Origin of the sequence: Paraburkholderia sp. Cy-641 (assembly GCF_011752945.1) — a bacterium.
In the GTDB taxonomy this organism is placed as follows: Bacteria; Pseudomonadota; Gammaproteobacteria; order Burkholderiales; family Burkholderiaceae; genus Paraburkholderia.
This window is the reverse complement of record NZ_VWWM01000010.1, coordinates 1-56,975: the sequence shown is the minus strand read 5'-3', so window position 1 is coordinate 56,975 and position 56,975 is coordinate 1. Positions and strand designations below refer to the sequence as shown.

The window sequence follows — 56,975 nt, the reverse complement described above, 5'->3', positions numbered from 1 at the left end:
CCGTGCACTGAAAGCCGCCGAGATCGAAGCGGGTCCAGCCCGCCTGCAGCGCATGTGCGCGATCGTTCGTCGGATGTAGAGCCATGTGTTATTTCCTCGGTGGGTTGATTGCCGGCACGCGGGGCGTGTCGGGGTCGCTGTCGGGTTCGCTCAGATCGGAAAAGCGGGAGCCGTGGAGGCCACGGTGATCCACCGCAGCTCCGTGAATTCGGCGATACCGGCTTTGCCGCCGAAGCGTCCGTAGCCGCTACGGCCGGTGCCGCCGAACGGCATCTGCGGTTCGTCGCTGACCGTCGCGCCGTTGATGTGGCAGATGCCTGAGCGAATCTGCTTCGTGACCGCGAAGGCGCGTTCGATGTCGTTGCTGAATACCGCCGCGGACAAACCGAATTCCGAGTCGTTGGCGATCTCGACGGCGTGTTCGTCGTTTTTCGCCCGCATGATGCAGACGACCGGGCCGAACGTTTCCTCGTGGTAAATCGACATCTCGCGCGTGACGCCGTCTAGCACGGTGGCCGGCATGAATACGCCTTCGGCCTTGCCGCCGGCCAGCAGCGTGGCGCCTCGCGCCAGCGCGTCGTCGATGAGTTCGTTGATACGCGCACCGGCGCCGGCGCTGGCGAGCGCACCGAGCGGCGCGTCAGTGGTGCGCGGATCGCCCACGCTCAGGCGCGCGGCCTTGTCGGCGAGACGCGCGACGAAAGACTCGGCAATCGCGGGCGTGACGACGATGCGCTCGGTCGACATGCAGATTTGCCCCTGGTTGAAAAACGCGCCGAATGCAGCGGCGGCGACGGCGCGTTCGACATCGGCGTCGTCGAGTACGATCAGCGGAGACTTGCCGCCCAGTTCGAGCAGCACCGGCTTGAGTACACGTGCTGCCCGTTCGGCGATCAACTGGCCGACCCGGGTCGAGCCGGTGAAATTGATGCGCCGAACGGCGGGGTGCGCGATCAACGTATCGGCCACTTCGCCGGCCGCCGCCGGCGCATGTGTGATGACGTTGACTTCGCCGTTGCCGAGTCCGGCTTCGACGAGCACGTCCGCAATCAGCGAATGGGTCGCGGGACACATTTCCGATGCCTTCAGGATGACCGTGTTGCCGCAGGCGAGCGGCATCGCAATCGCACGCGTGCCGAGCACGATCGGCGCATTCCAGGGGGCGATGCCGAGCACGACGCCGGCCGGTTGCCGTACCGCAAACGACAGACGGCCTTCGTCCGACGGAACGACTTCGCCTGCGATCTGGGTTGTCATGCTGGCGGCTTCGCGGAGAATCGCGGCCGCGGCGAACACGTTGTGCTCGGCCCAGACGCACGTCGCACCGGTTTCGCTCTGCATGGTTTCGACGAAGAGACTTTTCTTCTGCTCCATCAGGTCGGCGGCGCGCAGCAGAATCTCGCGCCTGATCGAAGGGCCGGTCCGGGACCAGGCCGCGAAGGCGGCTTGCGCGGCATCGGCCACGAGCCGGGCGTCCTCGATGCCGGCCGAGGCGGCGCGCGTGACGACCTGATTCGATTGCGGATTGGCACGATCAAACGTCGCGCCGGCAACGGCCGGCTGCGGGCGTCCCGCGATGAGCAACTGGACGGTTCTCAAGAGGTGTCTCCATGTGACAGGACTGTGTGGATGCGAATGTAGGAGAACCAACCTTGACCGACTTGCCTGATAGTGCAATTTCGCTGCGCACGTGCAGGACGGAATCGCGCCGACACTGCACTGTCAGGCAAGACGCGTAGCCGGGGGGCGACTAGAGTCGGCACGGTCGGCACCGGATTTCCGGCGCCATCGAGACAACCTCAAGGAGACGTCGAATATGTCGTTGCAAGGCAAGACCATTTTGATCACCGGGGCCGCCTCGGGTATCGGCGCCGCGTGTGCGGCAACGGTCCGGGCGCAGGGCGCGCGCGTTATTGCGGTGGACCGGAACGAGCCCGCGGCGGGGCTGTGCGATCAGTTCATTCGGGCCGATCTTGCGCAAGCCGATTCGATCGATTCGGTTGCAAAGCAGGTTCACGGCCGATTGGACGCGCTGTGCAATATCGCCGGACTGCCGCCGACGAAAGGGCGCGCACCCGTGCTGCAGGTCAATTTCGTCGGGTTACGCCAATTGACGCTGGCTTTGCTGCCGCTGATGAACGACGGTGCCTCGATCGTCAATCTGGCGTCGCTGGCGGGATTCGGCTGGGCCGATCAGATCGGTCAGGTTCGGGCGCTGCTCGGCGTGAGCAACCTGGAGGACGTCGATGCGTTCTGCGAAGCGAATGGCGTCGACGACGCGCGCGCGTACTTTTTGTCGAAGGAGGCGCTAATTGCATGGACACTGCAGATGCGCTGGGCGTGGCGTAGCCGCGGCATCCGCATGAATGCGATCAGCCCCGGGCCGGTGGAGACGCCCATTCACCAGGACTTTCTGAAGACGCTAGGCAAGCGGGCTGAGGAAGACATGCGGCTCGTCGAGCGCGCGGGGCGGCCCGACGACATTGCTCCGCTCGTGGCGTTTCTGTGCGACGACGGTAGCCGGTGGGTACGAGGCGTCAACATCCCGTGCGATGGCGGGATGGCGGCCAATATCCTGTGTCAGTCGAGCGGGCTCGGCTGAGTCGTGCCTCGCCGGTAGTCGCGGGGCGACACGCCGAACATTTCCTTGAAGGTGCGGCTGAAATGACCGGGGCTCACAAAGCCCCATTTCATCGCCAGCTGGGTAATCGAGCATTGCTGCAACGCCAGGTTGCCCAGATCGCGACAGACATGCATGAGCCGCAGCTGCAGGATGTACCGGGAGAGAGTGTGGGTGCCGCTATCGAATACCGTGTGCAGGTAACGCTTCGAGCAGTTCAGGTCGAGCGCGATCCGCTCGACGGTGAGTTCGGGATCGGCGAGATTCTGCTCGATGTATTCGATGATGCGTGTGCGCAGCATCCTCGGGTGCAGATGCTTTCTGGTTTCCGACACCTGATCCTGCAGTGCGATTCTGATCTGGGTAGTCAGGTCCTGCTCGATCGGGTCGGCCGATGCATCGGCATCGAGTTCCGGTGAGAGTTCGAATGCCTGCAGGCGATCGATGATGTAGCGGGACAGCGCGAGGCCCGCACCGCTATGGGAGGTCAGCGGATGGACCAGTGCGCAACGCTCGGTGAGCGTGAGACGCATCATGTCCTTTGGAATAGTCGCAATCGCCACGTGAATGGCATCGGGCGCATTCATCAGATAGGGGCGCGCGGTGTCGTAGATGGCCCAGTGCCCCGGCGAAAGCTTCGCCTTTAAACCATCCTGCTCGAATTCGGACGTACCTTCGAGCTGGATCGTCAGCTTGTACCGGCTGGAACTGGCCTCGCTTCCCGGCGTGTTTTCCACGCGATGCCCTTGGGCCGCCAGCCGGCAAAGCTGGATTTGCCCGACATCGGCATAACCGATCTGGCCCGAGAAGGACTCGCCGGTCGCTGGGTCGAAAAGCCGGCCGCCGAAACGCTCGCTGAAGCGTTCGCCGATCGCTCGCGCCCATTCGGTCGCCTGTCCCGCGGGCGGGATCGCTGCCGTGGAGACGGTAACGAAGTTCTTCATTCCCGGTGTCTCTGAAAAATTGAGAATATCAATATAATAATACTGAAATTTTTATCAAAATAAGATTTTTTTGTATAAGTATTCACCCTATTGGATGGGCTGGGTGCAAACGTCGGGAGACGGTGTTTCCCCCGTCTGGGCGAGGTCCGGCTCGATAGTTGAGGCAAATGGAATTCTGATGAGGAAACGCAGCTAATTATCTGGGCGTCAATATCGGCCATCATGCTGCCTGTAATTCACGCTGAACAGGAGATGTTCGATGGGTGCAGAAAATTTATCTCGCGCTGCGATCATGGCCAATGCTTTGCGCGGTATCGCGTGAGCCCGGCAGTCATCACATGGTAAGCCGCGACACTTCACATGAGCGGGAACGCGGACGTTTGGCCCGTTGGTGCAGGCGCTTTTCGATCCCGCTGCTGGCGCTGATTTCGGCGCTCGGTATCGCGTCCTGCAGCGGTAAACGCGAGCCGGACGCCGTCAGGAATATGACAATGAAACCTTCCATTACCTATTTGCATCTCTTGCGGCACACGCCATTTTTTACCGCGCTGACGACGGCTCAACTGCAATGGGTGATCGACCACTCGCACGAGTGGGAAGCGGACCCCGGTGCGGTGATTGCGAAATGCGACGGCACCGCGGACCCGGAAGCACCGTACTGGATTCTGCTCGATGGCGGATGGCAGGTTGAGTTCAAGGGACAGACGTTCCCCAGTGGCCACGCCGATCCCGGCAAGTGGTTTCGCTCGGTCGATGTGCCGGGCGGTGCCTGCGCACTGGTGACCAATGAGCATAGCTATGTGATGCGTATCGAGCGTCACGACATGCAGGCCATGCTCGATCAGGGATTCGGATTCCGTACTCACCTTGATAGTGGGGATGCGTATTACAGATCGATTTTCAATGCAGGCAAGAATGGGGCGCGTTGAATAGCCGGAAGGGCATCGCGGCGTGTGTCGTGGCGTGTATCGCCGCGATGCGTCAAACGGCTGACCGATCGGTCAGAGCGGCGGTTACCTGAAACGGATCGCGCCGGGCGTAGGCAAGGGAAGGGGTCTTCACGCGCTTGATCTGAAGACTCAGGATTGCTCTTCTCCCACAGGATGCTCCGGCGTGACGGAAGAACCCAGGCCGTTAAATAAATCGCCAACGGTTTGCCTGATCCAGCGGCATGCCGGATTGTGATGAAACCGCGCATGCCAGTACTGCCGAATGGTGAAGCAGGGCAAACCGATGGGAACCGGTAGCGCCCGTAGCGCGTTGCGCCTTTGCAATACGTCGGCGAGCAGGTGCGGAACGGTGGCGAGCAGATCGCTGCCGGCCAATATCTCTCCAATCCCCAGATAACTCGGAATGCGCAGATGCACCCGTCGCTGAGGTGCTTCCGTCTCGAGCATTTTCGTTACCGCCACGAATCCGCTGCCGGTCACCTGTACTTCCAGGTGCGCTTCGCTCAGGTAGCTCTTGAGCGTCAGACGCGGGCCGATCCGTGGATGACCGGTTCGCAATAGACAGACGACGTGATCGTCGAATAACTTTTGTTGATAGAAGCCAGCCTCGATATGCGGCATGTAGCCGATCGTCAGGTCGATTTCGCCGGTTTCGAGTTGCGTCGGCGTGTCCGCCGAAATATGCGACGTCTCGATGCGTACGTTCGGTGCCGTCACGCGGACTTGAGCCAGAATTTGCGGTAGCAATACCACCTGGCTAATGTCTGTCATCGCGATCCGGAAAACGCGCGCCGATGACATCGGATCGAATACGGCTTGAAGCGAGAGCGTGTATTGCAAGAGTCGAAGAACTTCGCGGATTGGCTCGATGAGCGCTTCCGCATGAGGTGTCGGGCGCATCCCCCCCGCTCCCCGAACGAAGAGCGGATCATTGAAACGGCGTCTTAGCTTGGAGAGACCGACGCTCAATGTGGGTTGGCTCAGGGCAAGCTTTTCGGCTGCGCGAGATACGCTCCCGCCGGTATAGATTTCGTCGAAGATTTGCAGCAGCTTCAGGTCAATGTCATTCATTGCCAACATCCTTCAATCGTGTACTCGCGCGGTAGCGTTAGAGGCGCGCTCACGCCCATTCGCTCCTGAGGTATGCAATATCGGGGGTGTGGAGGACGCGGCGGAGGCTGCGTCTGCCGGCGGGTACGATTCTCCGCTTGCAGCCCCGATGCGCGCTCGATGCGATTCCGCATCATGCATCCCCATCGATTGGCCGTCGATAAGCGGGTAAACGAGGATCGCGCCGGGAAGGCACTGGCAGTTATGCGGCTCATCAATCCGATGATTTGTCGCGCTACCCGGTGTATGGCCGGCAAGCCCGGTCACATCTTTCAACTCCCGAAAACGGCGTCAGCCTCTTGGGGGCGGGTTTATAGAAAATCATAATAATGCATATTGATTTCGATTTATAGACCTGCCCGGTGACCGGGTCTACCGTGCTGGAATCGGACAAGCGCATTCGGCTTGGCGATAGAGCGGTGCCCGAATAAAAGGGGCTGATCGTGATGTTGCATCGATCGAAGACTATAGCCGCCTTCTATATTCGCCATATTTAAAGAAAGGTAGGAGACATGGAAGTGGACAATACAGCAGTCGGCAGCAGGGATGGACAGCATTTGCCAAGACGGCATCGGATCGTACGGGGATCGAGAATCGTTATTGCCTCATCGTTCGGCGCGCTCCTGGAGTGGTACGACCTGTACATCTACGCGGCGCTCGCCGGTACGTTCGCCCATCTGTTTTTTCCACCCGGTAATCCGACGGCGGCGATGTTGTCGAGTCTGGCGGTTTTCGGCGCAGCGTTTGTACTCAGACCGATCGGCGCGATCATTTTCGGCTATATCGGCGACCGGATCGGGAGAAAGCGAACGTTTGGCATGACCATCGTACTCATTGGCGGTGCAACGATGGGCATCGGCTTACTGCCGACGTATTCGCAGATCGGCGTTCTCGCGCCTGTTCTGCTGGTCGTATTGCGCCTCTTGCAGGGACTGGCACTCGGCGGCGAGGTGGGCGGTGCCGCCACGTACCTGACCGAGCATGCGGATAAGCGCCGCCGGGGGCTGGTCAGCAGTTGCCTGCAAATGACGGCGACGGGCGGTCTGGTGCTGTCGATCATCGTCGTGACGATGTCGCGTGCCTGGATGAGCACCGCGATGTTCGATAAGTGGGGATGGCGAATTCCGTTTCTCGTGTCGCTGATTCTTCTCTACACGGCCATCAAGTTGCGTGCGGGGCTGAACGAATCGCCGGTCTTCGAGCAATGCAAGGCTCAGGGAAAGCTCGCTCGCAACCCGATTGCCGCCAGTTTTCTCGACCGGCAGAACCTGAAGAAAGTACTCGTTCTGTTGTTTAGCGCGGCAGCGGGAGTCGGCGTGCTTTACGGCACCGGGCACTTCTATTCGTTCTACTTCGTGAGTACCGTCCTGAGGGTTGATCCCGAGACGACCAACGTCCTGATGGTCACGTCATTGATCGCAGCGGCTCCGTTCTATTTTGTGTCGGGGTGGTTGTCGGATCATTTCGGTCGAAAGTGGATCATGGTACTGGCCTGTCTTGCCGCCGCGCTCACGATTCAGCCGGCATTCAAGGCGCTCACGCACTACGCCAATCCGCAGCTGGAGAAGTTTCTGGCGGACACCGCCATTGACGTATCGGCTAACGACTGCACATTCCGCCTGTTCTCCCCAGCGGTTACCGCGTGCGATAAGACTCGCGACTACCTGAGCCTTGCCGGTGTCTCGTACAGAACGCAGCCCGCGGACGGCACCGGGATGGTCACGACGATCGGCTCGCAGCGGATTGAAGGGTTCGACGCCGCAAAGCTGAAAGCCGCGCTCGAAAGTGCGGGTTGGCGGGAACATGCCGACGAGACCCAGGTCAATAAGCCGATGGTATTTCTGCTGCTCTGGTATCTCATCATACTGTTGACCATGATTTACGGTCCGATTGTTGCCTTCATGGTCGAACTGTTTCCCGCGAACGTTCGGTATACGTCGCTTTCGCTGCCCTATCACATAGGAGCTGGCTGGTTTGGAGGCATGCTGCCGTTCGTCGTTTCGGCACTCAATCTTTCAGTCGGCAACATTTACGCCGGACTTTGGTATCCGATTGGTGTCGCCGCGTTGGCGTTCGTCGTTGGCGCGCTGTTTATGACCGAAACAAAAAATAACGACATCAATTAATCGGTTTAACTTCAATATTGTTTATTCGGAAAATCGTCATGAAGAGAATATTGATAATTGGTGGTGGGTTTGCCGGATTGTGGAGCGCCCTCGGAGCCGCACGCAAGATCGACGAACAGAACATGAACTCGGAAGTCGAAGTGGTGCTGGTGAATCCGACGGCCAATCACAGCATTCGGGTTCGGAACTACGAAGAGAATCTCGAGGAGACGCTGGTCCCTCTGGACGATGTGCTCGATCCGGCGGGCGTCTTATGGCTCAAAGGGGAAGCGACGGACATCGATTCCTCGGCGAAGCGTGTCACCGTGAAGGTCGACGGCGATGCCAGATCGATCTCCTACGACAGGCTCGTACTGGCCTCGGGAAGCCAGCTCGCCTACGCGCCGGTTCCTGGCCTCGCCGAACATGCGTTCGACGTCGATACCTACGCGGGTGCGAAGCGACTGGAACAGCACCTTGAAAACGTCGTGGCGTCCACCGAGGCGGGGAGTCTGACTGCCGTCGTCATCGGCGCCGGCCTGACTGGAATCGAAATCGCGGCCGAATTGCCGAGCAGACTGCGCAGCCTCGCTGCATCTCGTGGAGATTCCCGGAGCGACGGTTCGGACATTCGCGTGATTCTCGCGGATCGCACGCCGGAGATCGCAACGGCTATGGGCGGTGCGCAACCCGTCATCGAGCATGCGCTCACCGAACTGGGCGTCGAGTTGATGCCGGGCATGGAGCTTCAGGCGGTGGACGGCAAAGGGCTGACACTGGCCGACGGAAAGCGAATCGACGCATCGACGATCGTGTGGTGCGGCGGGATGCGGGCCAATGCCTTGACGAAATGTCTTCCTGTCGAGCACGACGCACTCGGCCGCGTTCCCGTGAACGCATACATGCAGGTCGAAGGCGTTCGCGACGTATTTGCGGCAGGCGACGTGGCGCGCGCGCTTTTCGACGGCGAGCACGCGTCGGTCATGTCTTGCCAGCACGGTCGTCCGATGGGGCGATTTGCCGGGCACAACGTCGTCTGCGATCTGTTGGGTCTGCCGATGTTGTCGCTCGACATCGACTGGTATACGACCATTCTCGATCTCGGTCCCTGGGGGGCTGTCTATACCGAAGGCTGGGACCGCAAGTTGGCGGCGCAAGGAGCGCGGGCGAAGAGGGTCAAGGAGACGATCAATCGCCAACGCATTTATCCCCCGCTCACGAGGGACCGCGCGGCCTTATTCGACGCAGCGGCCCCGACAGTCCAGGCGCCCCCGCCTATTAGCCAGCAAAAGGGAGTGGAGTCGAGCGCGGAAGGATAAGCAGAAAATCTCAGTCTGAGATGGCAAAGATGACGGAAGCAGCGGGTCCGCGAGAGATTCCCTGACTTCCGTCACCGACAAAGAAAAAAACGAGACCCCTGGTTTGGAGACAGAAATGCGACTTTATATTTTCCGAAATACGCTCGGAATGGCTCTGCTATTGTCCGGTTATGCGCATGCAGCCGACTCTGTGAGCCTTTACGGAATCATCGATACAGGCATCGAATACGTTTCGCATGCGTCGGGCAATAGCGGGCTGGTCCGCATGCCGAGTCTGACGGGCGAAGTACCGTCCAGATGGGGAATTCGCGGAAGCGAGAGCCTGGGCGGAGGGATCAGTACGGTCTTCACGCTGGAGAGCGGCTTCAATTCGAACAACGGCAGCCTGGGACAAGGCGGCCGGCTGTTCGGCCGCCAGGCCTTTGTCGGCCTCGATACGCCCTACGGATTGCTATCGTTTGGCCGCCAATACAACATGACGACATGGGCATTGGCGGATGCGAATGTCCTCGGCCCGAACATCTATAGCATCAGTTCCGTCGATCCGTATCTTGCCGTTGCACGTAGCGACAATGCCGTTGCCTATAAAGGCACCTTTCACGGTGTGACCGTCGGGGCGACCTACTCATTCGGCCGCGATTCCGCCGGCACGGGAAACACGCCGGGCCAGGGTACGTGTGTGGGTTCGGCGGCCGGCCATATGTCCCAGTGCAGTCAATGGACCGCGATGCTCAAATACGACAGTGCGAGCTACGGCGTTGCAGCGGCATACGACGTACAGCATGGCGGACCGGGCGCCGCCGTCAGCTTCTTCGACGGCATGCCGCCCACACCGTTGACCGGCAATATGGACAAGGACGTCCACACCACGATCAACGGCTATGGCATCTGGGGTTCGTTGAAGTTCGGCGGCGGATGGATCGGCCGGTACGTGACGACGGAAGGGCCCGCGCCCGAGGGACGCTATGACATGTTCTTTGCCAACGCCTCCTATCAGGTCACCCCTGCCTGTCTGATCGACGGGCAGATTGTCAGGATCGTCAATGCGCAGCAGGATACCCGAGCCACGATGGCAATCGTTAGGGGAACCTATTTTCTTTCGAAACGAACCTCCGTCTATCTCCAGAGCGGTTATCTGAGCAATAGCGCCAAGGCGAGCTATACGGTGAGCCTGGGCGGCGGCGGAACCACTCCGCCTGCGGGAACCAGCCAGCTTGGCGTGATGGCGGGTATCAGGACGAGCTTCTGAAGCGGAGATCGTCCATCCACGGAGCGGGGCATCCGGGCGACTTCCTGTGTTGCACGGACCCCGCGGACTCCGCGGACCCGTGGGCGTAACTTGCGTCGGGATGAGGACTCGTATAGGCTTTGAACTACGATCCAATAAATCCTGGTTGTTTATGTCCCACATCAGTTCCGGAGTCGAATACGGCTTGCATTGCCTGCTGTATCTGGCCGACTCCGATGTGTCCACCGGCGGGGCGAGCGTGCGCGATCTCGCCGAGTTGCAGGGTGTTCCCGCCGACTTTCTGGCGAAGCTCTTCACGAAACTCGCGAAGGCCGAAATCGTGGTCGCCACGGAGGGCATCAAGGGAGGCTTCAGGCTGGCCCGGCCCGCTGCTCGCATCACCGTTCATGACGTGGTCGTCGCGATCGACGGCGAGAAAGCCCTGTTCGATTGCCGCGAAATCCGCGCGCGCTGCGCAATATTCGGCGACGAAGCGCCGGGCTGGGCGACGCGCGGCGTCTGTTCGATCCACGCGGTCATGCAGGCGGCGGAAAAAGTGATGCGCTCGGAACTCAAGCGCCACACACTGGCCGATCTCGCTCAGCGTACCGAAAGCAAGGCGCCGGCCGCCTTCGGTACGCAGGTGGTGCAATGGCTCTCGGATCGGGCTGCCAACCGGCGCGGCGACAGGGCCGAACCGGTTAGCGGCCGCAGCCGCAAGCGTGCCTGATCAGGCCACCACGACGAGGCGCGGGTCCGCGCTTGCCAGTGCCGCGGCACGGTCGGCGCCGCTCGGCGGATAGATCCACACGCTGTTGATTTCCGTCTTCAGCTTCTTCGCTTCGGCACCAGTCAGCTTGACCTGACGGTCCCAGCCTTCCGTATAGACGGCGCCCCACGGCCCGAGGTCGAGGCACGTCACGTACTTGGGCTGGCTGTACGGAATCGGCTCTTCGCCCAGCAGGTCTGCCGTGACGTTGTGGCCCGCCGAGCGGCCCAGGGCGATCGCGTGCTGGCAAGCCATCATCGTGTGGTTGCCTTCATCGTCGGTGGCGGCGCGGGCGCAGTCGCCGGTCGCATAGACGGCATCGAGGCCCTTGACCTTCAGGTTGCTGTCGACATGTAGACGTCCGAAGTTATCGCGCTCGGCGGGAATCTGTGCCGTCAGCGTGTTGGCGCGCGCGCCGGCGGTCCAGACGACCGTGTCGGCTTCGATGCGTTCGCCGCTTTCCAGCGTCACGCCTTGCGCGTCGATCGACGCCACGCCCGAGCCGAGCTTCCATTTCACGCCCAGTTCGGTCAGTGCCTGCGTGATGATCGGCCGCGGGCCGGGACCGAGGTCCGGACCGATCGCATCGTTGCGCTCGACCATGATGACGTTCACGTCCGCATCCTGGCCGAGAACCTCGCGCAGGCGGGCGGGCATTTCCGCCGCGGTTTCGATGCCGGTGAAACCCGCGCCGGCGACCACCACCGTATTGCGCCCGGCGCTTGCGGGGCGGTTTGCCAGGCCATGGAGATGGGTTTCGAGCCGCGTTGCGTCGGCGATCTGGTCGACGTTGAACGCATGTTCCTTGAGGCCGGGAATCGGCGGGCTGAACAGACGGCTGCCTGCCGCCAGCACCAGGCGGTCATAGCTCAATTCCTGACGCGAGCTGTCGGCACCGATACCCTCGACCGTCACTTTCTTCTTTTCGACGTCGATGTGGTCCACCTTGCCCTGCACGAACTCGACGCCGACGGTCTTGAAGAGGTCCAGCAGCGGAGCCTTCATGCCGCCGGGGTTTTGCTCGTAGAGGCGAGGGCGGACGTGCAGGGTCGGCTCCGGTGCGACGAGGACGATTTCCACGTCGGTGCGACCGACCATATCGAGCAGACGGGCCGAAGCCAGTGCGCTCCACGTACCGGCAAAGCCGGCGCCGATGACAAGAATCCGTTGTTTCATGTTTTATCGCTCCTGATCTGATGATCGAAGTTGAGGAAGGCATCACTGCTGCCGATAACTGCGATTCTATTTGTCGTAGTTTGGATGCGCAAGCTTTTTTTCTGAAGGGCCACTCGGTTAAAAGGGAGAGATCGGCGGATGTACGCGGATCGGATGGCGCGATCGGCGATCCGCCGGGGTGGCGTGAATCAATCCCGTCCGGCTTCGATGATCGCCTGCGCGAGCCGCTGCGGCGCCGAAAACAGCGTCTCGTGGCTGCCGGGACATTCGACGAGCCGGAACAGTCCCAGCCGCTCGGACAGGCGCGGATGCCACGGCAGGCTATGCGGCATCGCGGTGTCCTGCTGGCAGTTCAGATAGGATTTGCCGAGCGGCAGCGCCGCGAGCGGGCGGCTCAGGGAGATCGCCTCGGTAAAGGTCCGGTACGGCTGAGGATTGAGCTGCGCGTAACTGGAGCGCGCGAGCGCGAGGTCTGCATCGTTGATGAAGCTTTCTCTCCAGACCTCGAATGGCAGCATCAGCGCATTGCCGTTGGCCGCGGCCATCGCGTCGAACAGCGCCGCGTGATGCGGCGGGACCAGATCATTCAGGCACTCGCCGTCCAGCGGCACGAACGCGTTCACATACACGATGCGCCTGAGCCGCTCGGTCAGGCGATCGGCCACGCCGGAGATCACCATGCCCGCGTAGCTGTGACCGACCAGTGTGATATCGAATAATTCGTTATCCTCGATAAAGTGGACCAGCGAATCGATTGCGTCGGCGAGTCCGGTCGTGGCGCGGTCGTCGCCGGGGCGGTTGCCCGCGAGGGTCGGGCAGTGCACGGTGCAGCCGGCCGCGCGGATCGCGTCGGCCACGGCTTCGAACTCCGCACCGGTATGCCATGCGCCATGCACGAGCAGATAGGTATCGGCCATTGTTTGCCTCTCGATGGTTTTCGGGAGGCTTAGTCTAATTCGCGGCGCGGCTGTTGGATCGTTTTGTTCCGCCAACGGGATCGTCCCACGCTGCCAGTCGAAGCTCGCTCAGCGAAACTGTCGACGCAAGGCCTGCGGAGTCGCACCGAGATGCCGGCGGCACACGCGCGCGAAATGGGACGGGTCGGCAAAGCCGGCGCGGTAGCCGACTTCCGCGATCGTCAGCCGGTCGAAGCGCGCTTGTTCGAGCAGTGCTTTGGCGGTCGCGAGGCGGTTTTCGAGTAAGGCGCTGGCGAAGGTCGTGCCGGTGCCGGCGAGACACCGATGCAGGCTGCGCTCGGAAATGCCGAGGCCTTCGGCCAGTTCCTGTGCCGTCACGCGGGGCTCGGTATGACGTTCGCGAATCGCGTCGAGTACGCGCGCACGCAGTTCGGTGGCGGCCGGTGCCACCGCAGGGTCGTGACTATCGCAGGCGAGAGCGAGGAGTGCGCCCAACTGGTCGGCCAGCAGCCGGGCGGGCAGCGGCGGGCGCATCGCCATCTCGGGGGTGAGCTCGCAGGCGAAGCGGCTCAATACCGAACCCCAGCCGCGATGGCCGTCGATGCGCCGCGCGACGTGGTCGCCAGGACGAGGGAGCCAGCGCTCCACCCAGGCGGTCGGCAATTCCAGCGAGAGCGTGTCGGCCGACGACATCAGATGAAACGCGTAGCTGCGGCGCGAATCGACCAGCAGCAGGTCGCCTGGCTGCAGCGCCGCGCGGTGGCTGTCCTGCTCGGCGAACCACGCGAAGTCAGTTTTGCAAAGCAGATAGAAATAGTTTTCCCGCGCGCGGGAAATCGCACGCGCAGTGCGATACACATGCTGCGTGCTGCTCCGTACGCGGTTGATGCCGATGCCTTCGAGCGGCGCCGATTCCAGCGTGCCGTGAAACGAGCTTGCCGACGCGTCGACGGTCATTTCCAGAAAGCCTTCACAGACGGCCTCGCGCCAGTAATCGAGCCGCTCGCGCGGCGATACGGCATCGGTGCTCCAGCGGCGGGTTGCCGGCATTGTCGCCCTGTTCATTCGAATCCTCGTTGCTTGCCGATCCGGTCGGATGGCCAAGTCTAGAGCGTTGGCTGAAACTGTCAACGCGAACCGCCTCGCTCACACGCTCACAATACGTCGCGTAAACGCCGAACCGCTGCGGCCGCTTCTGCGGCGGTTGCGAAGTTGGCAAAGCCCATCAGCAGACCGCCTTGCGGCGATTTGCGCAGCCGCCAGTGACTCAGTGCGTCGACGGCGAGCCCCGCGGCCTGAGCCGCCGCTGTCACGAGTTTGTCGTTTTGCCGTGGGGGCAGGTGAGCGAGCAAGTGGAGGCCACCTGCCTGGGGCTGGATCTGCAGGGCGCTTCCCATCGTCCGCGTCAGGGCCTCGAACAGATAGCCTCGCCGCTCGGCATAGAGCGCGCGCATCTTGCGCAAGTGCCGGGCGAAGTGCCCCTGCGCCATGAAATCGGCGACGATCGCTTGCGGCAAGATGGAACCCGGGCCGGGAAGGTGGTCTGCCCTGTCCCTGAACTTGCCGACGTGCGCCTCGGGAACGACCAGATAGGCCAGCCGCAGGCCGGGGAACAGTACCTTGCTGAACGTGCCGGTGTAGAGCACGCGTCCATTGCGATCGAGGCTCTTGAGCGGGGGCAGGGGGCGACCGTGGTAGCGGAACTCGCTGTCGTAGTCGTCCTCGATGATCCATGCGCGGCGATGCCTCGCCCACTCCAGCAGTTCGAGTCGTCGCGGCAATGACAAGGCCACCCCCGTGGGGCTTTGATGCGTGGGCGTGACGACCGCGAAGCGCGCTTCGGCGGCGCTTCGCTGGCCGAGCGCCACGTCGAGGCCTTCATCGTCGACGGCGATCGGCGCGAGGCGCATCCCGGCGCGTTCCAGATGCTGCCGGGCGAAAATGTACCCCGGCTCTTCATACCAGCCGAGGTCGCCCTGCTGTAGCAACGTATGGCGCACGAGTTCGAGCGCTCCCCGGTAGCCCGCCGTCACGAAGACCTGCTCGTGCGAGCACGCGATGCCGCGCGAGATGCCGAGATAGGTCGCGATGGCATGCCGTAGAGGGGCGTATCCCGCGGGATCGGGGTAGGTCATGGCTACGGTTTCCAGGCTGCGCAGGTTGCGTCCGGCAAGGCGCGCCCACGCCTTGCGCGGAAACTCGTCCAGCGCGGGCAGGCCGAGCTGGAAGGGCCGCACCTCGCTCGCGGCGGCCTGCGGGCGGTGGGATTCGTGAGCGGAATGGACCGCGGCTCTCGCCTTGCCCGGCTCGGCCAGGTTCGCCAGCCGGGGAGAGACAACGGTTCCCGCGGCGCCTCGCGCGACGAAATACCCTTCGCTCGACAGCATCTGGTAGGCCATTTCCACCGTGCCGCGTGCGAGGTTCAGTTCGCTCGCGAGGCTGCGCACCGACGGCACACGATCCCCCGGTTGCAGCTTGCCGGCAGCGATCGCTTCCCGGTAGCGCCGGTACAACTGCAGATAGATCGGCGCGTCTTGCTCCCGGCTCGGCTTCAGGTGCTGCAAATCCATGACAAATGCCCCATTAATTAATTCAGTTTTTGGACCTGTCGAATAGGCCATGATTGTCCTAAATTAGTGTCCGTGTAACAACGGACACGAATACACATGAGCACCTTTCGATTGAGTCCTATCGATAGCGATCAGGACTATCAGGCCAGCTTTGCGGTCATGCGCGAATTACGCCCGCAGCTGACCGACGCCGCCACCTTCACCGCGCAAGCGCGTCGTCAGGCCGGGCAGGGATATCGCTTGCTGGCCGTATGGCAGGGCGATCAGGTCAAGGCCCTGGCGGGCTATCGCCTTCAGGAAAACCTGTTGTACGGGCGCTTCCTCTATGTCGACGACCTGGTGACGGCTGCCGACGCTCGCGGCCACGGCTTGGGCGCCAGGCTGATCGATGCCTTGCGCGAAGAGGCGCGCAAGCAGGGTTGCACGAACTTCGTGCTTGACACGGGTCTCGCCAATTCGCTTGGACAACGCTTCTATTTCCGTCAGGGTCTTCTGGCCGTGGGGATGCACTTCCGTCAGCCGCTCTAGGTCGCGCACGTAACCGCGCACGTAGCGAACCCGACTTCGTTCTAGCAGCTTGCCTTGTTGTAGGAGATTTCTTATGAGTAGCCCGAAACGTTTGCCTTATCACACCCTCTCCCCCGAAGCCTACCGTGGGCTCGGCGCCACCAAAGTCGCGCTGGATAAAAGCAGTCTTGGCAAGGAGCTGATCGAGCTAGTCTGGTTGCGGATGTCGCAGATCAACGGCTGCGCCTATTGCCTGGAAATGCATGCCAAGGCGCTGCGCGCCGGCGGCGTGCCCGATAGCAAGCTGGACAGTCTCGCGGGCTGGCGGGTGAGCGAGCATTTCAGCGAACGTGAGCGTGCCGCGCTGGCCTGGACCGAGTCGCTGACGCACGTGGACCGCACGCACGCCCCCGACGAGGATTACGAGCCGCTCAAGGCGCATTTCAGCGACGTCGAGATTTCGGACCTGTGCTTTGCCATTGTATTGATGAGCGCATTCAACCGGCTGGCAATCGGGATGCGGCAATAACGCGTGCCGCGCGATTCAGGCAATAGCGGCCTCGCGCAGAGTCGTGCCGCGCGACGCCACCGGGTGATCGAACCTGTCAGGTATCTTCGCGCGTGGTCGAGCGGGATCGCATTCCGGTGATGCGTGCATCCTCGCGCGCTTCATGCCGGCCGGCAAACCATGTGTGCACCTGGCTCGCAAAACCCGCCGGGATGCCTTTACCGAGAACCCCGGCTGAGAGCCGGGCGAGACTGGTTTTCGCCAGTTCGTCGCGCAGTACCTTCTCGGCATTGAGCATGACCGCATGAATGCCGCACACGCCCTGAGTTGCCCATCTGGGTGGCCTGTTGTCAAACAGGGCGCAGCGCCCTCTGACTTCCTGACAATCGAACAGCGCTTTGCGCCCCTCGACCGCATCCACCACGTCAAGGACGCTGATTTCCTCGGGCGCGCGGGCGAGGCGGTATCCGCCGCGAATGCCGCCGCTTGCTTCGACGATGCCGGCCTTTTCCAGCTTCGGGAATATCTTCGCGACGAACGCGGTTGGAACGCCTTGAATTTCCGCCAGGTCGCGGCTGCTGGGCCGATGTTCGAGAGGAGCGACGAGCCAGAGAAGGCAGTGCAAGGCGTATTCGACGCCGGTTCCGATGTATGCCATAGCACGAAGTGCCTCAACAGTCTATAACGCAGACTATATCGGGTCGTATTATGGATTGCAAGCGAGCGCGGTGCGGGGCCACGCGTGGAGCGGGCCTCTTTACGCGCTCGCGCCCCGCACGGAAGTGGACGTCAATGGGCCGAAACCTGCCAGATTCGATCGCGGAAAAGACACGCATCTGACGTCGCCTCGCTCGATTCGACCCATATCCAGGCCTGCCGGTCTGACGCGGCGATCGGCCTGGATTCGATCGCGATTAGAGAAGATGGTCCAGAAGATCCGGTCCAAACACTTCGCGATGGATTTTGTCGGCCGGCACGCCTTGCGCCAATAGTGAAGCCCTTTGAGCCTGCATGAAAGGCAACGGTCCACACAGGTAGAAGGTCGCATTGGCGAGATCGGGATCTTCGGCAACCAGCTCGCCTGCTTCCATGCGTCCCGATCTTGTCGGCGCGTTCGCGAGCCCGGTCGCCTCACCGGACTCCACGTAAAAATGAAGCTTCAGGTGCGCAAGCGTGCGTCCGGCCGCCTCGATGTCATCGAGGTGTGCCAGGTAGGCGCGGCTTCTTGCCGCATGGGCAAATACTACCTTGCGATGGGTTCCCTGGTTCGCCAGCGCGTTGAGTACCGACACCATCGGCGTAATGCCGACACCGGCCGAGAGCAGGGCAATGGGGCCTTCGCCGTTGAGCGCAGGGGCGAAATCGCCGAAGGGCTGGCTGACTGCGAGCGTGTCGCCCGCCTGGATGTTGTCGTGAATCCAGTTCGATACCGCGCCAACGGGATTGGCGTTCACCCCCCTCTCGCGCCGTACCGAGATTCGCCATGCCATGCCATTGGGCGCATCCGAGAGGCTGTATTGACGCTGCTGGTAGACGCCGGGCCGCAATTCCACCACGACCGTTACATACTGCCCCGGGTGAAAACTCGCCGGCTGCTCGCCGGATTCCGGCACGAGCGTCAGGCTGACGATGTCTTCGGCCTGCATGACGCGCCCGGTCACTCGCATGATGTTGCGGTGGCCGGGAGCAACGCCGGAGCGCTCGTAGAGCCGGCTTTCCGCCGCGATGAGTTCTCCAGCGATCAGCCAGTAGGCTTCGTCCCAGGCTCCCAGCAACTCGGGCGTTGCGGCATCGCCCAGCGTCGTGGCAATGGCACCGAGCAGGTGTTTTCCTACGATCGGATAGTGCGCGGAGGTCAAGCCCACGGAGGCGTGCTTATGTGCAATTCGTCCGAGGACAGGGGCGAGCGCATCGCTATTGTTGTAGTTTGCGGCATAGGCGAATACCGCGGATGCCAGGGACTGCTGCTGGGAGCCATTGGCCTGGTTGCCCATGTTGAACAGGTTGGTGAGCGACGGATGTTCCTCGAACATGGTTCGATAGAAGAGCTGGGTAATCGCTACGCCATGCTCTCTGAGCACAGGAACGCTTGCATCGATATAGGGCCTTGAATTCTCGGACAGCATGCGAATCTCCAGAAAGACATATTGAAAATGCATCAAATAAGGCAGAGAAGAACCGCGTCCCTGATCTGCTGGCTACTTGATACCGGTAAAATTCTATAAAACATGTATCAGAGATGCAACTTATTGTGTGTACATCCGGAATCTTGTCCCATAAAAAAGACGCATTCTTGGTACATGTTAAGATGCCGGCTTTCTACCAGGGGCGAGACGTCTCCCCTTGTAGCGCGAGTGCAAGCGCGTTCTTCGAGTGGATCCCATGAAGCTCACCGACTATACCGACTACAGTCTTCGCGTCTTGATCTACGTGGCCGTTCATCCCGATGAACCGGTCACGATCCAGCAGATCTCAGATGCTTTCAGCATTCCCAAGAACCACCTGGTGAAGATCGTCCAGAACCTGGGGCAGAAGGGATATTTGCTGACCATGCGGGGGCGCTCCGGCGGCATTCGACTTGGCCGTCCCGCCGTGGACATCAATCTGAAGGAGGTGGTGTGCGCCACCGAGCCGGATTTCGGCATGGTGGAGTGCTTCCGCGACGGCAATCGCTGCGTCATCACGCGAGTTTGCGGGCTGCGTGGTGTTCTGCATCGAGCCCTGCAGGCCTATCTGGACGTGCTCGACGGATATTCGCTGCAGGACCTCGTAGAGAAGCCCACGGCGATCAATCGCACGCTGTCTTTGGGGATACCGGTCGAGGACATTCGGCTGGCCAGCCGCAAGCCTCGATAAGTCTCGCGGCGGCTCATCTGGAGCGTCGTTTTGCCGCAGTCTACCGGTCGTCGCGCAGGCGATAGCCCTGCGTGACACTTCGAGCGAGGCGATGTTAAGTGGTGTTAAGCGGCGCCAGGTAGCGTTAACGCTGGCAACGCCGGCGGGCAACGCTGCCACACTGATTCAAGCCTGCTTGCGTGCTCTTGCGCGCGCAGACGCCGGCTTGTCATCAAGCCGATTAGCCGTGCGATCCGACAGCCATTTGACGACCTGAACCCCGTAGGCCGGGGGAGACTTGTCGGCGACGCGTCGAGCGAGGTCATCCAGTGTGTGCTGCTTCAATTCGCTGCGCATGGCTTTTTCCGCCGCCTGCATGACCGCGTGGACCGAGCAAACGCCTCGCGTTGCCCAACCGGGAGCCGCATGGTCGAAGATTGCGCAGCGGCTGCGGATTTCGCGGCATTCGAACAACGACTTGCCGCCATCGATGGCATCGAGCACGTCGAGCACGGTGATACGATTGGCCGACCGCGCCAGCTTGAACCCGCCTTTGACGCCTTCCGTGGCCACGACCAGCCCGGCCTTGGCGAGCCTGGTGAACAGCTTCGCCACAAACTCGCCAGGCAGGCCCTGAAGCTCGGCCAGATCGCGCACGCTGGCTTCTTCCGCGGCGCCGTGAGGGCGGGTCAGGTACAGCAGGCAGTGCAAACCGTACTCGACGCCCGTGCTGATGTGAGACATGATAACTAAGATAATTTTGATCGTAGTTATGAGGGTACACAACTTTGGCTTTGCCCGCAACCACTACATCATCATCGTATCCTGACGATTTTATAACTGCGACTTACATGATCGCAGTTATGGGATATACTTCCCGCGTAGCTCCTCTCGTCGATGTCCAGTTAAACAGGATGACGAAGTGCATTTGCGATTTCGCAGACCGGCTTAATTCTTGCCGTATGCGCCGCAAAGCGATAACCAGGAAGAGATCATGGATCTGCTGCGCAACATAAAAATTTTCAAGCGGGTGGCGGAAGCCTCGAGCTTCACCGCCGCCGCACGGCAACTGGAGATCACCACCGCCCAGGCATCGCGCGCCATTTCGGAGCTGGAGGTACACCTGCGCACACGGCTGTTACACCGCACGACGCGTCGCGTTGCGATGACGGAGGCCGGCAACCAGTATTTACAGCGCTGCGACGAGATCTGCTCGCTGATCGATCTTTCGGAGGACGAGGTACGTTCCACGCAGTCGTTGCCGGCGGGCGTGCTGCGCATTCATGCGCCGTTGAGCTTTGGTCAGACTTATGTGGTCCCGGCGTTGGTTCGCTACCTGGAGGCTTATCCCGGTGTACGCGCCGATCTGACGCTTTCTCAGGAGACGCCGGATCTGATCGACGAGGGCTTCGACGTGACCTTGCGGATCACCAGCACGCAATTGCCCGATTCGGCGCTCGTCTCCACGCGCATCTGTACGATGCCGAGCGTGCTGTGTGCTTCGCCGGCCTATGTCGAGCGCGAGGGTACGCCCGAGAAGGTGGACGATCTGGCCGCTCATGCCTGTCTGCAACTGGTTACGCCGTATTTGCCGGTCAGCCGCTGGCACTTCGTCGGTCCCGACGGCGCGACGGAAATCGATCTGCCGCCGGGGCGATTGCGCCTGAACTCTCCCGAAGCGCTGGCGAGCGCGCTTGCGTACGGCGCGGGCATCGGACCGCTGCCGATGCCGTCCGCCGTGCCGTTGCTGACGAGCGGCAAACTGGTGCGCGTGCTGCCCGAATTCGAACTGCAGAGCATGACCATCTACGCGATGTACGCATCGCGCAAGTACCTGGACGCGAAGATCAAGGCATGGGTGGAATGCCTGCGTGCGTATGTGGCGCAGGAGATTGGCGCAGGTCGTATCTAGAAGCGGGGGCGAACGCTTCAGTCGTCCGCGAGCGGGGCCGGAATGTACCTGGCGCGCGGGCGCAGCATGAAGGCCTGAGCGCGTTGCTCGACCACATGGGCGCCCCAGCCGGCCGTGCGCGCGAGAATCCAGAGTGCCGCGGCGCTGCCGCGCGGCATATCCAGCGCGCGGGCGAGCGTGACGAGCGCAAGAGCGAGGCCCGGCGTCATGTCCGCCTCGGCTCTCACGCGCTCGACGAACCTGAGCATGTTCGCGACGTCCGGACGATCGGCGCCGCAGCGCGCGGCGAGAGAAAGGATCAGCGCCGCGCGAGGGTCCCCGTGAGGGTACAGCGGATGATTGAAACCGAACAGCGCGACGCCATGATTGCGCACGAGTTCGAGCTTCGCCTCCAGCGCGCTTTCGGTACACGTTTCGAAGAGTTGTGTCTCGACACGCGCCGTTCCCGCACCCGTCGCGTAGCCGACGTGCGCACCGATTGCCGAGGCGATGCAGTTGTAGAGGCTCGCGTCGCTGGAAGCGGCCACGCGCGCGGCGAACGTTGCCGGCGCGAGTTCGTGATCGGCGAGTACGACCAGGGTGGCGTCGACGGCCGCGACGGCCTGCGGCGTCAGCGCTGCGCCGCTCGCGCGCAGCGCGTGCGCGGCGAGACGCTCGCCCGGATTGCGCGCGGCATGGCTGCCTTCCGGTGACAGATAGCCGAAACATCCCGCGAAGGTTTCCAGCATCGTCCTCAATGCGGGCATCGCGGCGCCGTGTGCTATTTCGTGCTGGTCGCGTCCCCGCGTACTGAGCGCGATCGCGAGCATCGCCATGAAGTGGCCGATGTCGGCAGGAGTCATCGTGCGGGAATGAGCGTGCAGTAAGGTTGCCACATCGGCGGGCATATCGACGGCGGGCCAGTCGGCCTCGGCTTCCTGCCAGTTGCCGGTCACGAGAAAGTGCGCGACGACTTCGAACGCATGCCCGCCCATGGCGAGATCGATGGCCGGACGATTGCGGTAAACGGGGCCGCGCTCCTCGATGCTGGTGATGGACGACATCACCACCGGTTCGCCCCAGCGCATCGACGTCGCGGCCGTGACGGCGCGAGGCAGGCGTCCACGGCCGCGTGCCGCGAAGCGTTCGACGTCTTCCCGCGCATAGAGATGCCGGTTCGTGCCTTCCGCGGGGGTGCTGCGAATCAGGCCACGGCTCACATAGGTGTAGAGCGTCGCGGTTTTTACGCCTAGCGTCGCGAGTGCCTCCTCCCGGGTCAGGAAATCCTTCTTCGGTTTCATGGTCGATTTTCAGAATCAATCTTGATCGACTTTCGGCGAGTTCCTAGTATCACTGCCGAGATCGATTGATCGAGTATAGCTGCGAACCCAGGCGGGGCGAAGGCAGCCCGGTAATGGACGAGTCGCAGCGAAAAGAACCCCATTGAAGAGGAGATCGCAATGAGCGACGCCGCGCGCGAAGTTCCCAGTCCAACCGTGGCCGCGGAAAGCGGGCCGATAACATGGCACGTCGATGACCGGCCATGGGTTCCGTTGACCGGTCTGTTCATCAACCGGTCCGGCTACAAGACCCTCACCGATGCCGCCTATACCGGCAACGCCTACAGCATCGAACTGACATCGGTCGGACCGGGCGGTTCTTCGCCCACGCACGTCGAGCCGCACGCGCATCTGTTCTACGTGCTGTCCGGCCGCGGCGAGGTGACGGTCGGCGACGAAGTCAAGGACGTGAAGGCCGGATCGGTCAGCCCGATTTCGGCCGGCGTGCCGCATTCGTTCCGCAATCTCGGTGAAGACGCGCTCGAGATGCTGGTCGTCTACCATCCGCCGCGCGTGCGCAAGCCGGTGGCAAGCGATCGGCTCAATGCGACGGTGTGCGCGATCCATCGCGAGGCCAGGGGCATCGTCAGTATCGAATTGACGCCGCAGGCAAACGAGGCGTTTCCGCCGTTCGACGCGGGTTCGCATATCGATCTGCATTTGCCCGACGGCATGGTACGCAGCTATTCGCTTTGCAATGCGCCGGGCGAGACGGGGCGTTACGTGGTGGGCGTTTATCGCGTGCCGGAGAGCCGGGGCGGCTCGCGCTACATTCACGACGGCCTGCGCGTGGGCTCGACCATCGAAATTTCGAAGCCGCGCAATAACTTTCCGTTGCACGAAGACGCCGCGCATAGCGTGCTGATCGCAGGCGGTATCGGCATTACGCCGATTCTCGGCATGGTCCGTCGCCTGATGGCTTTGGGGCGCCCGGTCGAACTGCTGTATTGCGCGCGTTCGCGTAGCGATGCGGCATTCGTCAAGCAGATCGAAGCATTCGGTTTGCCGGTGACGTGGCATTTCAATGACGAGCACGGGGATCGGGTGGATCTGCGGCACTTTCTGGCAAGCCGTCCGGCGGATGCGCATTTCTATGCATGCGGTCCGGCGTCGATGCTCGACGACTTCGAGCGGCTCTGTGCCGAACTGGGGCGGGAGCATGCGCATGTGGAGCGCTTTGTTGCACGCGATCTGCCGGCCACGCAGCAGTCGAGCTATGAAGTCGAACTGCGGCGCACCGGGCGCAAGCTCGCGGTGACGCCCGCGAAGTCGCTATTGCAGACGCTGCTCGACGAGGGCATCGAGGTCGCGCATGGCTGCACGCAAGGGCTTTGCGGCGCATGCAAGACGCGCGTGCTCGAAGGAGAGCCCGATCATCGCGATTCGGTGCTGACGTCTGCTGAACGCGCGAGCCATGCCGTGATGACAGTCTGCGTGTCGGGCTGCAAATCGGGGACGCTCGTACTCGACCTGTAGTTCGCAGGGGTAAGGGCATGCACTGCTCCGCTAGAAGCACTTGCAAAGAGTAACAAGGATAATTATAGTCCGTGTTACATTGGGTACGCGAAATTCCGCGTCCCATCAACTTTGGTTTATCGATTCACTGGAGAGTGCGTCATGAAAATCCTGCACATCGATTGCAGCCCGAGGGAAGACTCGCATAGCCGGAAACTTTCGGCTGCCATCGTCGCGCGACTTCTCTCCGTGGATTCCGCCGTGTCCGTCGTGCGCCGCGATCTGGGCCGCCATCCCATCCCTCATACGGAGGCCGGCTATGCCACGGTGCTGTCTTCGCCGGGAGCATTGGCTTCCGTGCAGGCGGACGCGGCCACGCATCTGTCGGAGCAGTTGATCGGAGAGATCGAGGCTGCGGATATTCTGGTCGTGGGTACGCCGATGAACAATTTCACGGTGCCTTCCGTACTCAAGGCCTGGATCGATCAGATTCTCCGGATGGGCCGCACGATCGGCGTCGCGCCGACAGGGGAAAAGATCGGTCTGCTGCAGGACAAGCCGGTTTATATCGGCATTGCTTCCGGCGGAGTTTTCACGGGCGCTCGCGCGAAACAGCCGGACTTTCTGACGCCTTATCTGACGGCTGCATTCGGCTGTGTGGGATTGAACTCCCTGCAGTTTTTCGCCTTGCAGGCCACCGCGTTTCTCGACAACGATCAACTGACCGCGGAGCGTGATGCCCTGATCGCCACCATGGATACGGCAGGAATCGGCGCCGTGCGGCTGGAACGGCGCGACGGCCAACCGGGCTGATGGCTTTAACTCATGAAACAACGTTCACTCCAGGATGACACCATGCTCGTCAGAGAAGAGAATGCAATAGAGAGCGCTGGGCGCCTGGCGGTGCAAAGCATCGACCCGGCCGTATTCATCGCGCCATTGGCCGCGGCAGCCTATCCCTTCCTGCTGATGCTTTTTCATGTACTGGTCGGGTCTCCCGGGACGACGCCGACCGTCATCGATATCGCCGCTGCGGCGTTCGTGCTGGTGTTCTCCTTTGCCGCGCCCGTGCTCGGGATCGCAGTCGCATGCCGGCCGCACATTCATACCGGTTTTCGTCGTCTTGCCTACTTCAGCGTAGTCGCACCGACCTTGTATGTCTTTCTCGGCGTCGTGCAGACTTTGCTAAGCAGTCCCATTCCGGATCCCTGGGTCTGGTGTGTCATCTGGATCGCAGCTGTGGTGGGCGCGCTCCGTCATACCGGCGACGAAACGCGCCGCACCGTGGCGCCGGGTCTTGGAAAGTGGCGGGTCGCTCACGGCGTAAGCGCTGTGATCCTCTGCTTTTATGTGCTTTTCCACCTGGGGAATCATCTGACAGGGTTGATCGGCCCGAGCGCGCATGCCGCGGTCATGGATGTCGGCCGGTCTGTCTATCGGGACAGATTCGTCGAGCCGGTGCTGGTTGCCGCCTTCCTGTTCCAGATCGTCAGTGGTCTCTATCTGAGCTGGCGCTGGAGCGAAACACGGCATGATTTCTTCCGTACTTTCCAGATCGCCTCAGGTGCGTATCTTTCCCTGTTCATCCTGGGGCATATGAACTCGGTTTTCATCTACGCGCGTTGGTATCTGCACATTCCGACCGACTGGAACTTCGCGACCGGCGCGCCGACGGGTCTTATTCATGACCCATGGAACATTCGCCTGCTGCCGCACTATGCACTCGGCGTGTTCTTCGTATTGGGCCACCTCGTTGCAGGTTTCAGAGTCGTACTCAATGCCCATGGCATGGATCGACGCATCGTAAACCGGGCCTGGTTTGCCGGTGTGGCCGTGAGTGCCGTTATTGCGGCAGCCATTATCGCCGGCATGTGCGGTGTCAGGATCTAACGTACGGTAGTAGGGGCGAGGCGTGGCTCACACGACCTCGATATCGAGGCATGACGCCATGTTCTGGCGTCCTGCCTCAATGAATCACGGCTAAACGAAGCGCGAACACGGCCGGCAACATCGGCCGGGACGCTTGAATCGGTAAACGGGCTCGGTGGAAAAACACCTTGTCCGTTTTAGTGTTAATCGGGGCCGTACTCCATGAAAGGCCTGAACAGCGGGGATCTCACTCGATCCAGTTAAAACGCTGCTAGCTGCAATTCATATTTTGCGCTTCAACCCCAGGTGATTGGTCCACATAATCTGCGCACTGATATTCGCATAACGAGCGAATGCAGTTATTCAGAGGAAAGACCATGGGTTCCACAATCACCGAAAAAATCATGGCCCGTGCAGCGGGCCTGGATTCGGTTGCGCCGGGCGATGAAGTGATGGTCAAGCCGGACTTCGTGCTGGCATACGACTTCCCCGGCTACACGAATGTGTACTTCAGCCAGCTGAAGAAAGACCTCGGCATCGAGCGGATCGCCGAGCCCGACCGGTTCGGGCTTTTCATCGATCACATGGTTCCCGCGATCTCGGCCGACGAAGAGGTCTTTCATGGCGAGACCCGGCAGTGGGCATCGGAGAACCGTGTTGCGCTTTTCGAGCGAAAGGGCATCGGGCACCAGGTTGCCGCCGAGGCGGGTTATGCCGTTCCCGGCGCGCTGGTCGTCCATTTCGATCCGCATATCAGCCAGTTGGGGACGTTCGGGACCCTCGCGCTCGGCATTCACCGGAACATGCTCGAAGCCTATTCGCGCGAGCGCATTGCGCTGCGCGTGCCGCATACCGTTCGCATCGACCTCAAAGGCAAGCTCAATGCGGGCGTGATGGCGCGAGACGTGTTGCATCACATCGTGAGGCAAATCGGCTCGGGCGGCTGCCGTTTCAAGGTCATGGAATTCGCGGGAGCGGGGCTCGACGCCTTTTCGATCGAGGGGTTGCAGACGCTGACCGGGCTTGCGATGTTCACCGGCGCCATTTCCGCCATCGTGAATCCGGACAAGGAGCGCCTGCGCGTTGCCCTGCCGAGGGCAAGGAAGACCATCGAGCCGCTCTACAGCGATCCCGACGCGCATTACTCCGCGATTCACGAAATCGATTTGAGTGCGATCGAGCCCATTGTCGTCGTGCCGCCCAGCCCCGCGAACACACGCGACCTGCGGGATTTCATCGGCTTGCCCGTGCAGGCCGGATATCTGGGGTCGTGTGCATCGGGACGCCTGGAGGATCTGAGGGCGGCAGCGGCTGTTCTGCGTGGCCAGACAGTCGCCGACGGATTCAACCTCAACATCGTGCCGACGTCCCGGCAGATCATGCTCGATGCCGCGCGCGAAGGGATTCTCGCGGCGCTCGTCGAAGCCGGCGCCTTTGTCTCGTCGCCCAGTTGCGACTACTGCTACGGACGCATGGGAACACTATCCGCGGGACAACGCGCCGTTTCCACGGGCACGCTCAATGTTCCGGGACGCATGGGCAGCGCCGACGCGGAAATCTTTCTCTGCAACGCTGGCGCTGTCGCGGCCGCGGCGATCGAAGGCTGTATTGCCGACCCGCGCGAATACCTGTGAGAACGAACATGAGCCTGAAAAATCTTCGCGGGCGTATTGCATTCGTGTTTCCCGACGATGACTACGACGTCGACCAGATTGTCGGCGTCAAGAATATCCGCATACAGGACGCCGGAGAATTGCGGCGCATCGTGATGAAATCGATCGACCCCGATTTCGTCTCGACCGTTCAGCCGGGCGATATCCTGATCGGCGGCCACAATTTCGGCTATGGTCATCCTCACTATCCCCCGATGACCGCAATGCGCGATCTGGGCATTTCCTGCGTCATCGCGGAGTCGTTTTCGCCGGGCTACTGGTGGGGCGAAATGGCGGAAGGATTTCCGCAGATTACCTGCCCAGGCATTCTCGAATTCGCGCAGCGGTGGGATCAGCTCGAAGTGGTCTGGAGCGAAAACATCGTCAGAAACAGAACCTCGGAGCGCTCGCTGCCGTTTGAACCGTTCGGCGCTTCCGAGCTTCAGATCATCGGCGAGGGCGGTCTTGTCAAATATCTCCAGTCTTTATCTTCCAGCCGCCCGTGATAGGCGCTCAAGCAATGACAACACTCCTACCCATTCGACAATCCGGTGAAGTATCGGCTGTCCTCAGAGGCGCGGCGAACGAAACCCGTGCCCTCGTCATTCCCGGTGCGTACGACGCGTTTAGCGCGAAGCTCGTCGAGAGCGCGGGATTTGGCGCCGTCTATGTCGGCAGCTATGCGACTGCGGCCGCCGCCTACGGCATGCCCGACGTCGGCAGCCTGACGCTGGACCAGCTCGTCGACCATGCGCGAAAAGTCGTCTCGGCGGTTTCGGTGCCGGTGATCGCCGACGCCGAAGGCGGTTTCTTCGAGCCCGGCAATATCTGGCGCACGGTACGCGAATTCGAGCAGGCTGGTGTCGCGGCCATTCATATCGAAGACCACGCCGGCGGCAAACACACCCATTTGCCGCAACGTCTGATTCCGCTCGAGCAGATGCTCGCGCGACTGCGCGCGGCGCTCGACGCGCGCAGTTCCGCGGACTTCATCATCATGGCAAGAACCGATGCGATGTGGGCGCTGCAAGACGAGAACGAAGCGATTCGCCGTATCAGGGCCTTCGCGGAGATCGGCATCGAGTACATTTTCGCCAATGGCGCGACGCCGGAAACGTTGCGGCGAATTCGCAGGATGGTGCCCGCGAAATACGTCACCATCGGTCATCCCTCGGTGACCGATCGCAGCCAATGGGACGGCGCCGCGGATATCGTCCTCGATTACGGATTCTGCCTGCAAGCCGTGGCGAAATCGCTGGGGGCGGCGCTGGCAACCTATCGAAGCTCGTCGGATACGAGCCGCACCGACGCTTATATCGAGCCTGCCGATGTGTTCGAAGCACGTCTTGGCTACGACGCGTTTACGGAGCGGGCGAATCGCTATATCTGATTCGCTCACTCACCGGATCGCGCATATGCCGCGCGTGATCCGGCTTCTCCCTGGCCGACCTCAGCGCCGGATAACCGCGAAAACCATCCGGCCAGCGCGGAGGTTGCGCAATCCAATGATCAGGATGTCATACGAATGAGAACCGAACCGGCTCAATTACTTGCCGACCATTTTGCCTTCCTCGAAGGTCCGCGCTGGTACGGCGGCCATCTCTGGGTTTCCGATATCGCGGACATGAAGCTTTATCGCGTTACCGTTGAGGGCGATCGCGAGGTCGTCTGCGAGGTTCCGCATCGCCCGTCGGGGCTCGGCTTTCTGCCGGACGGCACGCCGGTCGTCGTGTCGATGGTCGACCGGAAACTGATGCGTATCGTCGACGGCAAGCTGGTGCTGCACGCCGATTTGTCCGCACTCGCGCCCGCCGATCTGAACGATCTGGTCGTAGACGGGCAGGGGCGAGTCTATGTCGGAAACTTTGGCTACGATCTCTTTGGCGGTGCCGGCAAAGCGCCTGCCGATCTCTACGTCGTGGAACCGGACGGCGCGGCGCGCGTCGCCGCAAGCGGATTGGATTTTCCTAACGGCGTGGTACTGAAGGACGGTGGGCGGACACTCGTGGTTGCGGAGTCATGGTCGAATCGCCTCACCAGCTTCGAGCGGGATGACAAGGGCAATCTTTCGGGGCGCCGCATCTATGCGGACCTGAATGAGCATCAACCCGATGGCATCTGCGTCGATCGCGAAGGCGGCGTATGGGTGCCGTGCTTCAATACCGGGGAGGTGCTCCGTGTTCTGGACGGCGGTGTCGTCACGGACAGGATTTCGCTGGGAGACCGGCGCGCCGTGGCTTGCCAACTCGGCGGCCATGACGGGCGGACGCTGTTTTGTTGCACGTTCGACGGTCCACCGGAAGATCTGATGAGCCGAAAGCGGCTGGCCGCGATATATACATTGCGTGTTGCGATTCCAGGCGATGGATGCAACGTTGCGTGATGTTGCCGCGCGCTTCATCGGGCGCGGATTCATCGTGTGCGGATACGGCGTGTCAGCGTGCCTTGGCGCGGGAGAACCGGCCGGCTCTCCCGCCGTGTCCTTTCGTGCGTTACGCGGACGCCACTCGCGCAACGGCCCTGAGCAATGGCGCAGGCGTTGCCGGCAGCGCAGCGATCTTTGGCGAAGCCTGGTCCTGAGTGTCCGTTAACGCATCGAGTTCGCGCTGCATCTGTGTCAGCCCTTCCTGAATCGTCGTTCGAAGATGCTCGATCAGGGTGCGAACCTTGGCGTGCGGGTAACGTCCCGGAGCGTATATCGCGTACACGTTAAACGGGCGAAGCCGATATTGCGGAAGCACCCTCACGAGCGCGCCACTGCGCAGATCGTCGAACACGCTGTAGACCGCGAGCGCACCGATGCCGGTGCCCATACGCAACGCATGAGCGAGCGCATCGGGCGTATTCACTTGGAACGGCGACGCGTTCACGGGCACCGTCATGGCGCCATTCGCATTTTCGAGGTGCCATTCGTTGGCCGGCCCAATAGGACTCGCAAACCGCAGCAGTGTGTGGTTCGCAAGATCGGCCGGCTCGCCGGGTTCGCCATGCGCGGAAAGATACGCCGGCGAGGCGACGAGCACGGAATGCGTCGTTCCGAGAATGCGGGCGACATAGCCGGAATCCGCGAGTTGCGACGCGCATATCAGCGATACGTCGTAGCCGTCTTCGACAAGGTTCGGCACATCCTGCTCGACGCCGAGTTCGACCGTTACGTCGGGATGATCGGCCTGATAGGCGAGCAGCGATGCGGTGACGAAACGCTGGGCGAGCCCGGGTGACGAATGCACGCGCAGATGGCCCGAGAGCGTGGTCACCATGCTGCGTGCCTCGGCGTGTGCGAGATCGACATCGGCAAGGATGGCCTTGACGCGCTCGTAATAGCGCGCTCCCGCTTCGGTCAGCGAGAGATGGCGGGTGCTGCGGCGGAGCAGCGTGGCCTGCAACTGCTTCTCCAGCGACGAAACAGCGCGCGAGATCTGGGCCGTGGTCGTATCGTTTTCATGCGCGACGGCAGTGAAGGTGCCGGCTTCGACGACGCGAACGAACATGCGCATGCTTTGAATGGTGTCCATGACAGACGTTCCTGCTAAAGCGCCGAAGCGAATCCGGCATGGACGTATAGTGCTCATTTTTGACGTTTATGTCAAGAATGAGCATTGCTGCCGTTGAGCGACGCTGTGCTCGATTACCGGCATCGGATGAAAGGGTGAGTATCCGTCGTGCCGCTTAAACAGCGGAATACTGCTGCCTACACTGGGAACCACGACGAAGCACAGCCAAGTCGTCAGCTATATCACCCTTTCCAATGAGGTATCGATCATGAAACGCAGACTCGTTTTTTCCCTTCTGGCACTCTCGTTTGTTCCGGCGCTGACATTTGCCCAATCCGGGCATTCCGTCACTCGCGCCGAGGTTCGCAGCGAACTGGCCCAGCTTCGGCAGGCCGGATACGACGGCGATACCGACGCGTCTTACCCGACAAAACTTCTGGAAGCGCAGAGCCGGATCGCCAGCGGCCACGTCGGGACGTCGGCGACGGACGTAGGCGGCCGTGTTAGTGGATCGTCGCAGTCCGGCGTAGCCGTGCGGGGCAATACAGGCGAAATCCCCGGTCTGCGGTCGATCTATTCCGGCAATTGAAGTTCAGGGCGGACTTTTCAGTGCCGAGATCCGCAGAGTGGACATCGGTGCGATCCATCACGCGCACGGAACCGATGGACCGCCCGCACGCTTCGGATTCCGTAGCGTATTCGTTTTCTCTATGGCAGGCACCTCACGCCCCTCGCTATAGGCACAGGCAGCTGTACCTATAGCGAGGGGCGTGACGACAGTCCGTTTGAGACCACGGAATAGCCGGTTATATTTTTTCCAGCGTAGGATACAGCTCGATATTTTCCTTCTGAATCCGCTCGTGAAGCGCCTTGAATACCAGGTTCGCTTCGGACCGGAAGCCGTCGGCGTCGTCGGCGATGCGTCGAGCGGACAGCCATTTGCCGGCAAACTTCATGTAGGCCGCGCTCAGATCCCCCATTTCCGCCTGGTAGCGATGGCCCAATACCGCATGCGACCGGTCGGACGATTTCTGCAAGGCCGGATACAGCACCGCGTCCTCGACCGACAAATGCAGCTTGATGGTGGCGCTCATGGAGACAATCTGCCTTGCGATCTCCGCGGCGTGTTCCGCAACGCCGGCTTGACTGAGGCTGCGCAATTGCGTCACGGTACTCATGATCTCAATGTGCTGTTGTTTGAACTTGTCGATATTCATGTCACTTTCTCTTTGGCCATTTGATTTTCTATTTGCTGTGTTCCCCATGCGAGGAAAATCGAAACGATATCAATCGGGCCGTGCAGCAGACAGGTGCAAGAAATGAGCATCGAATCAGGACATCTGCAACATGCGCATGAGATCGGGTTGGGTCAAAGGAACGAATAGCGTTTATCGATTGGCGTTTCGCCATTCACGATATCGGGCGGCCAATTTTCGTGTGCGAATCCGATCGATAACGAGACTGTAGACGGCCGAATACGAACGCCCGGGACGACGTCCCGCGGCGATGGCATAAAGCCGGCGCTTCACGAGCGCCATGGTCGCGAGCCCGGCCGCTGCCTTGTCTTGCCAGCGGACCGCAACGAGCGGCGCATCGACCGGCTGACCGTCATGCCAGCGTTGCGGCAGGTCCGGCACGGATGCAAGCGCGGTGGCCATGCCGACAACCGCGACGCCCGCGTCGAGCACCGATTCCGCGATTGCCTGCCGGCGGATGCCGCCGGTCGTCATGACGGGCATGCGGGCCACGGCGGCGATCTCGCGCGCGAACCTCAGAAAGTAGGCTTCGCGGGCGAGCGTGCGGCCGTCCACGGTACGTCCCTGCATGGCAGGACTTTCGTAGCTTCCGCCCGAAAGCTCGACCAGGTCGACGGCTTCGTTGTTGAGCCACAGCACGATTTGCCGGGCGTCATCCTCGGAAAATCCGCCGCGCTGGAAATCGGCGGAATTGAGTTTGACCGCGACGCCGAATGCCGTGCCGACGTGCTCGCGCACCGCGCGCACGACGGACAGCAGCAGCCGCGCGCGGTTCTCGAGTGAGCCGCCCCATGCGTCGTCGCGTCGATTGGTCAAGGGGGACAGGAATTGCGAGATCAGGTAGCCATGTGCCGCGTGGATTTCGACGCCGTCGAAGCCGGCCGCCTGAGCCGCCGCCGCGGTATCGGCGAAACGCTCGACGACCTCGTGGATTTCGCCGGCAGTCATGGCACGCGGCCGTGCAAAAAGCTTGCTGTGGCGCCCGAGGTCGAGTGCGATCGCGGATGGCGCCCAGGCGTCATGCCCCAGCGCCGCGATGACCTGGCGGCCGGGGTGATTGATCTGCATCCATGTGCGCGCGCCGTGCCGCCGCGCTGCTTCGGCCCAGCGCCTGAACGGTTCGAGAGGCGTGCCGCGCTCCAGCACGACACCGCCGGGACCGGTCAGGGCGCGCCGGTCGATCATCACGTTGCCGGTAATCAGCAGGCCGGCGCCGCCCGCTCCCCACGCGGCGTAGAGACGCCAGAGCGCGGGCCCCGGCAGTTGTCCGGCGTCGGCCAGATTCTCTTCCATCGCGGCTTTCGCGATGCGGTTCGGCAGGGTATGACCGTTGGGGAGAGGAAGCGGAGCGAACAGTGGCGATACCATCGGGCGGTCTTTTCGTCTTGGAAACGGCGCTTATACTAGGTTTCAAGTTCACTTGAAGGTCAAGTCAGATGAAGATTGGAGAACTTGCCGCGCGCACCGGCATGGCCGCTTCGGCAATCCGTTTCTACGAACAGCGCGGCTTGTTGCCTGCGGCCACGCGCGGGGCGAACGGTTACCGGATCTACGACGAATCGGCGGAAGAGCGGCTCAAGCAGATTCAGCTGGCGCAAAAGCTCGGCTTTACGCTGGACGAAATGCAGACGGCGATCAAGGAAATGGGGGATTTTTCGCAGGACGGGCTGCTCGGACGGATCGATCGGAGGCTAGGCGAAATCGATGCGCTGCGCACGCGGCTCGACGAGCAGCGCCGTGTACTGCTCGGGGTGCGCGACGCGCTTCAGGCCGAGTGGGCGGCGGGGCGTTGCTTCAAGGTGGATCGGTTCGAGGAGCGGCAGGGCGTGGCGCGCCGCGCCGATGCCGCGCTGCCGCGCAAAGGGGCGAAGCTCCGCTGAGCGGGTCCGGGCCGGAGCCGGGGCGATCTCCGTTGCGATTGGCCGACACGGCCGCTTCTGTTCGACGCGTAAAATGGCGGGCTATCGCAAGCGAGCACAGGCACGCGCCGCCGGACCACGTCGCCGGGCGGTCGCGCCTGCCTTCGCCGGTTTGAACAGGAACGCACGCGGATGTCGTCAGTTTTCTTCGATCGGGAAAGCATTACGGAATGGCTCGGTGACTGGACGGTCGCGAAAGCGCGCTCGGTAGGCGCGGTCAGCAACGTGACGTGGCAGGGCGCGACGCTGAGCGGCGACGTGCAGGGCTCGCGGCCGCGGCCGTACCGGACGCGCGTGCGTTTTCGCACCGACGGCGGTTCGCCGTGGGCGCAAAGCGACTGCACGTGCCCGGTCGGCCGCGATTGCAAGCACGTCGCGGCGCTGCTGCTCGCGGAACTCGACTATCACGACGAGATGGATCACATCACGCAGGTGGAAGAAGAGAGCGGCGAGCGCAGAGCGGATGCTTCCGTCGCGGAGCCGACGATCGTCGCGCCCGGCGAGCCGTCGTCGAGCGTGCGTCCGGAACTCGTGAGCTGGCTTGAACGTTTTCGCGCCCGCTCGCAAGCGGCCGATGCCGCCGCGAAGAAAGCCGAGGTGCGCAAGGCGGGCGCCGCCCGCTCCGAAACGCTGGTCTACCGGCTCAACTGGTCGCGTTTTCAGATGCGCCACGAAGTCGTGCTGCACCGCGCCCGCTGCGCGGCCGACGGCACGATCGTCGAAATCGGCGAGACCTGGGACGACGTCGAGGCCGCGCTTCTGAAGCAGCCTCGCTTCGTGTCCGACGAAGACCTGTCGATCCTGCGCGGCCTGTGGCTTGGCCGCTCGCGCGAGGATTTCGGCCAGTTCGTGCTGCGCGGCGCGAGCGGCGCCGAGACCTTGCAGAAGCTGATCCTGACCGGCCGCCTGTTCTTCGACTTCGGAACCGCACCGGGCGAGGCGGGGCCGAGGCCGCTCGCGCGCGCCGCCGACCGGCCCGGCCGCATCGAATGGGAGCCGCTGGCCGACCGGCGTCTGCGTCCGGTGCTGCGCACCGAGCCGCGCGCGAGCATGGTGCTGCCGACCGAGCCGGTCTGGTACGTCGACGGCGTCGCGCACGAGGCCGGTATCGTGCCGCTCTCGCTGCCGTTCCAGCAGTTGCCCGATTACCTCGCCATGCCGCCGATCTCGCTCGCCGAGGCGCCGCTCGTCGCGTCGGTATTGCGCGAGGTGGCGCCGGAACTGCCGCCGCCGCCCACTCACGAGGCGTCCGCGCTGCGCGTGATCGACGTCGATCCGGTGCCGGTGCTCACGCTCGACAGCCATGAGGCCGCGGGCGCAAAAGCGGCGAAGGCGGCGAAAGCGGCGGGCCCGCGCAAGTCGGCGGCGCTCGAACTGGCCGCCGTGAGCTTCGACTACGACGGCGTCAGCATCAACGCCGACAGCGGCGTGACGCTCGTGCCGCTGCCCGGCGGCGATGTGATCCATATCCGCCGCCGCTACGAGGCCGAGAAAAAGCGCCTGCTCGAACTGCGCAAGACCGGTCTGCAGAAGGTGCCGACGCGCAGCGTCTATGCGTCGCGTCTCTTGCCCGACACGATGCTCGGTCTGCCCGATGCCGATGCATGGTCCGGGTTCGTCAACGAGGCGGTGCCCGAGCTCGTCGCCAAGGGCTGGCGCGTGACGATGGCGCCGGAGTTCCGCTACAACGTGATCGAGATCGACGCGATCGACGGCACCGCGCGCGAGGCCGGCGACGGCTGGTTCGATCTCGAGATGGGCATTCGCGTCGGCGAGCGCAACGTGCGGCTCGAGCCGCTGCTTGCCGACCTGTTCCGGCGCGACCGGCGCTGGCTTGGCGGCGCGCTCGAAACGATCGGCGACAGCGAGCCGATCGAGCTGAAGACCGAGGAAAACAAGCGGCTGCGGCTGCGCGCCGATCGCCTGAAGCCGGTCGTGCGCGTGCTCGTCGATCTGTTCGACTCGCTCGGCGGCGCGCTCGCCGAAGGTGCGCCGCTGCGCGTGGCCGCCGTCGATGCCGGCCGGCTCGCCGCGCTCGACGACACCGGCCGCTGGCAATTCAGCGGCGACGACTCGATCCGCGAACTCGCGCGCCGTCTGCAAGCCGGGCCGGGGCTGCGCGCAGTGCCGGTGCCGCGCGGTCTGAAGGCGGCGTTGCGCGCGTATCAGCAGCAGGGCCTCGACTGGATGCAATTTCTGCGCGAGCAGGATCTCGCGGGCGTGCTCGCCGACGACATGGGCCTCGGCAAAACCGTGCAGACGCTCGCGCATATTCTCGCGGAGAAAGAAGCCGGGCGGCTTGCGCGTCCCGCGCTGATCGTCGTGCCGACCACGCTCGTGCACAACTGGCGCGAGGAAGCGCGCCGCTTCGCGCCGGAGTTGAAGGTGCTCGTGCTCAACGGGCCGCAACGCAAGGAGCGCTTCGAGCAGATCGGCGCACACGAGCTGATCCTGACGACCTATGCGCTGCTGTGGCGCGACCAGAAGGTGCTGGCCGAACACGACTACCACCTGCTGATTCTCGACGAAGCGCAGTACGTGAAGAACGCGTCCACCAAGGCCGCGCAGGCGATTCGCGGGTTGCGCGCGCGGCATCGGCTGTGTCTGACGGGCACGCCGCTCGAAAATCATCTCGGCGAGCTATGGTCGCAGTTCGATTTTCTGCTGCCGGGCTTTCTCGGCACCCAGAAGGACTTCACGCGGCGCTGGCGCAATCCGATCGAGAAGAACGGCGACGACGTGCGCCGCGCGCTGCTCGCGCGCCGCATCAGGCCGTTCATGCTGCGCCGTCGCAAGGACGAAGTCGCGAAGGAACTGCCGGCCAAGACCACGATTGTGTGCCCGGTCGATCTCGAAGGCGCGCAGCGCGATCTGTACGAGACGGTGCGTATCGCCATGCAGGAAAAGGTGCGCGCGGCGGTCAGCGCACAGGGGCTCGCGCGCAGCCACATCATCGTGCTCGACGCGTTGCTGAAGCTGCGCCAGGTGTGTTGCGATCCGCGGCTGGTCGCCGCAGCCGGCGTGGCCGGCGGCGCTGCCGCGCGTGGCGAGCGCCAGATGCGCTCGGCCAAGCTCGATCTGCTGTTGTCGATGCTGCCCGAGCTGATCGAAGAAGGGCGCCGCGTACTGCTGTTCTCGCAGTTCACCGGCATGCTCGCGCTGATTGCCGCCGCGCTCGACGAAGCCGCGATTCCCTACGTGATGCTGACCGGCACCACGGCCGATCGCGTGACGCCCGTCGAGCGGTTCCAGCAGGGCGACGTGCCGCTCTTCCTGATCAGCCTGAAAGCGGGCGGCGTGGGGCTGAACCTGACCGCCGCCGACACGGTGATCCACTACGACCCGTGGTGGAACCCCGCCGCCGAGAATCAGGCCACCGACCGCGCGCACCGGCTCGGCCAGGACAAGCCGGTGTTCGTCTACAAGCTGATCGCGGCGGGCAGCATCGAGGAAAAGATCGTGGCGTTGCAGGAGCAGAAGGCCGTGCTGGCCGACAGCATCCTCGCGGAAGACGCCGCCGGCACGGCGAAATTCTCCGACGACGACCTCGAGGCACTGTTCGCGCCGATGCCGGAGATCGAAGGCGCGAGGTGAGGGAAGCCGATGGCGTGAGATCGGAACCCCGGAGCGCGAGGGTAAGTTGTAACAAAACTCTTACATACGTAAGTTTAATGTAAGTCGATGCGCGAGACGGGGTCTGCTCATATCAATATCGGACGCATGTGGCGCCGACCTTCGGCGCTATTGTGCGAAGTGGCGCCGGTAAGAGTTATCTCGCGAGCGGTTACAAAGGCAGTTCTTTCCTCTTGAGCGCGAATGTCGTCGCGGCTACCGTGGCGTGACTCGTGCGGCTAGACCCCGGCGAGCGTGTGTAGTGTTTGAGGCGGCGTTACCTCGGTGAGGCGACGCCGCTTTTTTTATCGACCGGCCGCCGGCCATCCTGGTCTTTCGCTGCTTCCTGCCCGATCCGAATCAATTCCGATCCCTCGTTCGATCTCGCGCAAGCCAACGGGTATCGGCGTTCTTGCGAGTCGATCGCGGAGGCATTCGGCGACACGAAGTTTCAACGAAATCTGACAATGTTTAAACCATTTATCTTGAGACTATTCCTATACTAGCCAACAAATTGTTAAATCGAAGTTCTTTCACGAACTGGCTGAAAAGGGATTTGCAGACGGGGCCAAACACTTTCCCGGCAACGATAACAGTCTTGAGCACGTGCATTTCCCGGGACTCCGGCATACACCGGCGGTCATAGGAAAATCTAAGAAAAACGCGTAGGACGCTTTCAATCAGGTTTTTTTCGCGACGGATTGCCGCCACACGGCAGCCGGAAAAAGAGGGTTTCGATTATGATGATCTGCCCCGCATAATCGAATGCAATTTCGTCTATGCGCTGATTTCGAGCTTATGCGAAAGCAGTGCGAAACGGGGGCGAAGGCAAAGGACCATTTATTCAGGAATAGCAGCCGGACTCTTTTTGGGGAAGCCGGATCGGCGGTTCGCACCGTCATCCCGGCGCTCTGCCGGTTAGCCGGCGACCCGCCAGGAAAGGCGCTATTGCGTTGTGGGGTGTTATGAGAATTGCAGTCCTCGATGATGATTCGGCCCAGGCCGATCTTGTTTGTCAAACGCTGTCGGCGGCGGGGCATGTCTGCCACGCCTTTGGTGCGGGCAGAGAACTGGTGCGCCAGCTGCGGCGTCAGACGTTCGATCTGCTCGTGCTCGACTGGAACGTTCCCGACATGTCCGGCGAAGAGGTGCTGCGCTGGGTGCGCGAAAGCCTCTCCGAGCGCCTGCCGGTTCTGTTCATGACGAGCCGGGGCCGCGAAACCGACATCACCTCGATCCTGAATACCGGCGCGGACGACTATCTCGTCAAGCCCGTCTCCGCCGCGGTACTGCTTGCGCGCGTCGGTTCGCTGCTGCGCCGCGCCTACTATCTGAAGCCCCCGGCGAGCAAGGAAGTCTTCGGCGACTTCGAGTTCGACCTCGGTGCCAAGCACGTCGTCGTGCGCGGCACGCCGGTCGCCGTCACGCAGAAAGAGTTCGAGCTTGCGCTGCTGCTGTTCCAGCACCTGAGCAGGCCGCTGTCGCGTGCGCATATTCTCGACGTGATCTGGAAGCAGGCCACCGACATCCCTTCGCGCACGATGGACACCCACGTCTCGATGCTGCGCAGCAAGCTCGGTTTGCGCCCGGAGCAGGGCTACCGTCTGACGCCGATCTACGGCTACGGTTATCGCCTCGAGCGGATCGAAACCGATGCGCCGCCGGCCGCCACCGCGGAACGTTCCGAAGCGGGGGAGGCGTGACGGTTTTCGTGGATACGGCAGCGCGCACCCGCGCTGCCATGCCGGGCCGCCGCTCCACCGCGTGGCTCGCGCTGGCCTGCCTGATGGCAACGAGCGCAATCGGCGGGAGCGCCGCCGCGCAGGCGCGCGCGAGTGGCGCGCCAGCCGGTGTCAAGGCGCCGCCTGCTTATGTGTCGTACACGACCCACGAGGGCGACACGCTGTACGACATCGCCGGCCGTTATATGGCCGATCCCGCCGACTGGGCCTTGTTGAGCCGCCTTAATCACGTACCCGCGCCGCGCCGCATGCCGGCCGGCATCGTGCTGCGTCTGCCGACCGACAAGCTTCGCCAGGATCGGGACACGGCGCGTGTCGTCGCGATGAGCGGACCGGTCGAGCACGCCTTCGGCACGAGCCCGTACCTGCCGCTCAAGACCGGCACGACGCTTGCCGAAGGCGATCGCGTACGCACCGGCACGAACGGCTTCGCCACGCTCGAACTGCCCGACGGCTCGTACGTCACTGTCGCGCAGGACGGCGAACTCGACATCGAGAAATTGCGGCACACCGTGCTGACCGGCACGGGCGACCGCGTTTTCGATTTGCATCGCGGCGAAGTCGAGAGCCAGGTGACGCATGCGACGCGGCCCGACGACCGCTTCCAGATCCGCTCGCCGTCGGTGGTCGCGGGCGTGCGCGGCACGCGTTTTCGCGTCGATTACGACGGCGGCGCGCAGACCACTTCGGTCGCGGTGCTCGACGGCGCGGTCGGCGTCGATCCGGCCGCGCAGGGCGCGCAGGGTGGACGGCGCGCCGCGCCGGCGCCGGGTGTGCCGCTGCAGGCGTCCGAGCAACTGGTCAAGGCGAGCTTCGGCAACATCACGCATGCGGGCGGCGCGGTCGGCAGTCCGGTCGAGCTGTTGCCGGCGCCGGCACTGCTGCAGCCCGCGCGCGTGCAGGACGGCAAGACCGTCGCGTTCGATCTCGCGCCGGCCGAGCACGCGGTCGGCTATCGCCTGCAGATTTCGCACGACGCCGACCAGCTCGATCTCGTGCGCGACATGCGCGTGAGCGCGCCGCACGCGGATTTCGGCGCTTTGCCCGACGGCACGTATTTCGTGCGGATCGCCTCGACCGACGGCAACGGTCTCGACGGCCTGCCGAAGGTCTATGCGTTCGAGCGCCGTCAGCTCGGGCTCGATGCCTCGGCCGCGCAGCGCGCGGGCAGCCACGACTACGAATTCCGCTGGTTCGTGAGCCAGAGCAACGTGCCGACGCGCTTCCGTTTCGTGCTCGCCAAAACCAAAGACCTGAGTCATCCGATCGTCGATCGCGCCGACCTGCCCGGCGGCCAGCTGGTGGTGAGCGACCTGCCCGCGGGCGACTACTATTGGATGATCGTCGCCGAGCAGTTCGAAAACGGCCGGTTCTACGAAAAGAACAGTTCGGTCCGCTCCTTTACGCTGGCGCGCTGACGCTGGTAGATTCTCGGGACCGGCCCCGCGGCCGGTCCGTCTCTTCGTCCCCCCGTCCCGGATTACATCGTTCGTTGCCCACTATTCCCACGACCTCCGCGCGCTTGAGCCTCGATCCACGCGCCCGTTTGGGCCGGCGCGCCGGCCGGCGTTTCCTGATCGAGTGGGTAGCGGTCGGCTGCCTCGGCATCGTGGTGATCCTGCTCACTTCGTTCGGGCGGCTAAGCGGCGGCATCGATCAACTCGTGTACGACCGCTTCCTCGGCGCCCGCGCGCAGCCCTTGCTGTCCGACATCGTGATGGTCGAGATCGACAACGCGAGCATCGCGCGGCTCGGCCGCTGGCCGTGGCCGCGCAGCGTCCATGCGAAGCTGCTCGAACGGATCGCGGCGGCGCAACCGGCCGCGGTGGTCTACGACGTGCTGTTCACCGAACCGAATCTCGACGACGCCGCGCTCGCCCACGCGGTCGCGCTGAGCCCGACCTATCTGCCCCTGCTGCTCACGTCGCCCGACGACACTGGCCGCCGGGTCGTCGTCGAGCCGGTCGCGCCGCTCGCGCGCGCGGCCGCCGGGATCGGCCACATCAATTTCGAGGTCGATAGCGACGGCATCGTGCGCAGCGTCGCGCGCTTCCAGGGCGACGACGGCTCGCGCTGGCCGCAACTGATGCTGCTCGTCGCCGAAGCGGTCGAGAGCGGCAAGCTGCATCTGCGCGGCGGTCCGCCGCCGCGCCGCTCGGCCGAGCCCGTGCGCGGGAAAGCCCGAGGCAGTGACGGCGGCGAGGGCCGTTTCCTGATCCCGTTCGGCTCGAACGCCGGCAACTACACGAAGCTCAGTTTCGCGGACGTGCTCGACGGCAAGGTGCCGGCCGATCAGCTGCGCGGGCGCATCGTCGTGATCGGCGTGACGGCCTCGGGCCTGTACGACCGCTTCGCGACGCCGGTGTCCGGCGAGCTGGGGCCGCTGCCCGGCGTCTACATTCACGCGAACGTGCTCGACACGCTGCTGACCGGCCGCGAGATCGAGCCGGTCGGGCGCTGGTTCGTGTTCGCGGCGTCGCTCGCGCCGCTCGCCGCGCTGCTCGCCGGCTTTCTCGTGCTGTCGCCGCGCCGCTCGCTGCTCCTGACCGGCACGCTCGTGCTGCTCGCCGCGGCCGGTAGCGCGGGACTGCTCTACGGCGGTCGGCTCTGGATGTCGCCGGTGCCGGCGATCCTCGGCGTGGTGATCGTCTATCCGATCTGGAACTGGCGCCGCCTCGAAATGACGATGGCCTATCTGCGCGGCGAACTGCAGCGTCTCGCCGACGAACCGCATCTGCTGCCCGAGGCGCCGCGCAGCCGCCGCGAGTTCGGCGGCGATGTGCTCGAACAGCACATGGCGCTGATGGCGCAGGCCGCGCAGCGCGTGCAGGACATGAAGCGCTTCGTGTGGGACAGCCTCGACAGCGTGCCCGAGCCGATTCTCGTGAGCGATCTGCGCGGCATCGTGCTGATCGCGAACCACGCGGCCAAGGCGCATTTCGCGCGGCTCGGCGCGGCGATGCCCGAGGACCAGCCGATGCACACGGTGCTCGGCGGCCTGACGCTCGTGAAGACGATCGACAGCGGCGCGGCCTCGGACGCCGAGCGCAACCTGTCCGCGCATGCGCACTGGCCGGCGCCGCTCGATCCGAGGCGCGACGAATTCGCCGCGTTGATGGCGCAGGGTGTCGAAGTGCGCGACGCGAAGGAGCGCGACCATCTGCTGCGCTATGCGACCTGCACCAACGCGCAGGGCGAGACGACCGGCTGGATCGCCGGTCTCGTCGACGTGTCGGCGCTGCATGCAGCCGAGCGTCAGCGCGAGGACGCGCTACGGCTGCTGTCGCACGACATGCGCTCGCCGCAGGCGTCGATCCTGGCGCTGGTCGAGATGGAGCGCGCGCGGACCGAGCCGGCGCTCGCGCGCGGCCTGCTCGAACGTATCGAGCGCTATGCGCAGCGCGCGCTGACGCTCGCCGACGACTTCGTGCAGCTCGCGCGGGCCGAGTCGCAAACCTATGTGCTCGAACCGCAGAGCCTGACCGAACTGGTGATCGACGCGAGCGACGAAGTCTGGCCGCAGGCGCACGCGAAGCGCATCGCGCTGCACACCGAGACGGGCGACGCCGACAGCGACGGCCACTGGATTTGTGCCGATCGCTCGCTGATGACGCGTGCTTTTGTCAATATTCTGAACAACGCGATCAAGTACAGTCCGCCAGACACGCGCATCGTCTGCAGCTTCGCGAGCCTGCCGGCGGGGCCGCACCCGGGCGGCACGGCGCGGCGCGTGTCGTGCACGATCCGCGATCAGGGCTACGGCATTCCGAAGGAGCAGCAGGCCGGGCTGTTCGAGCGCTTCCGGCGCTTTCACGAGGCGGAGCGGCCGGAAGTGGGCGGCGCGGGACTGGGCATGGTGTTCGTGAAGACCGTCGTGACCCGTCACGGCGGCGGTGTCGAGGTCGTCAGCGCCACGGGCGAGGGCACGGCTTTCACGATCTGGCTGCCCGCGCTCGACGACGCCTAACCAACGCGTAAGCGGCCGAACCGATCGCGCCGCGCCCGTGTCCTATCCGATTGACCCGAGAGCGATCCATCCAAGAGAAACGAGGAAATGGCAAAAGTCTTCTATCTTTGCGCGGCACTGGCCGCGGCGAGCCTGACCGGCTGCGCGGGCCCGAGCGCCGACGTGCACGTCGCGCGGCCCGACCCTGCTGCCGCCGCGCTGCAAGGCGAGCCGACCTATGCGATGGCGCGCACGCAGCCGCAGGAAGGCAGCACCGATCATCCGCAGGCGGAGAAGCTGGTGCGCGACGAGCTGGCGAAACACGGTTTCGTCGATAGCGACGGCAAGCAGGCGCATTACCGTGTGTCGATGGCGTACAGCACGCGCCTCGCGTCGGTCGGCATCGGCGGCAAGGATTGCGAGCCGGCCGACTGCGGCGACTCGGGCGGCGGGCTCGGTGCGCTGATGTTCGGGCGCGAGTACCGCCATACGCTGACGCTGCGCTTCTTCGACTACGCGAATGGCGAGGAGCGCTACAAGGTCAGCGCGGTGTTCGTCGATCGCAATGCGGACCCGCTGCATGCGCTGCCGCTGCTCGCGAAAACGGCGCTTGCGAAGCTGCCGTTCGACGAACCGGCCGACTGGCGCGTGAAGCTGAGCATCGACAAGACGAGCGGCGCGGCGAGTGTGGAGTCGATGAAGCCGTTGCAGCCGTTGCAGCGTTGAGGCAACGCTAAGGCAGGGATAGGCTTTGGGCTAACGGCGCTGTTGGGTTGGGGCTGACGGGGCTGAGCCTGGGCTTGGGCCGGGTTGGGACGAAGTCGAAACGAGGCCCAAACCTGGTTCATCCAGACCCGGCTAAAGCGGCAAGCCGGGGCCGCCCCGGCCTTGTGCGCGCCTTACTCGCGCTCCACAACATCACTCTGCGGCCAGCAGTTTTCGAACACGCAATCGGCAAGCGGCAGACGGCTCGCCCAGCGCTCGGTTTCGAGCATCGGCTCGCTGTAAAACCGGTCGACGTGGCCGAGGCACAGAATCGCGACCGGCCGCGCGCCCGCGGGCATGCGCAGCAGCTCGCGCACCGCCTCGACGTCGAACAGCGACACCCAGCCGAGCCCGAGCCCTTCCGCGCGCGCGGCGAGCCACATGTTCTGGATCGCGCACGCAACCGAGGCAAGGTCCATCTCCGGCAACGTGCGGCGTCCGAACACGTGCCGCTCGCGCCCGTCCATCAGCGCGATCACGAGCAGTTCCGCGCATTCGAGCATGCCCTCCACCTTGAGCTTCATGAACTCGTCGCGGCGCTTGCCGAGCGCGTCGGCGGTGGCGAGCCGTTCGCGCTCGACGATGTCGTGCAGGGCCGTGCGCAGGGTTGAATCGGTAATGCGCGCGATGCGCCACGGCTGCATGAAGCCGACGCTCGGCGCGTGATGCGCGGCGTCGAGCAGACGCCGCAGCACGGCGGGATCGACCGGATCGGCCACGAAGTGGCGCATGTCGCGGCGTTCGTAAATCGCGCGATATACCGCGTCGCGCTCGGAATCGTCAAAAGGCTGCGCCATGGAACAGGGCGGCCGTGAAGGCCGGGTTGGAAGGCCAGTAGGCGTGCATATAGGTTGCCACAATCGGGCCCACGCGATAAACCGCCTCGCCGGCGGCGTCGCTGTGCGCGCGTGTGGCGAAGCGCAGCGGCGCGAGCGGCGTGCTGAGCTTCGAGTAGTGGAACGTGTGGCCGGTCAGCGGGCCGTGCAGGCTGTCGATCTGCTGCATGCCGAGCGCGGCGAAGCGCTTTTGCAGCGTCGCGTGACCGGGCACGAGGCCGAGCATGGGCGTGCTCGTGCCGTGCGCGTCGGTCAGCCGGTCGAGCAGATAGAGCATGCCGCCGCATTCGGCGACCACGGGCTTGCCCGCCGCGACGTGCGCGCGGATCGACGCGGCGCTGCGCGCGTTGCCGGCCAGCGTCGCCGCGTGCAGCTCGGGATAGCCGCCCGGCAGATAGAGCGCGTCGATGTCGTCGGGCAGGGCTTCGTCGGCGAGCGGCGAGAAGTCGTGCACTTGTGCGCCGAGCGCTTCGAGCAGCGCGACGTTGGCCGGATAGATGAACGAGAACGCGGCGTCGCGCGCTATCGCGATCCGCTTGCCGTCGAGCAGGCGCGGCAAGACTTCGGGCACGGGCGAGTCGAAGTCGACGGCCGGCGGCAACTCGGCGAGCGCGGTTGCCGCGAGCGTATCGGCCGCGTGCTCGAGGCGCGCGTCGAGGTCGTCGATTTCGTTTGCCTGGTGCAGGCCAAGGTGCCGGTCGGGCAGCGTGATTTCGTCGCTCGCGGCGATGTGCCCGCACCAGTGCAATTCGGGCGGCAGCGCTTCCTGCAGCATCTGCGCGTGGCGCGCCGAGCCGACGCGATTCGCGAGCACGCCATGAAACGGCAGTTCGGGCCGAAAGCGCGCGAGCCCGAACGCGAGCGCGCCGAAGGTCTGCGCCATCGCCTGCGCGGAGATCACCGCGAGCACCGGCACGCCGAACGTCGCGGCGAGATCGGCGCTGCTCGGCGTGCCGTCGAACAGGCCCATCACGCCTTCGATCAGGATCAGATCGGCCTCGGCCGCCGCCTGCGCGAGCAGGTTGCGGCACGCGGTTTCACCGACCATCCACAGATCGAGCGACAGCACCGGCGCGCCGCTCGCGCGCGCGAGGATCATCGGGTCGAGAAAGTCCGGGCCGGTCTTGAACACGCGCACGCGCCGTCCGAGCCGCCGGTGCAGGCGCGCGAGCCCCGCCGTGATCGTGGTCTTGCCCTGGCCCGAGGCGGGCGCGCTGATAAAGAGCGCGGGACAGGCCGGGCGGCGCGTCGCTTCGGGCGCTGACGGCATCGCTCAGAACTCCACGCCGCGCTGCGCCTTCACGCCCTGCTCGCGATACGGATGCTTGATCGCGCGCATTTCGGTGACGAGATCGGCGGCTTCGATCAGCGCGTCCGGCGCATGGCGGCCGGTCACGACGACGTGCAGCATCGGCGCGCGCGCGTTGATGACCGACAGCACTTCGTCGAGCGGCAGGTATTCGTACTTGAGCACGGTGTTCAGTTCGTCGAGGATCACCATCTGATAGTCGCCGCTTTCGATCATCCGGCGCGCCTCGTCCCAGCCCTTGCGCGCGGTGGCGATGTCGGCGTCGCGGTTCTGGGTGTTCCAGGTGTAGCCGTCGCCCATCGTGACGAAATCGCAGTGTGCGATCGCGCCGAGAAAGTCGCGCTCCGAGGTATGCAGCGCGCCCTTGATGAACTGCACGACGCCAAGGCGCATGCCGTGGCCGAGCACGCGCACGGCCATGCCGAACGCGGCCGTGCTTTTGCCCTTGCCGGTGCCGGTGTTGACGATCAGCAGGCCTTTCTCGACGGTCGCGGCGGCCTGTTTCTTTTCATGGCCCTCGCGGCGGCGTTCGGTCATGCGTTGATGCGATTCGGGATCGGTTTTCATCGAAGGTCCTGTTGGGGAGTGTCGGGTTGGGTTGGAGCGGTGTCGGCGTCGCTGCTGGCCGAGGCGATCGCGACGGTAACGCCGTCGTGCACGGTCTTGGGTACGAGCAGGCGCGCGGGCTGTGTGGGCGATGCAGCGGCTGACGCAGCCGCCAGGGTCTGCGCCGCGAGCAGCGCGCAGGGTTCGCAAACGCCATCGACGCCGAGATGCGTTTGCGCGGCCAGCGACGGCGTGGCGACCGGCACCGCGGCGATCTGCTCGCGGCTGAACACCTGCAACGGCAGCGCATGACGCGCGCAGAATTCGCGCAGGCCCGCTTCGTGGGCTTTGGCGTCGAGCGTGGCGACGGCGTGAATCTGTTCGAAAGAAGCGACGCACGCGTGCGAGCCGAGCGCGGCGCGCACCGCCGCTTCGATCTGTTGCGCCGAACTGCCGAGGCGACAGCCGATGCCGACGCCGAGCGTCTTGCCCGGGCGTCCGGTGTGTCGAGCGGCATCGGCTTTGGCTTCGGCATTCGCGTCAGCGCAAGAGGCCTCGTGCCCGGCGCTGGCGAGCGAGGCGCGCGTCATCGCGGCATGCAAGGCAAACGCCTCGCGGTAATGGAAAAAGGGCGGCTGCCTGCAAGGGCGCACGCGGCAAGGAAGATCGAGGTCATGCGGTACTGCGAATCCGGGCTTGGACCATCGCGCGGCGCGTTGCGTTTTCGCGGCGAAAACCCCGTGGAAAAACGCCACGCGCGGCGCGGCCATGCTTGAACGCCATCACATCCGTTCCCCGCGGATTCCGGCGGCCGGCAACGCAGCGATGAACGCGGCGCCGCCTCCGCGTCTGGCCGGTATCCGGGCTGGCGGCCTCACGCGCTTTGCCTTCCCGTCCGGATTCATCGGACAGTGGCGCGAAAAACGCATGTGCGACGCGGCCGGAACGGCGCTCGCGTCGCAGGTCGCTTACCGTTGCGGGGACAGCACAGATTGAACGCATGACGCGCTGCCTGTTTCCCGTTTAACTGCACACGCGAGCGCATGTGCGGGCACCAAACGCGCGCATACGATAGCACATGGCGCCCCGCCGGATAAGCGCGCGCGGCGCTTCACGCGGTGTCCTTTCCTTGACTGCGCATGGCCGTGGGCCTACACTCGCACGCACTTCTGGTGCTCGCGCGCGCATCCATGCGCGTGCAGTTAAACGGGAAACAGGGAGCCCACCTGCTCTGGAACGGGCCAACCTGTGCTGTCCCCGCAACGGTAAGCGAAAAGCGGTATCGGCTGCATGGCCGGCCACCGCGGAGCCGGCTTCGATGTCCACGCGCAAGGCTGCGTCGGCATATCACCACTGGTCGAGAAACCACTCGGCCGGGAAGGGGAAGCGGCGCTTTCGCCAGCCCGGATACCGGCCCGAAGATGCAGGACGGACGCCACGGGGATGCGGCGTCGCGTTCACGACCTCACTTTCCGCTTTCTGTTTTCCGTTGTCGCGGCAACGCCGGCGCTCGTTCCGGCATGCGCGGCGCAACGCCTTCGGATGAACCTCACGATGCAAACTCAATTGCGCAAGATCCCCGTCACGATCGTCACGGGCTTTCTCGGCAGCGGCAAAACCACGCTGCTGCGGCACATTCTTCAGCATGCGGGCGGCAAGCGCATCGCGGTGATCGTCAACGAGTTCGGCGAACTCGGCATCGACGGGGAGATCCTCAAGGGTTGCGGCATCGGCTGCGATGAAAACGGCGTCGAAACCGAAGGGCAACTGTATGAACTCGCGAACGGTTGCCTCTGCTGCACCGTGCAGGAAGAGTTTTTTCCGGTGATGGAAAAGCTCGTCGAGCGCCGCGGCGAAATCGATCACGTGCTGATCGAAACCTCGGGTCTCGCATTGCCGAAGCCGCTCGTGCAGGCGTTCAACTGGCCGCAGATCAAGAACAGCTTCACGGTCGACGCGGTCGTGACCGTCGTCGATGGTCCGGCTGCCGCGAGCGGCCAGTTTGCCGCGAACCCGGTCGCCGTCGATGCGCAGCGCAAGGCCGATCCGAATCTCGATCACGAATCGCCGCTGCACGAGCTGTTCGAAGATCAGTTGTCCGCGGCCGATCTCGTGATCCTGAACAAGACCGACCTCGTCGACGATGCGCAGCAGCGCGCGGTCGAAGCGCTGATTCGCGGGGAGATTCCGCCGCAGGTGAAGATCGTGCGCGCGCAGCAGGGCCAGCTCGATCTGCACACGCTGCTCGGGCTCGAAGCGGCTTCGGAAGAGACGATCCACCTGCGCCACGATCATCACGGTTCCGCCGACGATCCCGACCACCACCACGACGAATTCGATTCGGTCGTCGTGGAAGCGCGCGTGTCGTCGCGCGACGCGGCGATCGCCGCATTGCAGACGCTTGTCGAAGGCCACACGATTTATCGCGTGAAGGGCTTTGCCGCGTTGCCGGGCGCGGCGATGCGCCTCGTGATTCAGGGCGTGGGGCGGCGCTTCGACAGCTATTTCGACCGGCGCTGGCAGGCCGGTGAAAATGACGGCGGCGCGCACGCCGGCAGCCGTTTCGTGCTGATCGGCGAAGACCTCGATCAGGCCACGCTGCAACGCGCGTTCGACGCGGCACTCGACGCCGCCGCTCCTGCGCCCGCGAGCGTTGCCGCACACCAGGCGTAAGCGCTCATGCATCTGCTACGCACGACGCCGGGCGGTTTCGTCGACGATACGCAGGGCGTGATCCGTATCGATCAGCAGCCTGCCGATATCGTCGTGCTCAGTTCCGCCGACACCACGCTGTCGCTGCTCGCGAGCGTGGTGCCGCGTCTCGGCGACGGCTTCCCGAGCCTGCGGCTCGCCAACGTCACCTATTTGCGGCAGCCGGCGTCGGTCGATTTCTATCTCGACGACGTGTTGCAGCATGCACGCGTCGTCGTGGTCGATCATCTCGGCGGCGAGGCTTACTGGCCGTACGGCATCGAGCAGGTCGTCGCGCTCGCGCAGCGCAGGCAGCAAACGCTTGCGATGTTTTCCGGCGATTTGCAGGAGGACCCGAACCTGCTCGCGCGCAGTACCGCGAGCGCCGAGCTGTGCCATCAGTTGTGGCGTTATCTGCGCGAGGGCGGCCCGCAGAATGCCGAGGCGTTCCTGCGCTGCATCGCCTATCGCGCGCTCGATTGGGGACGCGAGCCCGAGCCGCCGCGCGCGTTGCCGGCCGCGTCGCTCTATCATCCCGCGCACGACACGCCGACCATCGCCGACTGGCAGGCGCGCTGGCGCCAGGACGCGCCTGTGGTCGCGATTCTGTTCTACAAGGCGCATCTGCAGGCTGCCAATACCGCGGTGTTCGATGCGCTGATCGACGCGCTCGAAGCGCAAGGGCTCAATCCGCTGCCGCTCGCGATCACGTCGCTGAAAGATGCGGTGAGCCGCGAAGTCGTGCAGTCGCTGTGCGCGCAGCACGATGCTGCACTCGTGCTCAATACGACCGCGTTCGCCGCGTCCGCGATCGACGACCCCGAGCCGCTCGCGCTGGCCGGCGACGCGCCGGTGTTGCAGGTGATCCTGAGCGGCGGCAATCGCGAGGACTGGCTCAAGGACAATCACGGCCTCAATTCGCGCGACATCGCAATGCATATCGCGCTGCCGGAAGTGGACGGCCGCATCATCACGCGTGCGATCAGCTTCAAGGGGCTCGCCTATCGTTGTCCGCATACCGAGGTCGACGTGGTCCGCTATCAGCCCGACCTCGAACGCGTGCGTTTTCTCGCCGAACTGAGCCGCCGCTGGTGCCGTCTACGTTCGCTCGACAATGCGGACAAGAAGCTCGCGCTGATTCTCGCGAACTATCCGATGAGCGAAGGGCGCATCGGCAATGGCGTCGGGCTCGATACGCCGGCTTCGGTGGTCGGCATTCTGTCGATGCTGCGCGGCGAGGGCTATCGTGTTGGCGAATTGCCCGAAAACGGCGCTGCGTTGTTGCAGAAACTCACCGAAGGCGTGACCAACGATCCCGTTGTGCGCGATCTGCGTCCAGCCTTGCAAAGCCTTGCACTCGACGACTACCTCGCGCATTTCAACGCGCTGCCGGCGAGCGTGCGCGACGCGTTGATCGCGCGCTGGGGCCTGCCCGAGCAGGACCCGACGCTGCGGCGCGGGCGCTTCATGATCGCGGGCTGGCGCTGCGGGCACGTATTCGTCGGCATTCAGCCGGCGCGTTCGCGCGAGCAGGGCGATTACGCGAGCTATCACGATGCCGAACTCGTGCCGCCGCATGCGTATCTCGCGTTCTATTTCTGGCTGCGCCGGCAGTTCGGCATCGACGCGGTCGTGCACGTCGGCAAGCACGGCAACCTCGAATGGCTGCCCGGCAAGAGCGTCGCGCTGAGCGAGGCGTGCTGGCCCGATCTGATTCTCGGGCCGATGCCGCATCTGTATCCGTTCATCGTCAACGATCCGGGCGAGGGCAGCCAGGCCAAGCGGCGCGCGCAGGCGGTCATCGTCGATCATCTGATGCCGCCGCTCACGCGCGCCGAAAACTATGGACCGCTGCAGGACCTCGAACGCCAGGTCGACGAATACTACGAAGCGCTGATGGTCGATCCGCGCCGCGCGAAGCTGCTGCGCCGCACGATTCTCGCGACGATCGTCGAGCACCGCCTGCACGAGGAACTGAGCCTCGCCGCGCCGAATGGCCAGGATGATGAAGACGCGCTGCTCACGCGCGTCGATGCGTGGTTGTGCGAACTGAAGGAAGCGCAGATTCGCGATGGTCTGCATACGTTCGGGCAATCGCCGGCCGGCGTGCAGCGGCGCGATACGCTGCTTGCGCTCGGGCGCTTTCCGATCGGCGATGGACAGGGGCGCAGAGCGGGGCTCGTCGACGCGCTGGCGCGCGATCTGCGTATTGATCATCTGTTCGATCCGTTGACGGTCGATTGGGCCGGGCCGTGGGACGGTCCGCGCCCGGCCGTGTTGCAGCGGGTCAGCGACGCGCCGTGGCGGCATTACGGCGACACGCGCGAGCGGCTGGAGATGCTCACGGCGGAGTTGTTGCTCGGGGTGTGTGGTGTGGGCAGCGATGAAGCGGATGGCGCGCGTGCGGCTCCATCGTTTGAGAGCAACTTGCCGCAAGCGGCGCTAGTTATCGAACGTTTGCGCGACGACGTGCTGCCGCGTCTCGACGCCTGTGGCCCGCAGGAAATGCTGCAACTGAAGCGCGGCCTCGAAGGCCGTTTCGTGCCGCCGGGGCCGAGCGGCTCGCCGTCGCGCGGACGGCCCGACGTGTTGCCGACCGGCCGCAACTTCTATTCGGTCGACACGCGCGCGGTGCCGACGCAAGCGGCCTGGGCGCTCGGCCTGAAATCCGCGCAGCAGCTGATCGAGCGGCATTTGCAGGAACATGGCGATTATCCGCGCGCGATCGGCCTGTCGGTATGGGGCACCGCGACGATGCGCACCGGTGGCGACGATATCGCGCAGGCGCTCGCGCTGCTTGGTGTGCGGCCGAAGTGGGCGCCGGGCAGCCATCGCGTGACCGACTTCGAGATCATGCCGATCGAAGCCTTCGACCGTCCGCGTATCGATGTGACGTTGCGCGTATCCGGTTTCTTCCGCGATGCGTTTGCGAACGTGATGCATCTGTTCGATGCGGCCGTGCAAGCCGTCGCCGAACTCGACGAACCCGAAGCGTTGAATCCGATCCGCGCGCGCGTGCTGCGCGAGCGCGATGCGCTGATCGCGCGCGGCATGGAGCCGGCCGAAGCGCGCAAGCGGGCCGGCTGGCGCGTCTTCAGCGCGCGGCCCGGCGCGTATGGCGCGGGTGTGCAGGAGATGATCGACTCGCGCCACTGGCAGACCGACGCCGATCTCGCGAACGCGTATCAGGCATGGGGAGGTTACGCGTACACGCAGAAAAGCGCGGGCGAGGCAGCGCAGCACGCGTTCGGCACGCGTCTCGCGGCAATGGACGTGGTGCTGCAAAACCAGGACAACCGCGAGCACGACGTGCTCGACTCGAACGACTATTACCAGTTCCAGGGCGGCATGGTCGCGGCGGTACGGCATCTGGCCGGCCAGCAGCCGAGCGTCTATCACGCCGATCACAGCAATCCGGCCGCGCCGCGTGTGCGTACGTTGCGCGAGGAGATCGCGCGCGTGATCCGCTCGCGGGTGGTCAATCCGAAATGGCTCGATGGCGTGAAGCGCCACGGTTATAAAGGCGCGGCCGAGATCGCGGCGACCGTCGATTATCTGTACGGCTACGATGCGACCGCGCGCGTGGTCGCGGATCATCAATACGCGCTCGTCGCCGACGCGTATCTGAACGATGCCGATACGCGCGCGTTCATGCAACGGCACAATCCGCATGCGCTGCATTCGGTCTGCGAGCGTCTGCTCGAAGCGATGCAGCGCGGGCTGTGGCAGGCGCCCGGCGACTATCGCGCGCAGGTGGAGCAGCATCTGCTCGCGAGTGAACAGCAGATCGAAGGAAGGCAGAGATGAATGGGGTGACGCGAGAGGCGGGCGAGATGAGCGGCGTGGATACGGTATCGGGCACCGCATCGGGTTCGGCCCGGCGGCCGGCTTTTCCCTTCGCCGCGCTGATCGGCCAGGCACCGTTGCAGCAGGCCTTGTTGCTTGCGGCGATCGATCCGGGCCTCGGCGGCGTGTTGATCAGCGGGCCGCGCGGCACGGCGAAGTCGACCGCGGCGCGCGCGCTCGCCGAATTGCTGCCGGAAGGACAACTCGTGAATCTGCCGCTCGGTGCGAGCGAGGATCGGCTGATCGGCACACTCGATATCGAAACCGTGCTGCGTGACGGCGCGGTGCGCTTCTCGCCGGGGCTGCTTGCGAAGGCGCATCGCGGCGTGCTGTATGTCGATGAGGTCAATCTGCTGCCCGATGCGCTCGTCGACGCGTTGCTCGATGCGGCGGCGAGCGGCGTGAATACCGTCGAACGCGATGGCGTATCGCATAGCCATGACGCGAGCTTCGTGCTGATCGGCACGATGAATCCCGAAGAGGGCGAGTTGCGGCCTCAACTGATCGACCGTTTCGGTTTGATGGTCGAGTTGCGCAACGCGTTCGAGCCGTCGACACGGCAGGCGATCGTCAAGGCGCGGCTCGCGTTCGATCATGATCCGGCGGCATTTTGTGCCACTCACGCTGAGCAGCAGGCCGCGTACGTGCAGCGGATTCGCGCGGCGCGCGCGGTGCTGCCGCAACTCTCGTTCGACGACGCCGTGCATGCGCACGTGAGTGCGTTGTGCATCGACGCGGCCGTGGACGGTTTGCGCGCCGATCTCGTGATGCTGCGCGCGGCGCGTGCGCTCGCGGCGCTGGAGCAGTCGGCTGCGGTGACGGTGGAGCATGTGGATCGTGTGGCCGAGGCAGTGCTGCTTCATCGGTGGCGTAAGCATGAGCATGAGCATGAGCCGCGTGCCCGGCAATACGATGAGTCGGAAAGCGATGCGCGTGAGAGCGCGGCGCATCGTCAGCCGGATACGTCGGCCGGCGACTCGCGCCATGCGAGCGAAACCTCGCCATCTTCCGCCGACACCGACTGGGGCTATCTGCCGCCGGAGCCGACCGCGGCCGTGCCGGTCAAAAGCGTGATCCCGCTCGGCGTAAAAAAACGCTGAGCCATCGGAAGGGCGCCGCCGCTGACTCGCGCAGCGGTTTTCGATGGCGGCATGGCATGGGTGCGGGTGTACGCAGCGCTGCGCGCGGCGAGCCGGGCCGACGCATTGCGTGGATGCCGACGCTTGTCGCGATGCGCGAGCGCACGTTGCGTCGCGAGCATTTGCGCTTCGTGCCTGAAGTGCCGCGCGGCGGTGTACTGCATTGCTTCGTGCTCGATTGTTCGGGGTCGATGCTGGCCGGTCAGCGGCTCGCCTTGGCGAAAGGCCTGTTGATCGCGCTGTTCGACGAGGCCAGCGCGATGCGCGCCGAAGTCGCGCTGATCTGCTTCGGCGGTGCGGGAGCGGACGTGCGTTTCGGTCCCGCCGTGCCGCGTTGGTGGAACGAGCGATGGCTGCAACCGGTGGGCGGCGGCGGCGGTTCGCCGCTGGCGTCGGGCGTGCGGCGGGCCGCGCAACTGCTCGGGCGCAGCGCGCGCAGACGGCCGGCGCAGCAACGCTGGCTATGGATTCTGAGCGATGGCCGCTCGCGCGACGAGCCCGAGCGTCCGCCTGATGTCGATGAGGTGGTGTTCGTCGATTTCGAGCGCGGCGCGCTACGGCTTGGCCGTTGTGCAGCGTTCGCCGATGCGTGGGGCGCGCGGTATTTGACGCCGGAAGAGTTGATCGGCTGAGCGGTTGGGCAACTGAGCGGCGCGTGGGTTGTGTTCGTGCGGTGGCGTGCGAATTTGCGCGATTCGCATGCGCGGCGCCGCGCCGCGTTATGCGTGCCGCTCAGCGATGCCGTTTCTTCAGGCCGTGGCGTTGGACCAGTACAGCACGTCGTCGTGGCGATCGAACACGAAGACTTTCATCGCCATCTGCTGCGCGGTGTCGAGCTGGTCCAGTTCGAGCCCATGAGTCGACGGCTCGCCGGGCGCGCTGCCTTTCTGCACGTTGCGGATGACCGCCGTGGTCTCGATCTCGGTATCGAGTTCGGCCGACTTCAGACGAAACGCGAGACGCAGCCGCTCGCCGACCGAGCCGAGCGTCCACGAGGCGCTCAGCGACATGCCGAGCGCGCTGATGCCTTTCGCGAGCCCGAGCCCTTCGTAGTTCTCGCCGGTTTCGCCGATGCCGAAGCGCACCGCGAGGTGCGCATGGACACGGATCGATTTACGTTCGCGCAGACGCCGGATCGCGCCGGGTTTCGACAGGACGAGATAGTCGAACGGCAGGCGGCAGACTGCTTCGACCGTGCAGACGAAACGGAATACGGCCTGGCTCGCGATCGCGACGATCTCGACGTTTTCGCCGGGCACGAGCGGCAGCAGGCGGCCATTCTGCAACGGCGGCGTGACGAAGAGCGCATGATTCGGCGCGAAACCGATGATGCGGCACGGGTGCATCGGCGCGCTGCCGCTGACGAGGGAGCGCATGCCGATCAATGCGCCGATCTCGAGGTGCATGTCCCTGACCGTCTGTTCGCCGGCGGGGGGCGGCTGCGGGGCGGGTTCGGCGGGCCGCTGCGCGTTCGGACCCAGCAGGTCGCCGCGTTGCGGCTGGAAGTGCGTGAACAGAAACGTACGCTCGTCCGTGGTCGCGAGGACCGTGCCGCTCGCGAAGAGCAGCGTGCCGTCGGCATCGACGATCGGCCAGGCGAGCGGTGAACCTACCGGGACTGCATCGGGATTGAGTGCCGGAGATGAGGCGGCAGGCGGGGTATCGTCGACGTGTTCCTCGACAGGGTTGTCCATGGTCGGCAGCTTGTTGGATTGGCGAGATAACTGGTTGACGGCGGCGGCGGGTAAAACTTTAGTTGTCGAGTGAAATGGATGGGCGTCTTTGTCGGCGAGGGGCGGTTTCGGTGTTTTCCCGCTTCTGGCGATGGCCGAATTAAATTGGATAACTAAATTACTTCGTGGCGATCTTTTGTTGCGGCTTCCAGTTACGGATGTTGGTCTTTGCTGCATGGTACGGTTGTGGTATGGAGCCCTTCGCAAGAAAATTCGCGCAAGGGTCTTGACGTGACGTGGGGCGGTCAGCATAATCTCGTTTCTCTGCTGCAGACGCAGCGACGCAAACGAAGCGGTGCCGGGTGGTTTGGGTGCTGTGAGTTTGTGGACTGATCTTTAAAAACCAACAGCCGATAAGTGTGGGCGCTTGATGCGG

Annotated in this window: 50 protein-coding genes, 1 pseudogene and 2 riboswitches (1 of these 53 running past the window's edge); of the genes and pseudogenes, 30 read left to right on the top strand and 21 right to left on the bottom strand. The window is 63.8% G+C overall.

The features are described 5' to 3' along the window. Together F3J20_RS07950 and F3J20_RS07945 are read right to left on the bottom strand one after the other, a co-directional pair. On the bottom strand, positions 1–85 hold the beginning of the coding sequence (locus F3J20_RS07950) for an MBL fold metallo-hydrolase (protein ID WP_167282954.1). 845 nt of this gene lie to the left of the window's left edge; the window shows 85 of its 930 coding nt (coding positions 1–85); its start codon is at positions 83–85; the stop codon falls past the left edge of the window. A 65-nt stretch (positions 86–150) separates the two neighbouring features. After that, on the bottom strand, positions 151–1,599 hold the full coding sequence (locus F3J20_RS07945; protein WP_167282952.1) for an aldehyde dehydrogenase: 1,449 nt from the start codon (positions 1,597–1,599) through the stop codon (positions 151–153). Between the two features lie 217 nt (positions 1,600–1,816). Between F3J20_RS07945 and F3J20_RS07940 the strand changes: the two genes are divergently transcribed. Beyond that, a complete protein-coding gene (locus tag F3J20_RS07940) occupies positions 1,817–2,602 on the top strand; it encodes a coniferyl-alcohol dehydrogenase (RefSeq protein WP_167282950.1) in 786 nt (261 codons plus the stop codon). Here the strand turns inward: F3J20_RS07940 and F3J20_RS07935 are convergent. Further along, positions 2,581–3,564: a helix-turn-helix domain-containing protein gene (locus F3J20_RS07935; RefSeq protein WP_167282948.1), complete on the bottom strand. Its 984-nt coding sequence runs from the start codon at positions 3,562–3,564 to the stop codon at positions 2,581–2,583. The genes F3J20_RS07940 and F3J20_RS07935 overlap by 22 nt on opposite strands. Before the next feature lie 263 nt (positions 3,565–3,827). Between F3J20_RS07935 and F3J20_RS07930 the strand changes: the two genes are divergently transcribed. Further along, positions 3,828–4,493, top strand: coding sequence for a hypothetical protein (locus tag F3J20_RS07930; protein ID WP_345889850.1), 666 nt, complete (start codon positions 3,828–3,830; stop codon positions 4,491–4,493). Positions 4,494–4,643: 150 nt separating this feature from the next. On the opposite strand, the gene F3J20_RS07925 is transcribed toward F3J20_RS07930, so the two are convergent. Then, a complete protein-coding gene (locus F3J20_RS07925; RefSeq protein ID WP_167046966.1) occupies positions 4,644–5,585 on the bottom strand; it encodes a LysR family transcriptional regulator in 942 nt (313 codons plus the stop codon). Positions 5,586–6,136: 551 nt separating this feature from the next. Here F3J20_RS07925 and F3J20_RS07920 point away from each other — a divergent pair. The 4 genes from F3J20_RS07920 to F3J20_RS07905 all read left to right on the top strand — a co-directional run bounded on the left by F3J20_RS07920 (position 6,137) and on the right by F3J20_RS07905 (position 11,006). Continuing rightward, positions 6,137–7,750, top strand: coding sequence for an MFS transporter (locus F3J20_RS07920; protein ID WP_167282946.1), 1,614 nt, complete (start codon positions 6,137–6,139; stop codon positions 7,748–7,750). Positions 7,751–7,788: 38 nt separating this feature from the next. Then, the gene (locus tag F3J20_RS07915; protein ID WP_167282944.1) at positions 7,789–9,048 is read left to right on the top strand and encodes an FAD-dependent oxidoreductase; all 1,260 of its coding nucleotides are present in this window, start codon (positions 7,789–7,791) and stop codon (positions 9,046–9,048) included. A 148-nt stretch (positions 9,049–9,196) separates the two neighbouring features. Next, positions 9,197–10,297, top strand: a complete 1,101-nt coding sequence (locus tag F3J20_RS07910; protein WP_167047209.1) for a porin — start codon at positions 9,197–9,199, stop codon at positions 10,295–10,297. 151 nt (positions 10,298–10,448) lie between these two features. Further along, positions 10,449–11,006, top strand: coding sequence for an Rrf2 family transcriptional regulator (locus F3J20_RS07905; RefSeq protein WP_167046957.1), 558 nt, complete (start codon positions 10,449–10,451; stop codon positions 11,004–11,006). On the opposite strand, the gene F3J20_RS07900 is transcribed toward F3J20_RS07905, so the two are convergent. The 4 genes from F3J20_RS07900 to F3J20_RS07885 form a co-directional block, all read right to left on the bottom strand. Continuing rightward, positions 11,007–12,221: an NAD(P)/FAD-dependent oxidoreductase gene (locus F3J20_RS07900; protein WP_167046954.1), complete on the bottom strand. Its 1,215-nt coding sequence runs from the start codon at positions 12,219–12,221 to the stop codon at positions 11,007–11,009. It abuts the gene before it with no gap. Between the two features lie 188 nt (positions 12,222–12,409). Beyond that, complete coding sequence (locus F3J20_RS07895; protein ID WP_167046951.1) at positions 12,410–13,138, bottom strand: alpha/beta hydrolase; 729 nt, start codon at positions 13,136–13,138, stop codon at positions 12,410–12,412. Positions 13,139–13,246: 108 nt separating this feature from the next. After that, a complete protein-coding gene (locus F3J20_RS07890) occupies positions 13,247–14,203 on the bottom strand; it encodes a helix-turn-helix domain-containing protein (protein WP_167282942.1) in 957 nt (318 codons plus the stop codon). A gap of 89 nt (positions 14,204–14,292) precedes the next feature. Then, a complete protein-coding gene (locus F3J20_RS07885) occupies positions 14,293–15,708 on the bottom strand; it encodes a PLP-dependent aminotransferase family protein (RefSeq protein WP_167047207.1) in 1,416 nt (471 codons plus the stop codon). Between the two features lie 96 nt (positions 15,709–15,804). Here F3J20_RS07885 and F3J20_RS07880 point away from each other — a divergent pair, with 96 nt between their 5' ends. Further along, a complete protein-coding gene (locus F3J20_RS07880; RefSeq protein WP_167282940.1) occupies positions 15,805–16,236 on the top strand; it encodes a GNAT family N-acetyltransferase in 432 nt (143 codons plus the stop codon). Positions 16,237–16,309: 73 nt separating this feature from the next. Next, entirely contained in the window at positions 16,310–16,744 is a 435-nt protein-coding gene (locus F3J20_RS07875) for a carboxymuconolactone decarboxylase family protein (protein WP_167282938.1), read from the top strand. Between the two features lie 76 nt (positions 16,745–16,820). On the opposite strand, the gene F3J20_RS07870 is transcribed toward F3J20_RS07875, so the two are convergent. Both F3J20_RS07870 and F3J20_RS07865 read right to left on the bottom strand, forming a co-directional pair. Further along, a complete protein-coding gene (locus F3J20_RS07870) occupies positions 16,821–17,381 on the bottom strand; it encodes an Rrf2 family transcriptional regulator (RefSeq protein WP_167282936.1) in 561 nt (186 codons plus the stop codon). A gap of 256 nt (positions 17,382–17,637) precedes the next feature. Continuing rightward, complete coding sequence (locus tag F3J20_RS07865) at positions 17,638–18,849, bottom strand: globin domain-containing protein (RefSeq protein WP_167046936.1); 1,212 nt, start codon at positions 18,847–18,849, stop codon at positions 17,638–17,640. Between the two features lie 256 nt (positions 18,850–19,105). Between F3J20_RS07865 and F3J20_RS07860 the strand changes: the two genes are divergently transcribed. Continuing rightward, on the top strand, positions 19,106–19,579 hold the full coding sequence (locus tag F3J20_RS07860) for an Rrf2 family transcriptional regulator (protein WP_167046933.1): 474 nt from the start codon (positions 19,106–19,108) through the stop codon (positions 19,577–19,579). 165 nt (positions 19,580–19,744) lie between these two features. On the opposite strand, the gene F3J20_RS07855 is transcribed toward F3J20_RS07860, so the two are convergent. After that, entirely contained in the window at positions 19,745–20,302 is a 558-nt protein-coding gene (locus tag F3J20_RS07855) for an Rrf2 family transcriptional regulator (RefSeq protein WP_167046930.1), read from the bottom strand. A gap of 250 nt (positions 20,303–20,552) precedes the next feature. On the opposite strand from F3J20_RS07855, the gene F3J20_RS07850 reads away from it, so the two are divergent. Next, positions 20,553–21,470: a LysR family transcriptional regulator gene (locus F3J20_RS07850; RefSeq protein ID WP_167282934.1), complete on the top strand. Its 918-nt coding sequence runs from the start codon at positions 20,553–20,555 to the stop codon at positions 21,468–21,470. Between the two features lie 17 nt (positions 21,471–21,487). Here the strand turns inward: F3J20_RS07850 and F3J20_RS07845 are convergent, their stop codons facing one another. Beyond that, positions 21,488–22,750 (bottom strand): citrate synthase, encoded by a 1,263-nt coding sequence (locus F3J20_RS07845; protein WP_240159192.1) that lies wholly within the window; start codon positions 22,748–22,750, stop codon positions 21,488–21,490. A 159-nt stretch (positions 22,751–22,909) separates the two neighbouring features. On the opposite strand from F3J20_RS07845, the pseudogene F3J20_RS32030 reads away from it, so the two are divergent. The 8 genes and pseudogenes from F3J20_RS32030 to F3J20_RS07810 form a co-directional block, all read left to right on the top strand. Beyond that, positions 22,910–23,299, top strand: a pseudogene (locus tag F3J20_RS32030) (cupin domain-containing protein); the annotation flags it as partial. 15 nt (positions 23,300–23,314) lie between these two features. Then, the gene (locus F3J20_RS07840) at positions 23,315–24,265 is read left to right on the top strand and encodes a PDR/VanB family oxidoreductase (RefSeq protein WP_345889852.1); all 951 of its coding nucleotides are present in this window, start codon (positions 23,315–23,317) and stop codon (positions 24,263–24,265) included. Between the two features lie 141 nt (positions 24,266–24,406). Beyond that, positions 24,407–25,057 carry an NAD(P)H-dependent oxidoreductase gene (locus F3J20_RS07835; RefSeq protein ID WP_167282932.1) on the top strand — a complete coding sequence of 217 codons (651 nt, stop codon included), beginning with the start codon at positions 24,407–24,409 and terminating at the stop codon, positions 25,055–25,057. A 12-nt stretch (positions 25,058–25,069) separates the two neighbouring features. After that, on the top strand, positions 25,070–26,134 hold the full coding sequence (locus tag F3J20_RS07830) for a hypothetical protein (protein WP_205299250.1): 1,065 nt from the start codon (positions 25,070–25,072) through the stop codon (positions 26,132–26,134). A gap of 356 nt (positions 26,135–26,490) precedes the next feature. Further along, the gene (locus tag F3J20_RS07825) at positions 26,491–27,747 is read left to right on the top strand and encodes an aconitase family protein (RefSeq protein WP_167282929.1); all 1,257 of its coding nucleotides are present in this window, start codon (positions 26,491–26,493) and stop codon (positions 27,745–27,747) included. Positions 27,748–27,755: 8 nt separating this feature from the next. Next, positions 27,756–28,271 (top strand): 3-isopropylmalate dehydratase, encoded by a 516-nt coding sequence (locus tag F3J20_RS07820; protein WP_167046916.1) that lies wholly within the window; start codon positions 27,756–27,758, stop codon positions 28,269–28,271. Positions 28,272–28,285: 14 nt separating this feature from the next. Further along, positions 28,286–29,155 (top strand): isocitrate lyase/PEP mutase family protein, encoded by an 870-nt coding sequence (locus F3J20_RS07815; protein ID WP_167282927.1) that lies wholly within the window; start codon positions 28,286–28,288, stop codon positions 29,153–29,155. A gap of 135 nt (positions 29,156–29,290) precedes the next feature. After that, positions 29,291–30,148, top strand: coding sequence for an SMP-30/gluconolactonase/LRE family protein (locus F3J20_RS07810; RefSeq protein WP_167282926.1), 858 nt, complete (start codon positions 29,291–29,293; stop codon positions 30,146–30,148). 109 nt (positions 30,149–30,257) lie between these two features. Here the strand turns inward: F3J20_RS07810 and F3J20_RS07805 are convergent, their stop codons facing one another. Then, positions 30,258–31,280, bottom strand: a complete 1,023-nt coding sequence (locus tag F3J20_RS07805; protein WP_167282924.1) for a LysR family transcriptional regulator — start codon at positions 31,278–31,280, stop codon at positions 30,258–30,260. Between the two features lie 247 nt (positions 31,281–31,527). Between F3J20_RS07805 and F3J20_RS07800 the strand changes: the two genes are divergently transcribed. After that, positions 31,528–31,848, top strand: a complete 321-nt coding sequence (locus F3J20_RS07800) for a DUF4148 domain-containing protein (RefSeq protein WP_167046904.1) — start codon at positions 31,528–31,530, stop codon at positions 31,846–31,848. Positions 31,849–32,065: 217 nt separating this feature from the next. Here the strand turns inward: F3J20_RS07800 and F3J20_RS07795 are convergent, their stop codons facing one another. Continuing rightward, positions 32,066–32,476 (bottom strand): hemerythrin domain-containing protein, encoded by a 411-nt coding sequence (locus tag F3J20_RS07795; RefSeq protein WP_167282922.1) that lies wholly within the window; start codon positions 32,474–32,476, stop codon positions 32,066–32,068. Positions 32,477–32,647: 171 nt separating this feature from the next. Beyond that, on the bottom strand, positions 32,648–33,883 hold the full coding sequence (locus F3J20_RS07790; RefSeq protein WP_167282920.1) for an NADH:flavin oxidoreductase/NADH oxidase family protein: 1,236 nt from the start codon (positions 33,881–33,883) through the stop codon (positions 32,648–32,650). 68 nt (positions 33,884–33,951) lie between these two features. On the opposite strand from F3J20_RS07790, the gene F3J20_RS07785 reads away from it, so the two are divergent. The 6 genes from F3J20_RS07785 to F3J20_RS07760 all read left to right on the top strand — a co-directional run bounded on the left by F3J20_RS07785 (position 33,952) and on the right by F3J20_RS07760 (position 44,460). Beyond that, complete coding sequence (locus F3J20_RS07785; protein ID WP_167282918.1) at positions 33,952–34,395, top strand: MerR family transcriptional regulator; 444 nt, start codon at positions 33,952–33,954, stop codon at positions 34,393–34,395. A gap of 171 nt (positions 34,396–34,566) precedes the next feature. Continuing rightward, entirely contained in the window at positions 34,567–38,028 is a 3,462-nt protein-coding gene (locus F3J20_RS07780; protein WP_167282916.1) for a DEAD/DEAH box helicase, read from the top strand. 983 nt (positions 38,029–39,011) lie between these two features. Beyond that, positions 39,012–39,749: a response regulator transcription factor gene (locus tag F3J20_RS07775; protein ID WP_167282914.1), complete on the top strand. Its 738-nt coding sequence runs from the start codon at positions 39,012–39,014 to the stop codon at positions 39,747–39,749. 38 nt (positions 39,750–39,787) lie between these two features. Beyond that, the gene (locus tag F3J20_RS07770) at positions 39,788–41,206 is read left to right on the top strand and encodes a FecR domain-containing protein (protein WP_167047198.1); all 1,419 of its coding nucleotides are present in this window, start codon (positions 39,788–39,790) and stop codon (positions 41,204–41,206) included. Positions 41,207–41,289: 83 nt separating this feature from the next. After that, the gene (locus F3J20_RS07765; RefSeq protein WP_167283066.1) at positions 41,290–43,755 is read left to right on the top strand and encodes a CHASE2 domain-containing protein; all 2,466 of its coding nucleotides are present in this window, start codon (positions 41,290–41,292) and stop codon (positions 43,753–43,755) included. 87 nt (positions 43,756–43,842) lie between these two features. Next, positions 43,843–44,460, top strand: a complete 618-nt coding sequence (locus tag F3J20_RS07760) for a DUF4136 domain-containing protein (protein WP_167282912.1) — start codon at positions 43,843–43,845, stop codon at positions 44,458–44,460. A gap of 173 nt (positions 44,461–44,633) precedes the next feature. Here the strand turns inward: F3J20_RS07760 and bluB are convergent, their stop codons facing one another. Genes bluB through F3J20_RS07740 form a run of 4 tightly spaced genes read right to left on the bottom strand, consistent with a single transcriptional unit; the run spans position 44,634 to position 47,780 of the window. Further along, positions 44,634–45,296: a 5,6-dimethylbenzimidazole synthase gene (bluB, locus tag F3J20_RS07755; protein ID WP_167046883.1), complete on the bottom strand. Its 663-nt coding sequence runs from the start codon at positions 45,294–45,296 to the stop codon at positions 44,634–44,636. Next, positions 45,280–46,605: a cobyrinate a,c-diamide synthase gene (locus F3J20_RS07750; protein WP_167282910.1), complete on the bottom strand. Its 1,326-nt coding sequence runs from the start codon at positions 46,603–46,605 to the stop codon at positions 45,280–45,282. The genes bluB and F3J20_RS07750 overlap by 17 nt, the downstream gene beginning before the upstream one ends. A gap of 3 nt (positions 46,606–46,608) precedes the next feature. Continuing rightward, the gene (gene cobO / locus F3J20_RS07745; protein ID WP_167046877.1) at positions 46,609–47,211 is read right to left on the bottom strand and encodes a cob(I)yrinic acid a,c-diamide adenosyltransferase; all 603 of its coding nucleotides are present in this window, start codon (positions 47,209–47,211) and stop codon (positions 46,609–46,611) included. Then, positions 47,208–47,780 (bottom strand): cobalamin biosynthesis protein, encoded by a 573-nt coding sequence (locus F3J20_RS07740; RefSeq protein WP_205193201.1) that lies wholly within the window; start codon positions 47,778–47,780, stop codon positions 47,208–47,210. Before F3J20_RS07740 ends, cobO begins: the two co-directional genes overlap by 4 nt. Before the next feature lie 6 nt (positions 47,781–47,786). Here F3J20_RS07740 and F3J20_RS31805 point away from each other — a divergent pair, with 6 nt between their 5' ends. From F3J20_RS31805 to F3J20_RS07720, 5 genes are all read left to right on the top strand, one after another. Beyond that, a complete protein-coding gene (locus tag F3J20_RS31805; RefSeq protein ID WP_205299248.1) occupies positions 47,787–47,966 on the top strand; it encodes a hypothetical protein in 180 nt (59 codons plus the stop codon). A gap of 57 nt (positions 47,967–48,023) precedes the next feature. Continuing rightward, positions 48,024–48,264: riboswitch (cobalamin riboswitch) on the bottom strand. 79 nt (positions 48,265–48,343) lie between these two features. After that, positions 48,344–48,624, top strand: a riboswitch (cobalamin riboswitch). A gap of 120 nt (positions 48,625–48,744) precedes the next feature. Beyond that, positions 48,745–49,863, top strand: a complete 1,119-nt coding sequence (cobW, locus tag F3J20_RS07735; RefSeq protein ID WP_275691446.1) for a cobalamin biosynthesis protein CobW — start codon at positions 48,745–48,747, stop codon at positions 49,861–49,863. Between the two features lie 6 nt (positions 49,864–49,869). Further along, complete coding sequence (gene cobN / locus F3J20_RS07730) at positions 49,870–53,688, top strand: cobaltochelatase subunit CobN (protein ID WP_167282904.1); 3,819 nt, start codon at positions 49,870–49,872, stop codon at positions 53,686–53,688. A gap of 26 nt (positions 53,689–53,714) precedes the next feature. After that, positions 53,715–54,827, top strand: coding sequence for an AAA family ATPase (locus tag F3J20_RS07725; protein WP_167283064.1), 1,113 nt, complete (start codon positions 53,715–53,717; stop codon positions 54,825–54,827). 56 nt (positions 54,828–54,883) lie between these two features. Continuing rightward, the gene (locus F3J20_RS07720; RefSeq protein ID WP_167282902.1) at positions 54,884–55,498 is read left to right on the top strand and encodes a VWA domain-containing protein; all 615 of its coding nucleotides are present in this window, start codon (positions 54,884–54,886) and stop codon (positions 55,496–55,498) included. Positions 55,499–55,615: 117 nt separating this feature from the next. On the opposite strand, the gene F3J20_RS07715 is transcribed toward F3J20_RS07720, so the two are convergent. Together F3J20_RS07715 and F3J20_RS31800 are read right to left on the bottom strand one after the other, a co-directional pair. Further along, complete coding sequence (locus F3J20_RS07715; RefSeq protein ID WP_167282900.1) at positions 55,616–56,560, bottom strand: flagellar brake protein; 945 nt, start codon at positions 56,558–56,560, stop codon at positions 55,616–55,618. Between the two features lie 157 nt (positions 56,561–56,717). Further along, positions 56,718–56,975 (bottom strand): hypothetical protein (locus F3J20_RS31800; protein WP_205299246.1); only part of this gene is annotated, 258 nt, incomplete at its 5' end.

What these genes read in the sequence shown, in the direction of transcription:
- F3J20_RS07940 (WP_167282950.1), top strand. Translation starts at nt 1,817, where the DNA reads ATGTCGTTGCAAGGCAAGACCATTTTGATCACCGGGGCCGCCTCGGGT.
- F3J20_RS07935 (WP_167282948.1), bottom strand. Translation starts at nt 3,564, where the DNA reads ATGAAGAACTTCGTTACCGTCTCCACGGCAGCGATCCCGCCCGCGGGA.
- F3J20_RS07925 (WP_167046966.1), bottom strand. Translation starts at nt 5,585, where the DNA reads ATGAATGACATTGACCTGAAGCTGCTGCAAATCTTCGACGAAATCTAT.
- F3J20_RS07920 (WP_167282946.1), top strand. Translation starts at nt 6,137, where the DNA reads ATGGAAGTGGACAATACAGCAGTCGGCAGCAGGGATGGACAGCATTTG.
- F3J20_RS07915 (WP_167282944.1), top strand. Translation starts at nt 7,789, where the DNA reads ATGAAGAGAATATTGATAATTGGTGGTGGGTTTGCCGGATTGTGGAGC.
- F3J20_RS07910 (WP_167047209.1), top strand. Translation starts at nt 9,197, where the DNA reads ATGGCTCTGCTATTGTCCGGTTATGCGCATGCAGCCGACTCTGTGAGC.
- F3J20_RS07905 (WP_167046957.1), top strand. Translation starts at nt 10,449, where the DNA reads ATGTCCCACATCAGTTCCGGAGTCGAATACGGCTTGCATTGCCTGCTG.
- F3J20_RS07900 (WP_167046954.1), bottom strand. Translation starts at nt 12,221, where the DNA reads ATGAAACAACGGATTCTTGTCATCGGCGCCGGCTTTGCCGGTACGTGG.
- F3J20_RS07895 (WP_167046951.1), bottom strand. Translation starts at nt 13,138, where the DNA reads ATGGCCGATACCTATCTGCTCGTGCATGGCGCATGGCATACCGGTGCG.
- F3J20_RS07890 (WP_167282942.1), bottom strand. Translation starts at nt 14,203, where the DNA reads ATGAACAGGGCGACAATGCCGGCAACCCGCCGCTGGAGCACCGATGCC.
- F3J20_RS07885 (WP_167047207.1), bottom strand. Translation starts at nt 15,708, where the DNA reads ATGGATTTGCAGCACCTGAAGCCGAGCCGGGAGCAAGACGCGCCGATC.
- F3J20_RS07880 (WP_167282940.1), top strand. Translation starts at nt 15,805, where the DNA reads ATGAGCACCTTTCGATTGAGTCCTATCGATAGCGATCAGGACTATCAG.
- F3J20_RS07875 (WP_167282938.1), top strand. Translation starts at nt 16,310, where the DNA reads ATGAGTAGCCCGAAACGTTTGCCTTATCACACCCTCTCCCCCGAAGCC.
- F3J20_RS07870 (WP_167282936.1), bottom strand. Translation starts at nt 17,381, where the DNA reads ATGGCATACATCGGAACCGGCGTCGAATACGCCTTGCACTGCCTTCTC.
- F3J20_RS07865 (WP_167046936.1), bottom strand. Translation starts at nt 18,849, where the DNA reads ATGCTGTCCGAGAATTCAAGGCCCTATATCGATGCAAGCGTTCCTGTG.
- F3J20_RS07860 (WP_167046933.1), top strand. Translation starts at nt 19,106, where the DNA reads ATGAAGCTCACCGACTATACCGACTACAGTCTTCGCGTCTTGATCTAC.
- F3J20_RS07855 (WP_167046930.1), bottom strand. Translation starts at nt 20,302, where the DNA reads ATGTCTCACATCAGCACGGGCGTCGAGTACGGTTTGCACTGCCTGCTG.
- F3J20_RS07850 (WP_167282934.1), top strand. Translation starts at nt 20,553, where the DNA reads ATGGATCTGCTGCGCAACATAAAAATTTTCAAGCGGGTGGCGGAAGCC.
- F3J20_RS07845 (WP_240159192.1), bottom strand. Translation starts at nt 22,750, where the DNA reads ATGAAACCGAAGAAGGATTTCCTGACCCGGGAGGAGGCACTCGCGACG.
- F3J20_RS07835 (WP_167282932.1), top strand. Translation starts at nt 24,407, where the DNA reads ATGAAAATCCTGCACATCGATTGCAGCCCGAGGGAAGACTCGCATAGC.
- F3J20_RS07830 (WP_205299250.1), top strand. Translation starts at nt 25,070, where the DNA reads ATGAAACAACGTTCACTCCAGGATGACACCATGCTCGTCAGAGAAGAG.
- F3J20_RS07825 (WP_167282929.1), top strand. Translation starts at nt 26,491, where the DNA reads ATGGGTTCCACAATCACCGAAAAAATCATGGCCCGTGCAGCGGGCCTG.
- F3J20_RS07820 (WP_167046916.1), top strand. Translation starts at nt 27,756, where the DNA reads ATGAGCCTGAAAAATCTTCGCGGGCGTATTGCATTCGTGTTTCCCGAC.
- F3J20_RS07815 (WP_167282927.1), top strand. Translation starts at nt 28,286, where the DNA reads ATGACAACACTCCTACCCATTCGACAATCCGGTGAAGTATCGGCTGTC.
- F3J20_RS07810 (WP_167282926.1), top strand. Translation starts at nt 29,291, where the DNA reads ATGAGAACCGAACCGGCTCAATTACTTGCCGACCATTTTGCCTTCCTC.
- F3J20_RS07805 (WP_167282924.1), bottom strand. Translation starts at nt 31,280, where the DNA reads ATGGACACCATTCAAAGCATGCGCATGTTCGTTCGCGTCGTCGAAGCC.
- F3J20_RS07800 (WP_167046904.1), top strand. Translation starts at nt 31,528, where the DNA reads ATGAAACGCAGACTCGTTTTTTCCCTTCTGGCACTCTCGTTTGTTCCG.
- F3J20_RS07795 (WP_167282922.1), bottom strand. Translation starts at nt 32,476, where the DNA reads ATGAATATCGACAAGTTCAAACAACAGCACATTGAGATCATGAGTACC.
- F3J20_RS07790 (WP_167282920.1), bottom strand. Translation starts at nt 33,883, where the DNA reads ATGGTATCGCCACTGTTCGCTCCGCTTCCTCTCCCCAACGGTCATACC.
- F3J20_RS07785 (WP_167282918.1), top strand. Translation starts at nt 33,952, where the DNA reads ATGAAGATTGGAGAACTTGCCGCGCGCACCGGCATGGCCGCTTCGGCA.
- F3J20_RS07780 (WP_167282916.1), top strand. Translation starts at nt 34,567, where the DNA reads ATGTCGTCAGTTTTCTTCGATCGGGAAAGCATTACGGAATGGCTCGGT.
- F3J20_RS07775 (WP_167282914.1), top strand. Translation starts at nt 39,012, where the DNA reads ATGAGAATTGCAGTCCTCGATGATGATTCGGCCCAGGCCGATCTTGTT.
- F3J20_RS07770 (WP_167047198.1), top strand. Translation starts at nt 39,788, where the DNA reads ATGCCGGGCCGCCGCTCCACCGCGTGGCTCGCGCTGGCCTGCCTGATG.
- F3J20_RS07760 (WP_167282912.1), top strand. Translation starts at nt 43,843, where the DNA reads ATGGCAAAAGTCTTCTATCTTTGCGCGGCACTGGCCGCGGCGAGCCTG.
- bluB (WP_167046883.1), bottom strand. Translation starts at nt 45,296, where the DNA reads ATGGCGCAGCCTTTTGACGATTCCGAGCGCGACGCGGTATATCGCGCG.
- F3J20_RS07750 (WP_167282910.1), bottom strand. Translation starts at nt 46,605, where the DNA reads ATGCCGTCAGCGCCCGAAGCGACGCGCCGCCCGGCCTGTCCCGCGCTC.
- cobO (WP_167046877.1), bottom strand. Translation starts at nt 47,211, where the DNA reads ATGAAAACCGATCCCGAATCGCATCAACGCATGACCGAACGCCGCCGC.
- F3J20_RS07740 (WP_205193201.1), bottom strand. Translation starts at nt 47,780, where the DNA reads ATGACGCGCGCCTCGCTCGCCAGCGCCGGGCACGAGGCCTCTTGCGCT.
- F3J20_RS31805 (WP_205299248.1), top strand. Translation starts at nt 47,787, where the DNA reads ATGCAAGGCAAACGCCTCGCGGTAATGGAAAAAGGGCGGCTGCCTGCA.
- cobW (WP_275691446.1), top strand. Translation starts at nt 48,745, where the DNA reads ATGCAAACTCAATTGCGCAAGATCCCCGTCACGATCGTCACGGGCTTT.
- cobN (WP_167282904.1), top strand. Translation starts at nt 49,870, where the DNA reads ATGCATCTGCTACGCACGACGCCGGGCGGTTTCGTCGACGATACGCAG.
- F3J20_RS07725 (WP_167283064.1), top strand. Translation starts at nt 53,715, where the DNA reads ATGAGCGGCGTGGATACGGTATCGGGCACCGCATCGGGTTCGGCCCGG.
- F3J20_RS07720 (WP_167282902.1), top strand. Translation starts at nt 54,884, where the DNA reads ATGGGTGCGGGTGTACGCAGCGCTGCGCGCGGCGAGCCGGGCCGACGC.
- F3J20_RS07715 (WP_167282900.1), bottom strand. Translation starts at nt 56,560, where the DNA reads ATGGACAACCCTGTCGAGGAACACGTCGACGATACCCCGCCTGCCGCC.